At 70.3% G+C, this 55,013-nt stretch carries 52 protein-coding genes (1 of these 52 only partly in view); 27 read left to right on the forward strand and 25 right to left on the reverse strand.

Features of this window, described 5'->3' with window-relative positions; all coding sequences use genetic code 11:
• Positions 1-31: 31 nt before the first annotated feature.
• Together J2Y46_RS10725 and J2Y46_RS10730 are read left to right on the forward strand one after the other, a co-directional pair.
• Positions 32-1,117 carry a hypothetical protein gene (locus tag J2Y46_RS10725; RefSeq protein ID WP_310242181.1) on the forward strand — a complete coding sequence of 362 codons (1,086 nt, stop codon included), beginning with the start codon at positions 32-34 and terminating at the stop codon, positions 1,115-1,117.
• Between the two features lie 107 nt (positions 1,118-1,224).
• Positions 1,225-2,253 carry an ATP-dependent 6-phosphofructokinase gene (locus J2Y46_RS10730; protein ID WP_045297351.1) on the forward strand — a complete coding sequence of 343 codons (1,029 nt, stop codon included), beginning with the start codon at positions 1,225-1,227 and terminating at the stop codon, positions 2,251-2,253.
• Between the two features lie 118 nt (positions 2,254-2,371).
• Here J2Y46_RS10730 and J2Y46_RS10735 read toward each other — a convergent pair whose 3' ends face one another.
• Positions 2,372-4,516, reverse strand: a complete 2,145-nt coding sequence (locus J2Y46_RS10735) for a S9 family peptidase (RefSeq protein WP_310242183.1) — start codon at positions 4,514-4,516, stop codon at positions 2,372-2,374.
• Positions 4,517-4,674: 158 nt separating this feature from the next.
• Here J2Y46_RS10735 and J2Y46_RS10740 point away from each other — a divergent pair, with 158 nt between their 5' ends.
• The 5 genes from J2Y46_RS10740 (at position 4,675) to J2Y46_RS10760 (ending at position 9,514) form a co-directional block, all read left to right on the forward strand.
• On the forward strand, positions 4,675-5,970 hold the full coding sequence (locus J2Y46_RS10740; RefSeq protein WP_310242185.1) for an anion permease: 1,296 nt from the start codon (positions 4,675-4,677) through the stop codon (positions 5,968-5,970).
• Positions 5,967-6,296 (forward strand): hypothetical protein, encoded by a 330-nt coding sequence (locus tag J2Y46_RS10745; RefSeq protein ID WP_045297347.1) that lies wholly within the window; start codon positions 5,967-5,969, stop codon positions 6,294-6,296. The genes J2Y46_RS10740 and J2Y46_RS10745 overlap by 4 nt, the downstream gene beginning before the upstream one ends.
• A 57-nt stretch (positions 6,297-6,353) precedes the next feature.
• A complete protein-coding gene (locus tag J2Y46_RS10750; protein WP_310242188.1) occupies positions 6,354-7,265 on the forward strand; it encodes a phosphodiesterase in 912 nt (303 codons plus the stop codon).
• A 144-nt stretch (positions 7,266-7,409) separates the two neighbouring features.
• The gene (locus J2Y46_RS10755) at positions 7,410-8,891 is read left to right on the forward strand and encodes an aspartate ammonia-lyase (protein ID WP_045297343.1); all 1,482 of its coding nucleotides are present in this window, start codon (positions 7,410-7,412) and stop codon (positions 8,889-8,891) included.
• A gap of 62 nt (positions 8,892-8,953) precedes the next feature.
• Entirely contained in the window at positions 8,954-9,514 is a 561-nt protein-coding gene (locus J2Y46_RS10760) for a hypothetical protein (RefSeq protein WP_052676695.1), read from the forward strand.
• A gap of 67 nt (positions 9,515-9,581) precedes the next feature.
• Here the strand turns inward: J2Y46_RS10760 and J2Y46_RS10765 are convergent, their stop codons facing one another.
• Positions 9,582-10,445 (reverse strand): fumarylacetoacetate hydrolase family protein, encoded by an 864-nt coding sequence (locus J2Y46_RS10765; protein WP_310242191.1) that lies wholly within the window; start codon positions 10,443-10,445, stop codon positions 9,582-9,584.
• Positions 10,446-10,531: 86 nt separating this feature from the next.
• Between J2Y46_RS10765 and J2Y46_RS10770 the strand changes: the two genes are divergently transcribed.
• The 3 genes from J2Y46_RS10770 (at position 10,532) to J2Y46_RS10780 (ending at position 13,061) form a co-directional block, all read left to right on the forward strand.
• Positions 10,532-11,755: a PrsW family intramembrane metalloprotease gene (locus J2Y46_RS10770; RefSeq protein ID WP_310242193.1), complete on the forward strand. Its 1,224-nt coding sequence runs from the start codon at positions 10,532-10,534 to the stop codon at positions 11,753-11,755.
• Positions 11,756-11,954: 199 nt separating this feature from the next.
• On the forward strand, positions 11,955-12,323 hold the full coding sequence (locus J2Y46_RS10775) for an FKBP-type peptidyl-prolyl cis-trans isomerase (protein ID WP_045297338.1): 369 nt from the start codon (positions 11,955-11,957) through the stop codon (positions 12,321-12,323).
• Between the two features lie 174 nt (positions 12,324-12,497).
• Positions 12,498-13,061, forward strand: coding sequence for a YceI family protein (locus tag J2Y46_RS10780; RefSeq protein WP_310242196.1), 564 nt, complete (start codon positions 12,498-12,500; stop codon positions 13,059-13,061).
• Here the strand turns inward: J2Y46_RS10780 and J2Y46_RS10785 are convergent.
• Positions 13,024-14,043: a DMT family transporter gene (locus J2Y46_RS10785; RefSeq protein WP_310242198.1), complete on the reverse strand. Its 1,020-nt coding sequence runs from the start codon at positions 14,041-14,043 to the stop codon at positions 13,024-13,026. The genes J2Y46_RS10780 and J2Y46_RS10785 overlap by 38 nt on opposite strands.
• Before the next feature lie 97 nt (positions 14,044-14,140).
• Complete coding sequence (locus J2Y46_RS10790) at positions 14,141-15,451, reverse strand: MFS transporter (protein WP_045297335.1); 1,311 nt, start codon at positions 15,449-15,451, stop codon at positions 14,141-14,143.
• A 176-nt stretch (positions 15,452-15,627) separates the two neighbouring features.
• Between J2Y46_RS10790 and rpsO the strand changes: the two genes are divergently transcribed.
• Positions 15,628-15,897, forward strand: a complete 270-nt coding sequence (gene rpsO / locus J2Y46_RS10795; protein ID WP_005048780.1) for a 30S ribosomal protein S15 — start codon at positions 15,628-15,630, stop codon at positions 15,895-15,897.
• A gap of 85 nt (positions 15,898-15,982) precedes the next feature.
• Here rpsO and J2Y46_RS10800 read toward each other — a convergent pair whose 3' ends face one another.
• Both J2Y46_RS10800 and J2Y46_RS10805 read right to left on the reverse strand, forming a co-directional pair.
• Complete coding sequence (locus J2Y46_RS10800) at positions 15,983-17,017, reverse strand: 2-oxoglutarate and iron-dependent oxygenase domain-containing protein (RefSeq protein WP_310242210.1); 1,035 nt, start codon at positions 17,015-17,017, stop codon at positions 15,983-15,985.
• A 97-nt stretch (positions 17,018-17,114) separates the two neighbouring features.
• A complete protein-coding gene (locus J2Y46_RS10805) occupies positions 17,115-18,254 on the reverse strand; it encodes an epoxide hydrolase (protein WP_310242212.1) in 1,140 nt (379 codons plus the stop codon).
• 70 nt (positions 18,255-18,324) lie between these two features.
• On the opposite strand from J2Y46_RS10805, the gene J2Y46_RS10810 reads away from it, so the two are divergent.
• From J2Y46_RS10810 to efeB, 4 genes are all read left to right on the forward strand, one after another.
• On the forward strand, positions 18,325-19,290 hold the full coding sequence (locus J2Y46_RS10810) for a WYL domain-containing protein (protein ID WP_310242214.1): 966 nt from the start codon (positions 18,325-18,327) through the stop codon (positions 19,288-19,290).
• A 139-nt stretch (positions 19,291-19,429) separates the two neighbouring features.
• Positions 19,430-20,404, forward strand: a complete 975-nt coding sequence (gene efeU, locus J2Y46_RS10815; RefSeq protein WP_045297329.1) for an iron uptake transporter permease EfeU — start codon at positions 19,430-19,432, stop codon at positions 20,402-20,404.
• Positions 20,401-21,627, forward strand: coding sequence for an iron uptake system protein EfeO (gene efeO / locus J2Y46_RS10820; protein WP_045297328.1), 1,227 nt, complete (start codon positions 20,401-20,403; stop codon positions 21,625-21,627). The genes efeU and efeO overlap by 4 nt, the downstream gene beginning before the upstream one ends.
• A gap of 61 nt (positions 21,628-21,688) precedes the next feature.
• Positions 21,689-22,963, forward strand: a complete 1,275-nt coding sequence (gene efeB, locus J2Y46_RS10825) for an iron uptake transporter deferrochelatase/peroxidase subunit (protein WP_310242362.1) — start codon at positions 21,689-21,691, stop codon at positions 22,961-22,963.
• 163 nt (positions 22,964-23,126) lie between these two features.
• On the opposite strand, the gene J2Y46_RS10830 is transcribed toward efeB, so the two are convergent.
• Both J2Y46_RS10830 and J2Y46_RS10835 read right to left on the reverse strand, forming a co-directional pair.
• The gene (locus tag J2Y46_RS10830) at positions 23,127-24,329 is read right to left on the reverse strand and encodes an oxygenase MpaB family protein (protein ID WP_245619515.1); all 1,203 of its coding nucleotides are present in this window, start codon (positions 24,327-24,329) and stop codon (positions 23,127-23,129) included.
• Positions 24,330-24,499: 170 nt separating this feature from the next.
• The gene (locus J2Y46_RS10835; RefSeq protein WP_310242218.1) at positions 24,500-25,681 is read right to left on the reverse strand and encodes an acyltransferase family protein; all 1,182 of its coding nucleotides are present in this window, start codon (positions 25,679-25,681) and stop codon (positions 24,500-24,502) included.
• A gap of 132 nt (positions 25,682-25,813) precedes the next feature.
• On the opposite strand from J2Y46_RS10835, the gene J2Y46_RS10840 reads away from it, so the two are divergent.
• Both J2Y46_RS10840 and J2Y46_RS10845 read left to right on the forward strand, forming a co-directional pair.
• Positions 25,814-27,310, forward strand: a complete 1,497-nt coding sequence (locus J2Y46_RS10840; protein WP_310242220.1) for a carboxylesterase family protein — start codon at positions 25,814-25,816, stop codon at positions 27,308-27,310.
• A gap of 13 nt (positions 27,311-27,323) precedes the next feature.
• Entirely contained in the window at positions 27,324-28,205 is an 882-nt protein-coding gene (locus tag J2Y46_RS10845; RefSeq protein WP_045297322.1) for an alpha/beta fold hydrolase, read from the forward strand.
• A 41-nt stretch (positions 28,206-28,246) separates the two neighbouring features.
• On the opposite strand, the gene J2Y46_RS10850 is transcribed toward J2Y46_RS10845, so the two are convergent.
• From J2Y46_RS10850 to J2Y46_RS10865, 4 genes are read right to left on the reverse strand one after another with little or no spacing between them, the layout of a single operon-like run.
• Positions 28,247-29,164 carry a carbohydrate ABC transporter permease gene (locus J2Y46_RS10850; protein WP_396653166.1) on the reverse strand — a complete coding sequence of 306 codons (918 nt, stop codon included), beginning with the start codon at positions 29,162-29,164 and terminating at the stop codon, positions 28,247-28,249.
• A complete protein-coding gene (locus tag J2Y46_RS10855; RefSeq protein WP_310242225.1) occupies positions 29,164-30,099 on the reverse strand; it encodes a sugar ABC transporter permease in 936 nt (311 codons plus the stop codon). The genes J2Y46_RS10850 and J2Y46_RS10855 overlap by 1 nt, the downstream gene beginning before the upstream one ends.
• A gap of 1 nt (position 30,100) precedes the next feature.
• Complete coding sequence (locus J2Y46_RS10860) at positions 30,101-31,387, reverse strand: extracellular solute-binding protein (protein ID WP_310242227.1); 1,287 nt, start codon at positions 31,385-31,387, stop codon at positions 30,101-30,103.
• Positions 31,388-31,427: 40 nt separating this feature from the next.
• Entirely contained in the window at positions 31,428-33,596 is a 2,169-nt protein-coding gene (locus J2Y46_RS10865) for an alpha-galactosidase (protein WP_310242229.1), read from the reverse strand.
• A gap of 124 nt (positions 33,597-33,720) precedes the next feature.
• On the opposite strand from J2Y46_RS10865, the gene J2Y46_RS10870 reads away from it, so the two are divergent.
• The 3 genes from J2Y46_RS10870 to J2Y46_RS10880 all read left to right on the forward strand — a co-directional run bounded on the left by J2Y46_RS10870 (position 33,721) and on the right by J2Y46_RS10880 (position 36,855).
• On the forward strand, positions 33,721-34,836 hold the full coding sequence (locus J2Y46_RS10870; RefSeq protein ID WP_045297315.1) for an ROK family transcriptional regulator: 1,116 nt from the start codon (positions 33,721-33,723) through the stop codon (positions 34,834-34,836).
• Positions 34,837-35,003: 167 nt separating this feature from the next.
• Positions 35,004-36,203 (forward strand): LLM class flavin-dependent oxidoreductase, encoded by a 1,200-nt coding sequence (locus J2Y46_RS10875; protein WP_310242364.1) that lies wholly within the window; start codon positions 35,004-35,006, stop codon positions 36,201-36,203.
• 1 nt (position 36,204) lies between these two features.
• Positions 36,205-36,855, forward strand: a complete 651-nt coding sequence (locus J2Y46_RS10880; protein WP_045297311.1) for an FMN reductase — start codon at positions 36,205-36,207, stop codon at positions 36,853-36,855.
• Positions 36,856-36,858: 3 nt separating this feature from the next.
• Here the strand turns inward: J2Y46_RS10880 and J2Y46_RS10885 are convergent, their stop codons facing one another.
• On the reverse strand, positions 36,859-37,674 hold the full coding sequence (locus tag J2Y46_RS10885; RefSeq protein ID WP_396653175.1) for a DNA/RNA non-specific endonuclease: 816 nt from the start codon (positions 37,672-37,674) through the stop codon (positions 36,859-36,861).
• Between the two features lie 55 nt (positions 37,675-37,729).
• A complete protein-coding gene (locus tag J2Y46_RS10890) occupies positions 37,730-38,338 on the reverse strand; it encodes a VTT domain-containing protein (RefSeq protein ID WP_310242232.1) in 609 nt (202 codons plus the stop codon).
• Between the two features lie 139 nt (positions 38,339-38,477).
• Between J2Y46_RS10890 and J2Y46_RS10895 the strand changes: the two genes are divergently transcribed.
• Positions 38,478-40,463, forward strand: coding sequence for a glycosyltransferase (locus J2Y46_RS10895; protein ID WP_310242234.1), 1,986 nt, complete (start codon positions 38,478-38,480; stop codon positions 40,461-40,463).
• 18 nt (positions 40,464-40,481) lie between these two features.
• Here J2Y46_RS10895 and J2Y46_RS10900 read toward each other — a convergent pair whose 3' ends face one another.
• The 4 genes from J2Y46_RS10900 to J2Y46_RS10915 form a co-directional block, all read right to left on the reverse strand.
• On the reverse strand, positions 40,482-41,138 hold the full coding sequence (locus J2Y46_RS10900) for a hypothetical protein (RefSeq protein WP_310242236.1): 657 nt from the start codon (positions 41,136-41,138) through the stop codon (positions 40,482-40,484).
• Positions 41,135-42,502 carry a glutamate decarboxylase gene (locus tag J2Y46_RS10905; RefSeq protein WP_310242238.1) on the reverse strand — a complete coding sequence of 456 codons (1,368 nt, stop codon included), beginning with the start codon at positions 42,500-42,502 and terminating at the stop codon, positions 41,135-41,137. Before J2Y46_RS10905 ends, J2Y46_RS10900 begins: the two co-directional genes overlap by 4 nt.
• A gap of 166 nt (positions 42,503-42,668) precedes the next feature.
• On the reverse strand, positions 42,669-43,361 hold the full coding sequence (locus tag J2Y46_RS10910; RefSeq protein ID WP_310242240.1) for a response regulator: 693 nt from the start codon (positions 43,359-43,361) through the stop codon (positions 42,669-42,671).
• Positions 43,358-44,623 (reverse strand): ATP-binding protein, encoded by a 1,266-nt coding sequence (locus tag J2Y46_RS10915; RefSeq protein WP_310242241.1) that lies wholly within the window; start codon positions 44,621-44,623, stop codon positions 43,358-43,360. Before J2Y46_RS10915 ends, J2Y46_RS10910 begins: the two co-directional genes overlap by 4 nt.
• A gap of 184 nt (positions 44,624-44,807) precedes the next feature.
• On the opposite strand from J2Y46_RS10915, the gene J2Y46_RS10920 reads away from it, so the two are divergent.
• Positions 44,808-46,259 carry a cation:dicarboxylate symporter family transporter gene (locus tag J2Y46_RS10920; RefSeq protein WP_310242244.1) on the forward strand — a complete coding sequence of 484 codons (1,452 nt, stop codon included), beginning with the start codon at positions 44,808-44,810 and terminating at the stop codon, positions 46,257-46,259.
• Between the two features lie 44 nt (positions 46,260-46,303).
• Here the strand turns inward: J2Y46_RS10920 and J2Y46_RS10925 are convergent, their stop codons facing one another.
• From J2Y46_RS10925 to J2Y46_RS10935, 3 genes are read right to left on the reverse strand one after another with little or no spacing between them, the layout of a single operon-like run.
• Complete coding sequence (locus J2Y46_RS10925; protein ID WP_045297299.1) at positions 46,304-46,489, reverse strand: hypothetical protein; 186 nt, start codon at positions 46,487-46,489, stop codon at positions 46,304-46,306.
• A 13-nt stretch (positions 46,490-46,502) separates the two neighbouring features.
• A complete protein-coding gene (locus tag J2Y46_RS10930) occupies positions 46,503-46,637 on the reverse strand; it encodes a hypothetical protein (RefSeq protein ID WP_310242245.1) in 135 nt (44 codons plus the stop codon).
• A gap of 10 nt (positions 46,638-46,647) precedes the next feature.
• Positions 46,648-46,830: a DUF5302 domain-containing protein gene (locus J2Y46_RS10935; protein ID WP_045297298.1), complete on the reverse strand. Its 183-nt coding sequence runs from the start codon at positions 46,828-46,830 to the stop codon at positions 46,648-46,650.
• 312 nt (positions 46,831-47,142) lie between these two features.
• Between J2Y46_RS10935 and J2Y46_RS10940 the strand changes: the two genes are divergently transcribed.
• The 3 genes from J2Y46_RS10940 (at position 47,143) to J2Y46_RS10950 (ending at position 51,479) form a co-directional block, all read left to right on the forward strand.
• A complete protein-coding gene (locus J2Y46_RS10940) occupies positions 47,143-49,422 on the forward strand; it encodes a polyribonucleotide nucleotidyltransferase (protein WP_045297296.1) in 2,280 nt (759 codons plus the stop codon).
• A gap of 287 nt (positions 49,423-49,709) precedes the next feature.
• Positions 49,710-50,762, forward strand: a complete 1,053-nt coding sequence (locus tag J2Y46_RS10945; protein WP_045297295.1) for an aldo/keto reductase — start codon at positions 49,710-49,712, stop codon at positions 50,760-50,762.
• A gap of 114 nt (positions 50,763-50,876) precedes the next feature.
• Positions 50,877-51,479 carry a histidine phosphatase family protein gene (locus tag J2Y46_RS10950; RefSeq protein ID WP_045297294.1) on the forward strand — a complete coding sequence of 201 codons (603 nt, stop codon included), beginning with the start codon at positions 50,877-50,879 and terminating at the stop codon, positions 51,477-51,479.
• 13 nt (positions 51,480-51,492) lie between these two features.
• On the opposite strand, the gene J2Y46_RS10955 is transcribed toward J2Y46_RS10950, so the two are convergent.
• Complete coding sequence (locus tag J2Y46_RS10955) at positions 51,493-51,966, reverse strand: GNAT family N-acetyltransferase (protein WP_310242249.1); 474 nt, start codon at positions 51,964-51,966, stop codon at positions 51,493-51,495.
• 70 nt (positions 51,967-52,036) lie between these two features.
• Between J2Y46_RS10955 and J2Y46_RS10960 the strand changes: the two genes are divergently transcribed.
• Positions 52,037-52,852, forward strand: a complete 816-nt coding sequence (locus tag J2Y46_RS10960) for a dihydrodipicolinate reductase C-terminal domain-containing protein (protein WP_310242251.1) — start codon at positions 52,037-52,039, stop codon at positions 52,850-52,852.
• On the forward strand, positions 52,849-53,298 hold the full coding sequence (locus J2Y46_RS10965; RefSeq protein WP_310242253.1) for a hypothetical protein: 450 nt from the start codon (positions 52,849-52,851) through the stop codon (positions 53,296-53,298). The genes J2Y46_RS10960 and J2Y46_RS10965 overlap by 4 nt, the downstream gene beginning before the upstream one ends.
• Positions 53,299-53,312: 14 nt before the next feature.
• On the opposite strand, the gene J2Y46_RS10970 is transcribed toward J2Y46_RS10965, so the two are convergent.
• From J2Y46_RS10970 to J2Y46_RS10980, 3 genes are all read right to left on the reverse strand, one after another.
• The gene (locus J2Y46_RS10970; RefSeq protein ID WP_045297286.1) at positions 53,313-54,242 is read right to left on the reverse strand and encodes a TIGR01777 family oxidoreductase; all 930 of its coding nucleotides are present in this window, start codon (positions 54,240-54,242) and stop codon (positions 53,313-53,315) included.
• Positions 54,235-54,660 (reverse strand): OsmC family peroxiredoxin, encoded by a 426-nt coding sequence (locus J2Y46_RS10975; protein ID WP_045297285.1) that lies wholly within the window; start codon positions 54,658-54,660, stop codon positions 54,235-54,237. Before J2Y46_RS10975 ends, J2Y46_RS10970 begins: the two co-directional genes overlap by 8 nt.
• A 129-nt stretch (positions 54,661-54,789) precedes the next feature.
• On the reverse strand, positions 54,790-55,013 hold the end of the coding sequence (locus J2Y46_RS10980) for a DUF4395 domain-containing protein (protein ID WP_310242256.1). Its footprint extends 316 nt past the window's final position; only the last 224 of its 540 coding nucleotides appear in the window; its start codon lies off the right edge, out of view; the stop codon is at positions 54,790-54,792.

A 55,013-nucleotide genomic window follows, 5' to 3' on the forward strand; every position in this document is an offset into this window, starting at 1 on the left:
AGGGTGATTCCCGGCCCGCTAGGGTGGCGGGATGTCTGTCGACGCCGACGTCCTGCTGGCGGGCCCGCGCGGCCGTCGCCTGTGCCTGGAGTACGCGGTGGCATGCGCGTTCCGGGCCGAGACAGCGCAGAGCCGTGCGGCTGCCGACACCGTGTGGTGGGCGGCCGGCGCCTGCGAGACGAACGGCACCACGATCGTTCTCCGTTCCAGCGGCGACAGGACGCGGTACGAACCGCCGATCGCCTCGCCCACGGACGCGGCCGCGGCGCTCGATGCGATCGATCTCGCCGCGCCGACTTCCGCGACGCTGCGCGAAGCGCTTGCGGCGTCGGTGCAGGCGGCGATGTACTGGCAGGAGCCGGACGGGCGTGACCTGCTGTGCGCGACCGACGACGTGCAGTCGGCGCTTCGCCGCATCGCGGTGCTGATCGCCGGCTCGGCCGCCGCCGAGTGGTGGAGCGACGGCGTCGCGGGGGAGGACCAGTGGAGCGTGCCGTGGCAGGGCGCCGGCCGCCCCGCCGGCGACCTCGAGGCCGCCCTGCGTTCCTGGCGAGAGGCGACGGCGGCGGATGAGGCGCGTGCTGCGGCCGAGCGCCCCTCCGACCCCACCGCCCGATGGAGCGGACAATGGTGGTCGATCCCGCCCGCTTCGCTCGTACGCACGACCCGCGCGCTCGCCGGCGACGGGCCGGCGGGACTCTGGTTCGTCGAGGACTCCTTCGGCGAGGACGCCGCCGCGGCCACGCCCGTCGACGTGTACCCGGCGCGGGTGCTCGAGGTCTGCGGACCGGAGGACTGGGCGCGGCTGTGTGCGCAGCATCCGCTCGATGTCACCGCCTCCCGACGCCACGACTGGTTCCGCGTGACGGGCCGAGACGGCCGCTGGGTCATGCCCGACTGGGCCGCCGTCGCCGCCGAGACGGATGCAGTCCATCTGAGTGTCGCGGGCTACCTGTCGACCGCCACGCGGCTGATCCAGGTCGACGGTGACCGTGCGGCGGTGCTCGCCGGGTGGAACCCGGACGAGACGTTCTGGTTCCGTGGGACCTCCGCACGCCCGGCGGGCGAGCAGCGGTGGCGGCGCGAGAACGATGTCTGGGAGCGTGTCGCGGACTGAGCCGACCTGGGCGCGGCAGCCGCGTGTGGCAGGGCGCGCCGTCCGGCACTAGTGTCAGGGGAGGCAGCGTCGCCGTCCCTCTTCCCCCGACTTGCGAGGAACACAGCATGAAGATCGGCATCCTGACGAGCGGCGGCGACTGCCCCGGACTCAACGCGGTCATCCGCGGCGTCGTGCTCAAGGGCACGACGACCTACGACCTCGAGTTCGTCGGCATCCGCGACGGCTGGCGCGGTGTGGTCGACGGCGACTTCTTCCCGCTGACCCGGCACGAGGTGAAGGGCCTGTCGAAGGTCGGCGGCACGATCCTCGGCACCTCGCGCACGAACCCTTACGAGGGCCCCCGCGGCGGCGCCGAGAACATCGCCAAGACGATGTACGGCCACCGCCTCGACGGCATCATCGCGATCGGCGGCGAAGGAACCCTCGCGGCGGCGAACCGCCTCGCCAACGACGGCATCAACGTGCTCGGCGTCCCGAAGACGATCGACAACGACCTTCGCGCCACCGACTACTCCTTCGGCTTCGACACCGCCGTCAACATCGCGACGGACGCGATGGACCGCCTGCGCACCACCGGCGATTCCCACCAGCGGTGCATGGTCGCCGAGGTCATGGGCCGTCACGTCGGCTGGATCGCCCTTCACGCCGGCATGGCCGCGGGCGCGCACGCCATCTGCATCCCCGAGGTGCCGATGTCGATCGACGAGATCACCGCCCTGGTCTCGAAGGCCCACGACCGCGGCCGCGCGCCGCTCGTCGTCGTGTCGGAGGGCTTCACCCTCACGGGCATGGACGAGGCCTACAGCGACAAGGGCCTCGACGCCTTCAACCGCCCGCGCCTCGGCGGCATCAGCGAGATCCTCGCGCCCGAGATCGAGCGCATCACGGGCATCGAGACCCGTGCCACGGTGCTGGGCCACATCCAGCGGGGCGGTTCGCCGTCGGGCTTCGACCGCGTGCTCGCCACGCGCCTCGGCCTGCACGCCGCCGACGCGGTCGTCGACGGCGCGTGGGGTCAGATGGTCGCGATGCGCGGCACCGACATCGTGCGCGTCCCCTTCGCCGACGCCCTCGGCGAGCTCAACACCGTTCCCCTCTACCGCTACGAAGAAGCCGCCGCGCTGTTCGGCTGAGTTCATCGTCGCTCTGTCTCACTGAGATCAGGAGATCTGGCGGGGACAGGTCGTTTCGCGTCGTGTCGTCCTGTGCGGGCCAGATTCCTGATCTCGGGAGCGGATGCGTGGATCCCGCTCAGACGTCGGCGACGCCCAGCACGTCCAGGAGCCACGCCAGCTCGAACGCGCGTTCGCGCCAGGCGTTGTAGCGGCCCGAGACGCCGCCGTGACCGGCGACCATCTCGCATTTGAGCAGGGCGTCGGCGCCGACCTCGCGCAGGCGTGCGACCCACTTCGCAGGCTCGACGTACAGGACCCGGGTGTCGTTGAGCGACGTGACGGCGAGGATGCGGGGGTACGCGGCATCCGTCCGCACGTTCTCGTAGGGCGAGTACGACTTCATATAGGCGTAGACGTCGGCGTTGTGGAGCGGGTCGCCCCACTCGTCCCACTCGATCACCGTGAGCGGCAGCGACGGGTCGAGGATCGTGGTCAGAGCGTCGACGAACGGCACGTCGGCGAGCACGCCGGCGAAGAGCTCGGGCGCGATGTTCGCGACCGCGCCCATCAGCAGGCCCCCGGCCGAGCCGCCCTCGGCGACGAGCTGGGAGGCCGTCGTGTAGCCGTTGTCGATGAGGTGCAGCGCGCTGTCGACGAAGTCCGTGAAGGTGTTGCGCTTGTTGAGGAGCTTGCCGTCCTCGTACCACTGGCGGCCCATCTCGCCCCCGCCGCGCACGTGGGCGACGGCGAAGACGACGCCGCGGTCGAGCTCCGACAGGCGCGGCACCGAGAATCCGGGTTCGATCGAGTGCTCGTAGGAGCCGTAGCCGTACAGGTGCACCGGGCGGGGTGCGACGCCGGCATCGCCGAACGAGCGCTTGTAGACGAGCGAGATCGGGATCTGCGTCCCGTCCTGCGCGGTCGCCCACACGCGCTCCTGCGCGTATTCGGACGGCTCGTAGCCGCCGAGCACAGGCTGGCGCTTGCGCAGGTGCAGCTCGCGCGTGGCGACGTCGAGGTCGTAGACGGTGCCGGGCGTGACGAACGAGCCGTAGCCGAGGCGCAGCAGGGGAGGAGCCCACTCGGGGTTGCCGCCCGTGCCCACCGAGTACAGCGGCTCGTCGAACGAGATCTCGTCCACGGCGCCGCTCGCGTAGTCGAGCATGCCGAGGCGTGCGAGGCCGCCGCGGCGGTAGCCCACGACACCCCAGTCGCGGAAGGTCGAGACGCCGAGCAGGCGCTCGCCGGGACGGTGGGGGATCACGACAGAGCGGTCGCCGGACGGATCGGATGCTGCCACCCGCACCAGCTCGAAGTCCAGGGCTCCATCGTTGTGGAGGACGAACAGGACGTCCTCGCCATCGACGACGGCGTGCTCGGAGTCGTATTCGACGCCCTCGGTCCGCGGCCACACCACGCGCGGCTCGCCGCGGAGGTCGTCGGCATCCAGCAGCCATTCCTCACTCGTGATGGAGGAGCCGAGGCCGATCACGAGGAAGCGGTCGCTGCGGGTGAATCCCGCGCCCACCCAGTACTTCTCGTCGGGCTCGTGGAAGAGCTTCGCGTCGTCGGCGACGGCCGTGCCGAGCTCGTGCAGCCAGACGGTGTCGGGGCGCCACGCGTCGTCGACGGTCGTGTAGACGATGAAGCGGCCGTCGGGGGAGAAGGTCGCACCCGCGAAGGTGCCGGGGATCTCGTCGGGGAGCTGCTCGCCCGTCACGAGGTCGCGCACGCGCACCGTGTAGCGCTCGTCGCCCGCGACGTCGACGCCGTAGAGCATGAGCGTGCCGTCGTTCGACACCTCGAAGCTCCCGAGCGAGAAGAACTCGTGGCCCTCGGCCTCGACGTTGCCGTCGAGAAGGATCTGCTCGCCCGCGACCTCGACGTCGGGGGAGAGCTCAGGGGGCGTCCAGTCGTCGGCGGACGCGAGCGGGGCGCGGCACTGGATGCCGTACTGCTTGCCCTCGAGCGTGCGGCCGTAGTACCACCACTCGCCGCGGCGGGTCGGCACCGACAGGTCGGTCTCGAGGGTGCGGCCCTTGATCTCGCCGAAGATGCGCTCGCGCAGCCCCTCGAGGTGCGCGGTGCGCTGCTGCGTGTACGCGTTCTCGGCCTCCAGGTGCGCGATGACGGCCGCGTCGTCTTTCTCGCGGAACCACTCGTAGCGGTCTTCGACGTCGTCGCCGTGATGCGATCGGACCGTGATCTTGCTGTCTGCGACGGGCGGACGGATGCCGGCGACAGGGGTGGACGAAGAGGCTGCGGAGTCGCTGAGAGTCACCGTTCCACGCTAGTCGCCTGCTGAGTTGACCGTCAGGGTCGCCGATGTAGGATTCTTCCTGGCCGGTTGCCGGTTCCTGAACTCTTGGTGAACTGTTCGTTCGTCGCGCCGATCTCGTCGGCACACCCTTCTCCACTCCTCCTCCCCGAAAGCGAACGGTGGAAACCGCAACCCTCATCATCGTTCTGGTGATCGCGCTGGCGCTGTTCTTCGATTTCACGAACGGCTTCCACGACACCGCGAACGCGATGGCGACGCCCATCGCCACGGGCGCACTCAAGCCCAAGACCGCCGTGCTCCTCGCCGCTGTGCTGAACCTGGTCGGCGCGTTCCTGTCGACGGAGGTCGCCCAGACGATCTCGGGCGGCATCATCAACGAGGATCAGATCTCGCACGACATCTTCCCCGAGATCATCCTCGCCGGCCTCATCGGCGCCATCACGTGGAACATGCTCACGTGGCTCCTCGGCCTTCCCTCTTCGTCGTCGCACGCCCTGTTCGGCGGGCTCATCGGCGCCACGATCGTCGGGGTCGGCCCCACCGCGGTGAACTTCGGCGTCGTGATGTCGAAGGTGATCCTGCCGGCGTTCATCGCGCCCGTCACGGCCGGCGTCATCGCGTTCACCGCCACGAAACTCGCGTACGTGCTCACGCGGCGCTACGACAGCAAGCCCGACGGCCGCGACGGCTTCCGGTTCGGCCAGATCTTCACGTCGTCGCTGGTGGCGCTCGCTCACGGCACGAACGACGCGCAGAAGACGATGGGCATCATCACGCTCCTTCTCATCACCGCGGGTCTGCAGTCGGCCTCGAACCCTGAGCCGCAGACGTGGGTGGTGTTCGCGTGCGCGATCACGATCGCGCTCGGCACGTACATGGGCGGCTGGCGCATCATCCGCACCCTCGGCAAGGGTCTCACCGAGGTCAAGCCGGCGCAGGGCTTCGCGGCCGAGGCGTCGACGGCGTCCACGATCCTCGCTTCGAGTGCCCTCGGCTTCGCGCTGTCGACCACCCAGGTCGCATCGGGCTCGGTCATCGGCTCTGGCCTCGGCCGTCGCGGCTCGCAGGTGCGGTGGCGCACCGCCGGCCGCATCATGGTCGGCTGGATCCTCACGCTTCCCGCGGCCGGTGCGGTCGGCGCCGTCGCGGCGCTCATCGTCGTGTGGCTGCCGGTGTGGGGCGTCATCATCGACGCGGTCCTCGCCGTCGTGATCATCCTCTTCCTCTTCATGCGCTCGCGCCGCGACGAGGTCACCGCGTCGAACGCGATGAGCGAGGTCGCAGACTCCGGTCGGGCCGTCAAGGTCAAGCGCAACCCTCCGCCCACGCGCCGCCAGCGCGCACTCGCGCGCGACGAGGCGCGGCGCGTGGCCGCGGCGGAAGCGGCGGCGAAGAAGGCCGCCAAGGCGGCCGGGCGATCCGAGAACCGGCCGAAGGACGGAGGTCCGCGATGACCATCAACTGGCTCGCCTTCGTTCAGGTGTTCGTCGCGGCGTTCATCTCGGCCGTCGTGGTCGTCTCGTTCTACGCGCTCGGCCTGCGGCTGCTCGTGCGCGCCGGCCGCGCCCCCGTGGTGGCTCCCGCGGAGTTCACCGACGCCATCACCGTCATCTCCGAGAAGGAGGCGCGGCGCGCCGAGAAGGCCGCCGCGAAGGCGGCCAAGCGCAGTCCGCTCACCGACGGCCAGAAGCGGTTCGCGCTCGTCGGCGCCTACGCGTGCTTCGCGGTGTGCGCCGCGGCCGTGCTCGGCGGACTGCTGCTCATCGTCTTCAACCACTGAGCGGCGCGACCGCGCCGGGGCGGGATGCTGTCGGCACGACGGCCTAGGCTGAGGCCCATGGCCACCGCCACATCCGTCCAGTTCGGTCAGTACCCGCCTGCGCGGCGCACGCTGCTGCATGTCAGCGACACGCACCTGCTCGCCGGCAACGCGCCGCTCGGCGGCCGTTTCGACACCGCGGCGAACCTCGCCCGGACGCTCGAGGCGGCCGAGGCCACCGGCATCCGTCCCGACGCGATCGTGTTCACGGGCGACCTGACGGATCTCGGCGAGCCAGAGGCCTACACCGCGCTGCGCGCAGCAGTGGAGCCGGTGGCGGAACGACTCGGCGCCCCGGTGGTCTGGGTCGCCGGCAATCACGACGAGCGTCCGGCGCTGCGGCGCGATCTCCTCGGGCTGGCGCCGACCGAGGAACCCGTGACCGGCGTGTGGGATCTCGGCGGACTGCGGCTCATCGGCCTCGACTCGACGGTGCCCGGCTGGCATCACGGCGATCTGGACCACGGGCAGCTCGAATGGCTGCGCCGTGAGCTGGCGACCCCGGCGCCGCTCGGCACGATCTTGGCGCTGCACCATCCGCCGCTGCCGTCGCACGTGCCGCTGTTCGACATCCTCGAGCTCCGGGACCAGGGGCGGCTCGCCGACGTGATCGCCGGCACCGACGTGCGCGCGATCCTCGCGGGCCACCTGCACTACTCGACGAGCGGCACGTTCGCGGGCGTCCCGGTGAGCGTGGCCGCGGCCACGTGCTACACGATGAACCTCGCGCGTCCCGCGGTGGAGGTCAATGGCATGGACGCCGGCCAGTCCTTCCACCTGGTGCACGTGTACGACGACACGATCACCCACGCCGTCGTGCCCGTCGTCGAGGCGCCGACCGGCGACGTCTTCTCCGCCGAGTGGGTGGAGCGGATGTCGCGCCTCACGCCCGAGGAGCGGCTCGAGGCCTTCTCGCGCAAGCGTGGCTGATGGGGTTCTCCCCACCCCGTCCCGCCACCGTGTATGCGTTCGTGTGGTCAGGTGTACGCCGTGTACAGCCCGGCCGGCGGGTGCCGCGAGTAGGCTCGAATCATCCCGCACACCGCTGTGAACGACCCACGAGGACTGCAACACATGGCTCTGGACGCAATGACGCGAACCCGCATCGAGACCGACTCCCTGGGATCCCTGGAGATCCCCGCCGACGCGTATTGGGGCATCCACACCGCCCGCGCGCTGGAGAACTTCCCGATCTCGAAGAGGCCGATCTCGGTCTACCCCGACCTGGTGCGGGCGCTGGCGATGGTGAAGCAGGCGTCGGCTCGCGCGAACCGCGAGATCGGGGTGCTCGACCCCGCGAAGGCCGACCTCATCGACCGGGCCGCGCAGCTCGTCATCGACGGCGACTTCCACGACCAGTTCGTCGTGGGGGTCATCCAGGGCGGCGCCGGCACGTCGACCAACATGAACGCGAACGAGGTCATCACCAACATCGCGCTCGAGCTCGCCGGACGCGAGAAGGGCGACTATGAGTTCCTGTCGCCGATCGACGACACCAACCGCAGCCAGTCGACGAACGACGTCTACCCGACCGCGATCAAGGTCGGACTCGGTCTCGACCTGAAGACGCTGCTCGAAGAGCTCGACCTGCTGCGCCGCGCGTTCCTCGCGAAGGCCGTCGAGTTCCACGACGTGCTCAAGGTCGGCCGCACCCAGTTGCAGGACGCCGTGCCGATGACCCTCGGCCAGGAGTTCCACGGGTTCGCCACGACCCTCGGCTACGACCACCAGCGCCTCACCGAGAACGCCTACCTCCTGTACGAGGTCAACATGGGCGCGACCGCGATCGGCACCGGCATCACGACCCACCCGGCGTACGCGCCCGCAGTGCTGCGCCACCTCCGCGAGATCTCGGGGCTCGACCTCGCCACGGCCTCCGACCTGGTCGAGTCCACGAGCGACACCGGTTCGTTCATGTCATTCTCGGCGTCGCTCAAGCGCAACGCGATCAAGCTGTCGAAGATCTGCAACGACCTGCGTCTGCTCTCGTCGGGCCCGCAGGCGGGGTTCGGCGAGATCAACCTTCCCGCACGACAGGCGGGGTCCAGCATCATGCCCGGCAAGGTGAACCCCGTCATCCCCGAGGTCGTCAACCAGGTCGCGTTCTCGGTCGCGGGCGCCGACCTCACGGTCACGATGGCGGTCGAGGGCGGCCAGCTGCAGCTCAACGCGTTCGAGCCGGTCATCGCGCACTCGATCTTCCAGTCCATCACGTGGCTGCGTCAGGCGATGTTCACGCTGCGCGTCAACTGCGTCGACGGCATCACCGCGAACCGCGAGCGGCTCGGCGCCATGGTGGGTTCGTCCGTCGGCGTGATCACCGCGCTCACGCCGTTCATCGGCTACGCGGCAGCCGCGGCGCTGGCGAAGGCCGCCCTGCTCACCGGGCGCGGCGTCGCCGACCTGGTGGTCGAGGCCGGGCTCATGTCGCGAGACGAGGTCGCCAAGCAGCTCTCGCCCGCCCGCCTGTCGGGACTCGAGACCGTCACCGCCGCCATCCCGATCGTGGTGGCGCCCGAGGACGTCGTCGCGGAGGCACCGGCAGACACGCGCTGAGCCGGTTGCCGCGGGCGGCTCCCGATCGATAACGTCAGGGAGACTCGAACGAAAGGCGAGAAATGACCGATCCGCAGAACCCGGCCGCACCCGAGCCTCCGCAGCAGCCCGCGTCGCAGCCCACTGCGCCTCAGCCCCCCGCCGACGCGCCGGTTGCGCCCGCGGCGGAACCCGTCGCTCCCGCACCGGACTACCCTGCACCGTCGGCGCCCGCCGCCCAGCCCGAGTACGCGGCGGCTCCGCCGGCGTCCCCCGCGGGCGCGCCGGCCTACAGCGCCGCGCCCCCGGCGTACAGCGCGGCGCCGCCCGCCGCGTACGGGGCGCCGGCCGACGCGCCCGTCCCGGGCAAGACGCTCGGCATCGTCGCGTTCATCCTGTCGTTCTTCGTCCAGCTGGTCGCGCTGATCCTCGGCATCGTCGCGCTCGTGCAGAGCCGCAAGGCCGGGGTCAAGAACGGCTTCGCCCTCGCGGCGATCATCATCTCGGCGGTGCTGATCGTCGTCGGCATCATCGTGACGATCATCATCCTGACCGTGGTGTTCGGTGGTCTCGCAGCTGCCTGCGCCGAACTCGGCCCGGGTGTGTGGGAACTCCAGGGCGGTGGCACGATCACCTGCAACTGACGCAGGCATCGACGTGGGAGGCGGGTCCGCGGCGCGGGCCCGCCTTTCGCGTCGTCAGAGCGCGACCTCAGCCGAGGATGCGGCAGTGCGTCGTGAGCGCGCCGATGCCGTCGATCCCCACGGTGACGGTCGAGCGGTCGCGCAGGAACACCTGCGGATCCCGCGAGTAGCCGGCGCCGCCCGGACTGCCCGTCGAGATGAGCGTCCCCGGCAGCAGAGTCGCCGACCTCGACAGATGCGAGATGAGCGTGGCGACCGGGCGCACCATCTGGCCCGTGGTCGCATCCTGCAGCGTCGTGCCGTCGAGGACTGTCCAGATATGGAGGTCCTGCGGATCAGGCACTTCGTCGGCGGTGACCACGAACGGCCCGGTCGGCGTGAAGCCGTCGAAGGACTTGCAGCGCGACCATTGCGCCTCGGAGTACTGGATGTCGCGCGCGGTGATGTCGTTGACCACCGTGTACCCCCAGACGTGGTCGAGGGCGTCCTCGGGGGACACGTCTTTCGCCGGGGTGCCGATGATGACACCGAGCTCGGCCTCGTAGTCGACGGACTCGCTGAGCGAACGCGGCCAGGTCGTGGTGTGGTCGTGCCCGGCCAGCGAGTTCGGCCAGAGCACGAACACGGTCGGCGTCGAGTCCGTCTTCAGCCCGAGCTCGCTGGAGTGCGCCGCGTAGTTGAGGCCGATCGCGAGGATCACCGGGGGCGAGAGAACGGCGGATGCGAAGCCCATTCCGTCGAGCGGATGCCGCGTGCCACGGTCTGCGGATTCCCGCACGCGTGCGAGCAGCTCGTCGCCGCCGGCGATGAGCTCCTCGAGCACGCGAGGCGCTCCATCGAACAGCTCCTCGACGATCGCCACCTCGTCGCCCTCGACGAGTGCGAGCCTCGGCTCACCCGACTCCGGCGGCACGACATGGGCGAAGCGCATGCCCCCAACCTAGCCGCCGGGGTGTGCCGGTGGGCGGTCCACAGCCCGGATGACGGGTGAGCGTCGTGCACCCATAGGCTGTGCGCATGACGCTCGACCCCGGTGCCTCCCGTCCCCGGCCCTCGCTCACGCCGCCGGAGTTCGCCTCCGCGCTCGCACAGCCCCGCGTCGCGGCTCCCGCGGCGATTACGCCCCCGCCGTCCTCGCCCACACCCGTGCAGCTGCCCACCGCCGCCGCGCGTCGCGGACGCAGCGCATCGGTCTGGATCATCGGCATCCTCGTGCTCGTGCTGATCGTGCTGGTGGCGTACTTCCTCACCGCGCTCGGCCCGGCGGCGTCGCTGATCGGGATGGTGCTGGCGGTGGTGCCGCTGGTGGGCGTGCTGTTAGCGGTGCGGATCGTGGACCGCTGGGAACCCGAGCCCCGCGGACTGCTCATCCTGGCGATCGCGTGGGGTGCGATCGCCGCCGTCGGCATCGCGCTCGGTGTCGACCTGCTGCTGTCGATGGTGTTCGGCCCGGCGACCGGGGCCCGCGAGGTGCTGCAGACCGTCGTCCAGGCGCCGGTCGTCGAGGAGTTCGCGAAGGGGCTCGGCGTATTCCTCATCTTCGCGACCGCTCGGCGCGCGTTCGACGGCCCGATCGACGGCATCGTCTACGGCGCGCTGGTCGGCGCCGGCTTCGCGTTCACCGAGAACATCCAGTACTTCGCGGTGAGCTTCATCGAGGGCGGCGCGACCGAGACGACCACGACGTTCTTCCTGCGCGGCATCCTGTCGCCCTTCGCGCACGTCATGTTCACCAGCGTCACCGGCTTCGCGCTCGGTCTTGCCGCGCGCCGCGGACTGTCGACCGGTCAGGCGATCGGGCCCGGGCTGCTCGGGCTCGCGGGCGCGATCGCGCTGCACGCGTTCTGGAACGGGTCCGCCATGTTCGGGGACTTCTTCTTCCTCTACCTGACGTTGCAGGTGCCGCTGTTCATCGGGTTCATCCTCGGTGTCGTGGCGCTCCGGCGAGAGGAGTCGCGACTCACGCGACGCCGGCTCGGCGAGTACGCAGCCGCCGGCTGGTTCACGCCGCAGGAGGTCGACATGCTCGCGACCTCGGCGGGGCGCAAGGCCGCCCTGGCGTGGGCGCGGACGCTGCGAGGGGACCGCACGCCGCTCATGAAGACCTTCATCACTGATGCCACGGCCCTCGCTGCGACACGCCAGCGGGCGATCACGGGGCGCGATCCGCAGGCCGCCGCTGAGGAACGGGACCTGCTCGCGAAGACCGCGGCGACCCGCGCCGCGATGTTCGCGCCGTGACCCGCGCAGCGCCGGGAGAACCCCCGATACGAAGACTCAGCGCTCGGTGCCGCGGCGATGCCTGCGTGTCTACCGAGCGCTGAGTTGGTCTGCCCCCCAGCATGCCGGGACGCCTGCGCGGGTGTCAAGAGAACCCCGGCGGTTCTCCTGACGGCGAACTCGCTCGGCGCCGGCGCGCTTCCAATGATTGGATGGACGCATGACTGACGACCGCACAAAGCCCGAGATCGACGCACCCGCCGGCCCGGCGCCGGCCGACCTCGTCGTCCGCGACATCGTCGTGGGCTCCGGCGCCGAGGCGAAGCCCGGCGACACCGTGACCGTCCACTACGTGGGCGTCGAGTACGAGACCGGCGAAGAGTTCGACTCGTCGTGGAACCGCGGTGAGAGCATCCAGTTCCCGCTCCGTGGCCTCATCCAGGGCTGGCAGGACGGCATCCCGGGCATGAAGGAGGGCGGTCGCCGCGAGCTCGTCATCCCGCCGCACCTCGCTTACGGTCCGGCCGGTGGCCACTTCCTCGGCGGCAAGACGCTGATCTTCGTCATCGACCTCATCAAGGTCGGCTGACTCCATCCCGATCGTCCGGAGGGGGCGGATGCTGCGGCATCCGCCCCCTCCGTGGTCTCCAGGAGTTCGCACGTAATTTACATTCACGGGAATAGAACGTCTGCGAGGCTGTGTTGGAACCCGTATGCCCGTCCCCTCGGGCGCCCCACACGGACCTGAACACGAAGGACGAACATGACCGACTCCACCACGATCGACGTTCCCGGCTACAAGGCGGGCACCTGGGTGCTCGACCCCGCGCACAGCGAGGTCACCTTCAGCGTGCGCCACATGATGATCTCGAAGGTGCGCGGCACCTTCGGCATGAAGAGCGCCACCCTCGTTGCCCCCGAGAACCCGCTCGAGGCCAAGGTGGAGGCATCCGTCGACGTCACCTCCGTCGACACCAAGGACGAGGGCCGTGACAACCACCTGCGCTCGGCCGACTTCTTCGACGTCGAGAACCACCCCACGATGGAGTTCGTCTCGACCGGCGCGCACGTGAAGGACGGCGAGTTCTTCGTGGACGGCGACCTCACCATCCGCGGCATCACCAAGCCCGTGTCGTTCGAGTTCGAGTTCGGCGGCTTCGGCACCGACCCGTGGGGCAACTACAAGGCGGGCGCGACGGCCAAGACGGTCGTGAACCGCGAGGACTTCGGCCTCACCTGGAACGCGGCCCTCGAGACGGGCGGCGTGCTGGTCGGCAAGGACGTGACCATCACGCTCGACCTGCAGGGCGCGCTCCAGCAGGACTGACCTTCCGCAGGCGAGAGAAGAGCGGATGCCTCGACCCCGAGGCATCCGCTCTTCGCGTACGCAGTCGGTCCTGCGCGAGCAGGATGCCGAGGAACACGACGAGCGCGCCGATCGGCTCGTTCCACGTGATCGTCTCGCCGAGGATCAGGATGCCGAGGATCACCCCGACGACCGGGGTGATGTAGGTCACGGTCGAGGCGCGCGTGGGCCCCCACGCGCGCACGGTGTTCTGGTTCCACACGTACGCGATGCCTGTTCCGAGACAGCCGAGCAGCAGCAGGCTCACCACGATCGGCACGTCGAGGCGCACGGGCGTCAGCACGAGGAACGGCGTCAGCAGAGCCATGACGACGCCGGCCATCGCGATGTAGCCGAACGTGAATGCGAGCGCCGACATCCCGGTGTTCGAGACGAAGCGCCGCATGTAGGCGAAGCTGAAGCCGTAGCTCGCCGTCGCGCCGAGGATGGCGAGTTCGGCGACGAGGCTCCCGTCGAGGGCGATGCCCTGCCACGGGGCGATGATCACCACGACGCCGAGGATGCCGACGCCGATCCCGAGGACCTGCAGGGCCTTGAGTCGCTCGACGCGGAAGACCAGCCACGCCATGATCGCGGTCATGATCGGCGTGGTCGCGTTGAAGATGCTGGCGACGCCGGAACTGACGTGCTGCTGCGCCCACGAGAACAGCAGGAACGGGATGACGCAGAACGTGAGCCCGAGCACGGTCAGGTGCGCCCACACCTTGAGGCTGCGGGTGAGGTGCTCGCGCCGCAGGAGGACGAGTGCGCCGAGGGTCAGCGCGCCGAGGAGGATGCGGGTCCACGCGACCTGCGCGGGCGAGATGCCGGTGAGCGACACCTTCATGAAGAGGAAGCTCGCGCCCCACACGATCCCGGCGAGGACGAACTGCACCGTGATCCAGCGCGGGGACGGCAGCCTCTCCGCACGCGTCGCCGGCGGAGCCGTTCTTGTCGAGGTCACGGTGGCCACCGTACGCCCGCCCGCCGACGCTGGAGCCCAGGAGGGGATGCGACGTCCGAAATCCGCCGTTGTGCGGCCGTCAGGCTACGGGCGCGGCTCAGGGGACGGGGTTCTCGGCGTCGTACGCGCGGAACCGCGGCGTGAGCCGCACCAGCGTCGCCACCAGCCCGATGATGATGAGGCCGCCCACGAGCGGCGGGAACCACAGTGCGGTGAGCGTCGCCAGCGTGCCCGCGTACAGGGCGCCGAGGCGTGGACCGCCCGTCACCACGACGATGAAGATCCCCTGCAGGCGGCCGCGGATCGTGTCGGGCACCGCGGACTGCACCATCGTGTTGCGGAAGATCGAGCTGATGTTGTCGGCGGCGCCCGAGACCGCGAGCACCAGGCACGCGAGTGCGATGAGCACGAGGTTCGGGGTGTCGGCGTCGACGCCGTCCGGGGCGAACCACCCCAGCGCCGCGGCGCCCAGGACGAGCCCCAGGGCGGCGATCGAGCCGCCGTACGCGAGGATCGCGCGCTCGATCCCGACGCCCTGACGTCGGATGCCGCCGACCCGGCCCGAGAACAGACTGGAGGCGAAGGCTCCGGCCGCAACCGAGGCGGTGAGCACGCCCGTCGTGATCGGCCCGCCGCCGAGCAGCACCGCGCCGATCGCGGGGAAGAGCGAGAGCGGCTGGCCGAAGGTCATCGCGATGATGTCGAGGATGAACTGCAGCCTGATGTTCGACGCGCGCTTCAGGAACCGCCAGCCGTCGCGGAGCGACTCGAGTCCCGGCCGCACGACCTCGCCCTCGGGACGGAGGTTCGGAAGGGTCCACAGCCCGAGGAAGAGCGATGTCATGAGCACGACGTCGAGCGTGTAGGTCCACGCGTAGCCGGTGAGGGCGACCAGCACACCCGCGAGGGCGGGCCCGGCCATCACCATGATCCCGACCGTGATGCCGCCCAGCGCCGACGCCGCCGGAAGGAGCTCGCGCGGGAGCAGACGCGGAACGATCGCCTGACGCGAGGCGAACACGATCGAGTTCGCCGACGAGTTGACGATGCTCAGCGCGTACAGCCACCACACGGTCTCGAGGTCCGCCCAGGTCAGCACGGCGAGCAGCGCGGTCGAGGCGAACGTGACGGTCGCGGCGATGAGGGCCACCGCCCGGCGGTCGAACGCGTCGGCGAGCATGCCGCCGTAGATCCCGGCGAAGACCATCGGCACGAGCCCCGCGACCGCGATCATCGACACCGCGAACGTCGACCCGGTCAGGTCGTACATCTGCAGCATGATCGCGACGATGGTCAGCTGCCCGCCGAGACCGGCGAGCGTCGAGCCGATCCACATGCGCGCGAACGCCGGGCTGGCGCGGAAGGGCCGCAGGTCGATGAAATGGCTGCGATGCTCCCCGGCGCTCACTCGTCGGCCTCGGTGTGCTGCACGGATCCGAGCGTACCCGGGCGCATGGGCGGCCGGTTCGCCGGGGCATCCGTTGGCTGGTAGACTCTTCAGGTTGCCGTTGGATCGGCCGCGGAGAAAGAGAGCTCGCACATCGGGTGACGAGCACCGCGCAACAAGCAGAGAGGGGATCACCTATGGCACTGGAAGCAGACGTCAAGAAGGCGATCATCGAAGAGTACGCGACGCACCCCGGTGACACCGGATCCCCCGAGGTGCAGGTCGCGATGCTGACGCAGCGCATCAAGGACCTCACCGAGCACCTCAAGGAGCACAAGCACGACCACCACTCGCGTCGTGGGCTGTTCCTGCTCGTCGGTCAGCGCCGCCGCCTGTTGGGCTACCTCCAGGACATCGACATCAACCGTTACCGCTCGCTCATCGAGCGCCTCGGTCTCCGTCGATAAGGCATCGACCAGCGTTCAATCGCGCAAAACATTCTTGAGAAGGCCTCCCCACGGTGTGGGGAGGCCTTCGTCGTTCCCGGATGTCTCAGCCCGACAGTCGAGCGGATGCCCCGGCCCGCGCCGCGACCAGATCCGCGTGGTGGATCTCGGCGACGTCGGGGTGCGCGCGCAGCCGCGACTTCAGCGCGTTCTCGCCGTATAGAGCGTGGATCGGGTTCGACGGATCCTGAGTGACGCCGCGCGCCTGCGCCGCGAGCTCGTCGGGCAGCTCGATGAGCGGCAGACGCTTGTCGAGGGCGGGATTGAAGAAGAACGGCACCGAGATCCGGTCGTCCGGGTAGCGCGGCGAGATCACGCGGTGCTTCGTCGCGATGAGGTAGCCCTGCGTCGCGTACTCGAGCAGCTCGCCGATGTTGACGACGAAGGCGCCGGGCACCGGCGGGGCATCCACCCACTCGCCGTGGCGCTCGACCTGGAGGCCGCCCTTGCCGGGCTCGACCCACAGCAGAGTCAGCACGCCGGAGTCCTTGTGGGCGCCCACACCCTGCTGCGGCGTCGGGTCCTCCTTGCCCGGATATCGCACGATCTTGATGAGCGTCGAGGGCTCGCCGAAGTGCTCGTCGAAGTAGTTCTCGGGTGCGCCGAGCGACAGGGCCCAGGCGCGCAGCAGCCTGCGAGCGACGCCCGACAGGTGGTCGTGCCACTCCGAGACGACCTCGCGGAGCTCCGGCTGCGCACTCGGCCACAGGTTCGGGCCGATGAGCCGTGCGAAGTCGGGGGCGTCGGCGTCGGTGATCGCCTCGCGCTCAGGACCGATGTCGATCTGCTCGCGCCAGTCGACCTTGCCCTGCGTGCGCTCGCCGCCGATGCGGGTGTAGCCGCGGAAGTGCGGGCTGTTGACGTTCTCGATCGCGAGCTTGTCCGCCTCGGGGAGGGCGAAGAAGTCGCGTGCGGCCTGGTGCAGTCGCGCCTCCAGCTCAGGCGAGACGCCCGTGCCGGTCAGGTAGAAGAAGCCGACGTCGTGCGTCGCGGCGCGCAGGTCGTCGCGGAACTGCGCGGCCGCCTCCGGGCCCGCGTCGAGCCGGGAGAGGTCGAGGATCGGCAGATTGAGGTCGGTCATGGTGCGAGAGTAGGCGGCTGTCGCGGCATCCGTCCTGTTTGTTGCGCACGGTTAAGCCGGGGCGGCGGGAGGTTCCGACGCCCCGGCTCGGAGTTCTTCAGGACCGTGCGAAGAAGGTGCGGATGTCGCCGACGACGAGCTCGGGGACCTCCAGTGCCGCGTAGTGGCCGCCGCGCTCGAAGCGGCTCCACTGGACGATGTTCGAGTTGTCGCGCTCGGCGAACACCTTGATCGTCTGGAAGTCGTCCTTGAAGACGGCGACTCCTGTGCGTGCGTCGCTGACGCGGGGTTCGGCTTCCGCCAGCATGTTGTCGCGGTAGGCGCGGCTCATGCCCGCCGAGGCGTTCGCGAACCAGGCCACGCTCACCTCGGTGAGGATCGCATCGAGCGGGACCAGCGACGTGCCGTTGCCGAACGAGTTGAACAGCTCGGCGTAGGCGAGGTGACCGACGGGCGAGTCGGACAGCGCAGCGGCGACGGTCTGGGGTCGGGCGGCGTTCATCGTGTTGTAGGCGCCGACCGACTGGAACCACTGCATGTGCTCGAGGCCGGCGTAGTCCTGCGGCTCGAGCTTCTCGAACTCCGCGGGGTCGCCCGAGGGGAACGAGAACAGCTGCAGCACGTGCAGCCCGAGGAAGCCGTCGGGGGCGAGCAGACCGAGTTCGCGGGCGACCATCGCGCCGTTGTCACTGCCGTGGATGCCGTACGAGTCGTAGCCCAGGCGGCGCATGAGCACGTCGTACGCGGCGGCGACACGGGAGGTGGTCCAGCCGGCGTCGGTCACGGGCTGGCTGAAGCCGAAGCCCGGGGCATCGGGCACGACGACGTCGAACGCGTCCTCGGCGCGGCCGCCGTGCGCGACCGGGTCGACGAGCGGGCCGATCATGTCGAGGTAGTCGACGAACGAGCCCGGGTACGTGTGCGCGAGGAGCAGCGGGGTCGCGCCCTCGTGCGGAGAGCGGGCGTGCACGAAGTGGATCGTCTGTCCGTCGATCTCGGTCGTGAACTGCGGGAACTCGTTCATGCGGGCTTCGGCGGCACGCCAGTCGAAGCGGCGCCAGTGCGCGACGGCGTCGGCGAGGTAGTCGTTGGGCGTTCCCGACTCCCAGTCATCGGAGGGTGCGGGCTGGGGGAGTCGTGTGCGGGCGAGCCGGTCGCGGAGGTCGTCGACGTCGGCCTCGGGCACGTCGATGCGGAAGGGGCGGATGTCGGTGCTGGGGGCGGTTGCGGTGTTCATGTCTCCGACGCTACGGTCGAAACAGGCAAGCTATCTTCCTGTTATCCGAACTCATGACGAATCGAGCGCGATGGCCGACACCTCGGCGCGGATGCTCGCGCTCCTCGCGCTGCTGCAGAGTCGCCCGCGCTGGCCGGGGCCGGAGCTCGCGGCGCGGCTCGACGTCTCCGTGCGCACGATCCGCAACGACATCGAGCGTCTGCGCACGCTCGGCTATCCGGTCGAGGCGGAGCGCGGTCGCGCCGGCTCGTACCGGCTGGCCGCCGGAGGGAAGCTTCCGCCGCTGCTGCTGGACGACGACGAGGCGGTCGCCGTGGCGATCGGGCTGCGCGTGACGCGCGGGGTGGCCGGCGTCGACGAAGCCGGTGCCCGCGCGCTCGCGAAGCTGCTGCAGGTCCTCCCCGATCGGCTGCGGCCGACCGTGGACGCCGTCGCGACGACGATCGATCGCGGCCCCGAGAACGTCGGCACCGATGCGCCGGACCCCGAGGTCGAACCCCACGTGCTGAGTGCCGTCGCGCAGGCCGTGCACGCGGGGGAGTGGCTGAGATTCGAAGATCGCGGCACTCCGCGTCGAGTCGAGCCGTATCGGCTGTTCAGCTGGCAGCGACGGTGGTATCTGGTCGCACGCGATCCCGACACGGACGACTGGGAGACGTTCCGCCTGGACTGGATCGAGCCGCGCATGCCGACGCGCCGACCCTTCGACCCGGTGCCGGTGCCCGGGGGAGACTTCACGGCCTTCGCGCTGAGGTCGATCGCGGCCGCGGGCTGGAACGTGCACGCGCGCCTGCGGATCGCCGCTCCCGCCGACGACGTGATCGCGCGGATCAACCCGACCGTGGGGGTGGTGGAGGCGATCGACCCCACGACGTCGGTGCTCGTCACCGGGGCCGACAGCCTCGAGACGATCGCGGCCTACATCGGCATGCTCGGCATGGACTTCACGGTCGACTCCCCGGTCGAGCTCGTGCCGCACCTGCGGCGTCTCGCGGAGCGCTATGTCCGCGCGTCGGCCGAGGCATCCGCGCTGTAACCGAGATGGACAGCCGCCCAGCTGTTCGGTAGCGTCGTAGGTAAGGCTCACCTATGTTGAGTGTCTCCGCTCGCGGAGGCCGCAGGTGTGCCGCGGTGCAACGGAGCGCCGAGTCATCCGCACCACCTTGGGAACCCCGTTGCTCGCCACTTTCCTCATCGGCCTGCGTGAAGGCCTCGAAGCCGCGCTCGTCGTCGGCATCCTCGTCGCCTACCTCACGAAGCTCGGTCGCCGCGATGTGCTGCCCCGTCTGTGGGCCGGCGTCGGCCTCGCCATCGCGCTCGCGGTCGCCATCGGGGCGATCCTCACGTTCGGGGCGTACACCCTGACGTTCGAGGCGCAGGAGCTCCTCGGCGGGCTGCTGTCGCTCCTCGCGGTCGCGATGGTCACCTGGATGATCTTCTGGATGCAGAAGACCGCCCGTACCCTCAAGCGGACGCTCGAGGGTGACATCGATCGCGCGCTCGCGACGGGGAGCCTGTGGGCTCTGGTCGCGATCGGCTTCGTCTCGGTCGCGCGCGAAGGCGTCGAGACCACCCTCCTGCTGTGGTCGATGGTGCAGTCGTTCGGCGAGGCGCCTGCCGCGCTCGCCGGTGCGCTGCTGGGACTTGTGACCGCCGTCCTTCTCGGCTGGGCGCTGGCGCGCGGGATGCTGCGCCTCGACCTCCGCATCTTCTTCGGGTGGACCGGTGCCTTCCTCGTCATCGTCGCCGCCGGCGTGCTGACCTACGCGATCCACGACCTGCAGGAGGCCGGGGCGCTTCCCGGCCCGTTCACCGCGGCCGCCCCGATCGACCCCGTCACCGGCGAGGTCGCGGTCGGCTGGGCGGCGTTCCCGCTCGGCTGGGCCTTCGATGTGACCGCGTCGATCCCTCCGGGAAGCGCGCTCGCGGCCATCCTGCAGGCGACCGTCGGCTTCATGCCGCGCATGTCGTGGCTGCAGGTCGTCGCGTGGGTGCTCTACGTCGGCATCGTCGGCGGTATCTGGCTGCGCGGGCAGGTGCGCTCCCGCCCCGCCGCGCGCCCGGCTGCGACCGAGGTCGCCGCATCCGCCGCGCCCGCGTCCGAATCTTCCGAACCGTCGCCCGTTCCGTCCTCGCAAGGAGAAGCATGACCTCTCGTCTCTTTCCGGCCCTCGCCTTCGCCGGCGTCGGCGCCCTCATCCTGTCGGGTTGCGTCGCGAAGGCCGACCTCGCCGGGTCCGACGCGCTGTCGGTGTCGTCGACGGCTGCCGGCTGCGAGGTGTCCGGCTCGTCCGCCACCAGCGGCACGCTCACGTTCGACGTGAGCAACGACGGCGACGAGGTCACCGAGTTCTACCTGCTGGCCGAGGATGGCCTGCGCATCGTCGGCGAGGTCGAGAACATCGCCCCCGGCGCCTCGCGCACCCTCACCGTCGTCGCCCAGCCGGGCGACTATTACACGCTGTGCAAGCCGGGAATGATCGGCGAGGGCGTCGGCAAGGCCGCGTTCGCGGTCTCGGGCGAGGCGGTCGAGGTGTCCGGTGAGGACGCCGAGCAGAAGCAGCAGGCTGTCGAGCTGTACGCCGGGTTCGTCAAGGACCAGGTCGGGCAGCTCGCCCCGGCCGTGTCCGATTTCGTCGCCGCATACGAGTCGGGCGACGACGAGACCGCGCGCACGCAGTTCCCCGCCGTGCGCGCGTACTACGAGCGCATCGAGCCCGTGGCCGAGGCGCTGGGCGACCTCGACCCGCGCATCGACTACCGCGAGGTCGACGCCGTCGCCGAGGGCCTCGATTGGACGGGCTTCCACCGCATCGAGAAGGACCTGTGGGTACCCGCCGCCGACGCGCTGAACGCCGACGGCGAGACCCCCGCGTGGCAGGACTGGGCGCCGTCGACGACCGAGGAGCGCGCCGCGTTCGGCGACCAGCTCATCGCCGACGTGCAGGAGCTGTACGACTACGTGCACTCCGACGAGTTCCAGGATTCGCTCGACGCGCAGGGCATCGCCGGCATCTCGAACGGCGCGATCGCGCTCCTCGACGAGGTCGCGACCGGCAAGATCCAGGGCGAGGAGGACTGGTGGTCGGGCACCGACCTGTCGGACTTCGCCGCCAACGTCGAGGGCTCGAAGATGGCGTTCTCGCTGGTGCGCGACTTCGCGGCGGCACAGGGCGACGCGGGCACCGCGCTCGCCGACGAGATCGACGGCGGGTACGCCGAGCTCGAGTCCGCGCTGGCGGAGTACGGCTCACTCGAGGACGGCTTCGTCGTGTACACCGAGCTCACCGACGAAGACAAGCGCGAGCTCACCGACCTCATCAACGCCCTCGCCGAGCCGCTCGCGCAGCTCACGAACACCGTGCTGGCCTGAGTTGACCACATCCTCGACCGGCCCGAACGTCACCGGCGGCACCGCCTCCGCCACGGAGGCGGTGCCGCCGGCATCCGCGAGCCTGTCGCGCCGTGGCGTCCTCGGTCTCGCGCTCGGTGCCGGCGCCGCCGGCCTCGCGCTCGGCGCCGGCGCGGGTGCGACGGCGGGGGTCGCCGTCGGGCGTGCGCGCGAACAGGATGCTGCGGCATCCGTCTACGACTTCTTCGGCGCCCATCAGGCCGGCATCACCACTCCCGTGCAGGACCACCTGCACTTCGCGGCGTTCGACATGATGGCGCGCACCGATCGAGGCGACCTCGTCACGCTCCTGCAGGACTGGTCGTATGCGGCGGCGCGCATGACGCAGGGGCTCGACGTCAGCGCGACGGGCGCCGTCGGCGGGTCTCCCGAGGCACCGCCGGACGACACCGGCGAGGCCCTGGGTCTGGCGGCGAGCGGCCTCACGATCACGTTCGGCTTCGGCCCCACCCTCTTCGAGAACGACGGTGAGGACCGCTACGGCCTCGCCGCCATGCGGCCGGCGCAGCTCGAGAAGCTCCCGGCGTTCCTCGGCGACGACCTCGACCCCGCCCACTCGGGCGGCGACCTCTGCATCCAGGCGTGTGCCGACGACCCCCAGGTCGCGGTGCACGCGATCCGCAACCTCAGCCGCATCGCGTTCGGCCGGGCCCGCTTGCGCTGGTCGCAGCTCGGCTTCGGACGCACGTCGCGCACGACGGCGGCGCAGTCGACGCCGCGCAACCTCTTCGGCTTCAAGGACGGAACCGCGAACGTCCTCGCGACCGACCAGGCCGCCCTCGACGACCACGTCTGGGTCGCGGCATCCGATGAGCCGGCGTGGATGGCGGGCGGCTCGTACCTGGTCGCACGCAAGATCGCGATGCTCATCGAGACGTGGGACCGCGTGCGCCTGTCCGAGCAGGAGGCGATCATCGGCCGCACCAAGGGCGCCGGCGCCCCGCTCTCGGGCGGCGATGAGTTCACCGAGCCGGACTTCCACGCGACCGGCGCCGATGGCGAGCCGGCGATCCCCGTCACGAGCCACATGCGCCTCGCCCACCCCGAGCTCAACGACGGCAACCGGATCCTCCGCCGCGGCTACAACTTCGTCGACGGCAACAACGAGCTCGGTCGTCTGGACGCTGGCCTCTTCTTCCTGTCGTACCAGCGCTCGCCCGAGCAGTTCGTGACGCTCCAGCGCGCGCTGTCGACCGACACGATGAACGAGTACATCCGCCACGTGGGCTCGGGCCTGTGGGCGATTCCGTCGGGCGCGGCGCCCGGCTCGTACGTCGGGGCGGCACTCTTCGCATGATCTGACGCCCGTTGCGACCGAGACCGTCGTCCGGCGTGCTGGACGCATGACGCGTCCCCCGCGCAGCGTGCTGGTCAACAACGCGGGCATCAGCGAGCTCGGCGCGACGGCCGCGATGCCGGTGGGTGGCCGGGCCGGCGTCCGGCCCGGCCATCCGCGGTTCTCAGGGGGTGGGCCGGTTCATGTCCGGGATGGTGATGGGGGTGGTCGTGCCCGATGCGCCGCGGTTCAGGAAGGCCATCGCGATGCCGCGCAGCAGCTGGTCGAACAGGTAGAAGTTCGCCGGCATGAGCGGAAGGAGCCCCTCGCGGAACGCGATGTAGCTCGGCCAGCCGACCCGGATCGTGGCGGCCGACACGTAGTCGCGGGGGAGGCCGAGCCAGTCGCCGATCTCGTTGCCGAGCTGATAGCGGACGAACTCGTTGAGGAAGCCGCGCGTCACGCCGAGATCGACCTGCGCAGTGAGGCCGAGGAGGGTCTCGGCGAGCTCCTGGCCCTCGGGCGTCCACGCCAGCTTGGGCGTCAGGATCTGCGCGGCCTGGGCGTGCGCGGCGTCCCAGGTCGCGGGGATGTACTCGTCGCGGACGCCGAGGAAGTGCAGTGCGACCTGCCACGAGTGCAGGAAGGCGTCCTGGTCGGCCGTCGACATCGGCACCCGCCACTCCTTGAGCTTCTTGTGCGCGAAGGTGCCGGTGCTGTGGAAGGTGACGAGGATGTCGTGGTTGCTGATGGGGATCTGCTCGTCGTGACCGCTCTGCTGCCAGTGCGGCGACTGCGGCAGGAGATGGCGGACGGCGGAGTGCACCATGCGCGTCTTGTTCGACGTCACCATGAACTCGCCGGTCGTCTCGAACGCGTTGATGTCGCTCAGGTCGTAGCCGAAGCTGAACGTCTTCGCCGCGCGGTCCTGCATGTCGGCGCCGCCCTTGGAGTGGTACACCGACCGCGCCTCGCGCGGGATGACGGTGCTCATGATGCCGCCGCCGATCCCGTAGATCATGAAGAGGTAGGTGTCCTTGCGGCGGTTGAAGTCCGCCGCGCGGCGCAGCTTGGTCCGGTCGGCCCAGGACGGCAGCTGGGTCGAGCCCTGGAGGAAGCCCGCCAGCTCCGGCGGGAGGCCGGTGGGCACCGGCTGCCAGTTGTTGACCCAGGGCAGGATCGCGTCGTTGATCGCGGCGGTCTGACCACTGGAGATGACGGAAGCCATGATGCGGTCGAGGTCGTCGTCCCACACCCACTGCGGATCGACGCCGGAGCCGGTGCCGAGCACCGACCCCGCGGGCGACCACGACCAGGCCGCTTTGGGGATGGCGACGCCGGCGAGACCGAGCGCGGCCCCCAGCGTCAGGACGGAGCGTCTGGTCATTTCGGGCATGGGGGTACCTGCTTCCCGACGGGGGACGGATCCCGCCCGGCGACATCCTCGACGCCGGTTCCCGCGTGTCGATCCATCCAGGACGAATGTGATTCGCCGTTAACATATGTGGTACGCGCGCGCCGCACAACCCCCTGATGTCCAGGGGTTTCGCAACGGAGTCAGCCGTTCTGGCGCGGATCGGGCCGGGGCATCCGCGGTTCCTCCCGCGGCCGGCGCGATCCGGTGGGATCGTTGCGCCGTCCTTCTCGGCGGGCGAGGGTGCGATCGGCGAACAGCCACGTCGGACGCGGCTCGACCAGCGGGCGGAAGATGCGGCGCACGGGTTTCGTCGCGAGTCCGAGGGCGATCAGCACGGATCCGACGATCACGAGAGGCAGCCACAGCCACGTCGGCTCCGCGTTGCGCAGCAGGCCGTTCTCGCGGAACGGGTAGAGCACGAACGAGTGCAGCAGGTAGACGTACATCGTGTACTGGCCGAAGTGCGTCCACCAGTGCGTGCTGCGCGGCACGAGCGCGAAGAACGCCGTCGACAGCACGACCGCGACGATCATCAGCGCGAGGCGCACGCCGCCCGCCCACCACTGCGTGCCGCCGATCGAGGCGTAGTTCTCGTCGTAGAACAGCCACTCGCGCAGGTTCATCGCGCGCCAGTCGTCGACGAAGAACCATGCCGCCCAGCCTGCGACGGCGAACAGTCCGAGCCCGCCGGCGAGCACCCACCAGGGCCGACGGTCGAGGAGTCGAAGCCGCGCCACGATGTCGTGCTCGCGCAGCCACCAGCCGAGCGTGAAGAACGGCAGGAGGCCGAGCGTGCGCGACAGCGAGAACGTCGAGCCGATGTTGGGGAGGTATCCCGCTCCGATCGAGATCACGACGGTCCACAGCAGCGGCCAGCGCAGCAGGGCGAGGTAGGGGAGCACGACGCGGAAGATGCCGAGCGCCAGCAGGAACCACAGCGTCCAGGAGGGCTGGGTGATGTTCGGGTTCGCCTGCCCCTCGACGATCCACTTGGTCAGGGTCCACAGCCCCTCGAACACGAGGTAGGGCACCAGGATGTCGGTGATGACGCGTGCCATCTGCGTCTTGGTCGGGGCATCGGACTTCGAGAAGTAGCCCGAGATGATCGCGAACGCCGGCATGTGGAACGCGTAGATGACGAGGTACAGGCCCAGCGCGATGTCGGAGTCGTACGTCAGCCGCTGCACGGCGTGGCCGAGCACCACGAACACGATGCACGCGAAGCGGGCGTTGTCCCAGAACGGCGTGCGCCGCCGCGGACGGGCGACGGATCCCGTCGGGGTGGGGGTCGTCGCGGTGGGCGGAACGCTGCTGCCGGTCATCGTCACCTCTCGCCGGGGCGCAGACCAGACTAGCCGCGTGCGCCGCTCGGCGCTCTCGCTTGACACCGAGTCCCGCACTGGCTGAATCTGAGTACGAGCGTGCCGACCACGGTCGCCGGGAGGGATTCACCGATGTCGGATGCTGCGACCCAGGCGGGTTCGACAGGCCCGGCGACCACCCGCCCCGTCGTGACGGTGAGCACCGGGGTCGTCCGCGGCACCCGGGAGGGTGGGCTCGACCGCTTCCTCGGCATCCCTTACGCCGCCCCGCCGGTGGGCGAGCGCCGCTTCCGCGCTCCCGAGCCTGCCGCGACCTGGGCGGGGGAGCGGGATGCCTCGGCCTTCGGACCGACCGCGCCGCAGCGCCCGTACAGTCCGGCGATCGCGAAGTACCTCGCGTCCGTCGAGGTGCCCGGCGACGACATCCTCACCGTGAACGTGTGGACGCCCGCCGATCGAGCACCGGACACAGCTCTGCCGGTGCTGGTGTTCGTGCACGGCGGCGCGCTGACGCGCGGCACGACCGCGCTTCCCACCTACGACGGCGAGCGCTTCGCGCGGCACGGCATCGTGTACGTGTCGATCCAGTACCGGCTCGGCCAGGAGGGCTTCGCGGTGCTCGACGACGTGCCGCAGAACCTCGGCGTGCTGGACCAGGAGCTCGCGCTGCGCTGGGTGCGCCGCGAGATCGCCGCCTTCGGCGGCGACCCGGCCCGCGTCACCGTGATGGGACATTCGGCCGGCGCCAACACGCTGACCGCGCTGCTGGCGCTGCCGCACGCGAAGGAGCTGTTCGACCGGGCGATCCTGCAGTCCGGGCCGCTCGAGGCGCGGCCGCCCGAGAAGGCGGGCCGCATGACGCGAGAGATCGCCAAGCGACTGAAGATCGCCGCCACCCGTGCGGGATTCTCCGGCGTCCCCGCGGACGAGCTCGTCGCACAGCAGACCGCGCTGGCTGCGGGCGGCTCTCCGCTCGGCGGCGGGCCGACGGTCGCGCTGGCGATCGGTGGCGAGGCCGTGCCCCGCAGCCCGCTCGATGCCCTGCTCGCGGGCGCGGGTCGGGGCATCCCGGTCCTCATCGGCTCCACCAGCGAGGAGTATCGTCTGTGGCTCGTCCCGTCGGGGGCGGTCGACAAGGCGAGCTGGCTCACGGTGACGGTCGCCCGGTTGGCCGCCCGCGTGCCGGCGCGCATCGTGCGGGCTCACCGCGCTCGCCGCCCGGGCGCGAAACCGGGTGAGGTGCTGGGCGAGGTGATCGGCGACATCCTGCTGCGCGGCCCGATCACGCGGTTCGCCGACAGTCGGGTCGGGTCGACGGGCTCGCCGACGTGGGTGTACGAGTTCCGGTGGCGGAGCCCGGTCGACGGGCTCGGCGCCGCGCACGTCATGGAGCTCGGGTTCGTGTTCGACCGGCTCACCGAGCCCGACGCGATCGGCATCGGGGGTCCGGACGGGCCCCAGACCCTCGCCGACGCGATGCATCGGGCGTGGGTGTCGTTCGTGGTCGACGGCGATCCGGGCTGGGAGGCATGGTCGGCGCGGCGGCCGGTGCAGGCGTTCGATGCCGACGGCGGGCACATCGCCTACGCGCCGCGGCAGAACGAGCTCGACGGCCTTCCCGAGGGGTAGTCTCGCAGGCGCGATGACGACGATCGACGACGCGCTGCAGCGCGACCAGGCCATTGCCGACCTCGACTGGCATGTGTTCCCCGGCGGGACCGAGCGCGACGTGTTCCGCGCCCCCAGCGGGGGTCTTGCGCGGATGCGCCTCGGTGAGCACGACGCGCCGAGAGTCGTGCTCGTCCCGGGCGTGGCCGGCTCGAAGGAGGACTTCGTCCTGCTGTTCCCGCTGCTCGCCGCCGCCGGCTACCGCGTCGAGTCGTACGACATCGCCGGTCACTACGAGTCGGCCGAAGCCGGGCCGCGCCATCTCGATCCACCACGGGACTCCTACGACTACGCGCTGTTCGTCGACGATCTCATCGCGATCCTCGAGGACGGCGGCCCCGCCCACGTGCTCGGCTACAGCTTCGCGGGCCTGGTCACCGAGCTCGCGCTCGTCGAGCGTCCCGACCTCTTCCGGAGCCTCACGCTCATGGCCGCGCCGCCCGCGACCGGCCAGGTCTTCCGCGGCGTGAAGCACATCGGGCCGATCTCCGACATGTCGCCGCACCGCGCAGCGGGTCTCATCCTCTGGGGCATCCGCTACAACCTCAACCGCACGCCACCGGGTCGCATCGCCTTCGTCCGCGAGCGTCTCGGCGTGACACGGCGCGCCTGCATCGACGACGTGGTCGGGCTCATGATGTCGACGCCCGACTTCGCCGACGCCGTCGCGGCGGTCGACATCCCGAAGCTGATCGCCGTCGGTGACCAGGACCTCTGGCCGCAGGCGCAGCACGATGCCTACGCCGCGCGCATCGGCGCCCGCGTCGCGACGTACCCGACCGGTCACGCGCCCTGCGAGACCGCGCCGCACCAGCTCGCGCGCGACATGCTGCGACTCTTCGCCGACGCGCGGTGAGGAGGAGGATGCCGCGGCCCGCGGCATCCGTCCCCTTTCACTCACTTGATCGAGCCCCGTGTGACGCCCGAGATCACCCAGCGCTGGCTGAAGATGTAGACGATGAGCAGCGGCGCCATCGCCATCAGGTACGAGGCGAAGGCCACGGTGTAGTCGGTGTTGAACTGGCCCTGGAACACGTACTGCGCGAGCGACAGCGTCCGCGCGGACGGTTCGGTCAGCACCACCAGCGGCATGATGAAGTCGTTCCACGCCCATACGCACGTGATGATGCCGACGGTCGCGTTCATCGGCATGAGGAGCGGGAAGATCACCGACCAGAAGATGCGCCAGGTCGAGGCTCCATCGACGCGTGCCGCCTCTTCGAGCTCGATCGGGATCGAGCGGATGTAGGCCGTGTAGATGAAGATGTTCAGCGACAGGCCGTAGATCGTGTAGAGGATGATCATGCCGGCCTGGTTGTCGAGCCCGAGGATCGACGTCTGCTTCACCAGTGGCAGCATGATGATCGGGAACGGGATGAACAGTGCCGCGAGCAGGTAGAAGAACACGCCCTTGAAGAAGGGGCGGTGGATGTTGCGCGCCAGCGCATACGCCACGATCGAGCTGGTCAGCAGCGTGAACACCACGGAGCCGACGGTGATGATCGCCGTGTTCAAGAGCGCCTGGGGAAAGCTCGTGCGCACCCAGGCGTCCGCGAAGTTCTCCCAGCGGATCGGATTCGGAAGCTCGAACCCGGTGCCCTCCGTCAGCTGCTCCGGCGTCTTGAGGGCGACGACGACCGCCAGGTAGAGCGGGATCAGCACGGTGAGCGAGCACACCGCGATGAGCGCCGTCGCCCACCAGTTGGTCTTGCGGGTGTCGTCGTCGGGTTCGCCGCGTCGCTTGCGGCGGTCGTTCGCCGTGGCGGCGTCGACCTCCTGTTCGAGCTGCGAAGCGGTGTTGGTCATGGTGGTCATCAGAAATCGGCCTCTCTGCGCTGAAGGACCCGGAATTGGAAGAGCGAGACGACCGTGATCACGATGAAGAAGACCACCGCGTTGGCCGTCTGGTAGGCGAACTCACCGCCCGAGAAGCCGCCCCGGAAGATGAGCAGCGTCACCGATTCGGTCGACGTGCCCGGTCCGCCGTTGGTGAGGGCGACGATGGGGTCGAAGACCTGCAGGAACCCCTTCAGGCTCAGCACCACGTTGATCGTGAAGAACGCGCCGATGAGCGGGAACGTGATCGAGCGGAACTGCCGCCAGGGCGAGGCGCCGTCGAGCGAGGACGCCTCGTAGAGCTCGGTGGGGATCGTCTGCAGCCCCGAGAGGTAGATGATGATCGCGAACGCGCACGCCTGCCAGACGGCCAGGGCCACGATCGCGGTCCACGCCCACGTCTCGTTGGTGAGGATGTTGTCGCGGAACAGCGGGATGCCCGACAGGATCTTCGGCAGCGAGTTCGAGAAGAAGAACTGGAACACGTAGCCGATCACCAGGATCGCCAGGATGTAGGGCACGAAGTACACGCCCCGCCAGAAGTTGCGCGCCTTGATCTTGGCGTTCAGTCCCAGCGCGATGGCGAGCGAGAACGCGTTCGTGAGGATCGTCGCGACGATCGCGAACAGGAACGAGAACCCGTAGGCCTGCAGGACACGATCGTCCTTGAACAGGTTGAAGTAGTTCGACAGCCCCACGAAGTTCCAGGCGCCGTAGCCGGCGTAGTTCGTGAAGCTGAAGAAGATGCCCACGACGACCGGCAGGGTGTGGAAGGCGGCGAAGGCGATGACCGCCGGCCACACCATCCAGTAGTAGGTCGCGGGGGCGCGGGACGAGTCCGCGCGCGTGCGGGTGGCGCGCTTGCGGGCAGTGCCCGCCGGAGTGGATCGGACGGCCTCGGTGAGGGTGGCCATGTCATTCTCCCGTCACGGGGATCGTGCGGGCGGCCACTTTGGCCCACTCGCGGTCGAGGGTCTGCAGCGCCTTTTCGGCGTCGCCGTCGAACAGGAACTGCTGATCGGTGGGGATGAGCGGGATGGCCGGCGGGATCTGGTGATCGATGAAGCCGGTGATCCTCCGGTCCTCGAAGAAGGGCCGGACGGACTGGAGCGCCGGATCGTCGCTGAGCTGCGCGCCCTCGACGGAGGGCACCATGTTCTGCGACGCGGCGAACTTCTCGATCACCTCGGGCTGGAACACATAGTCGATGAAGCGCATCGCCGCGTCGTGCTTCGGGTTGTCCTTTCCGAGCGTGAAGACGACATCGACGCCGGACACGAGCAGGCTCTCGCCGGGCTCATCGGTGGGGTAGGGGAAGATCCCCATCCGGATGTCGGGATTCACCTGCTTGATCGGATTGGTGGCCCAGATGCCCTGGAGCAGCATCGCCGACTCGCCGCGCGCGAAGGCTGCGTTGCCGTCGTCGTATGTCTTGCCTCGGTAGCCCTCCTGCATGTAGGAGTACAGCTGGTACTGCCGGTCCATCGCCTCCGCGAAGTCCTTCTCGAACGACACCTCGGAGTCAGGTCCGACCTCGGCGCCCTCCTCCCGCATCTTGTCGAAGAATCCGTTCTGCGAGGGGTACGCGCCGAGCGCGTTCCACGACGGAATCCCGGTCCACGAGTCGGCGAGGGTTCCGTAGAACGGCTGGATGCCGGCTTCCACCAGCGCGTCGCACACCGCGATGAACTCGTCCCACGTCTGCGGGACCTCGAGGCCCTGTTCCTCGAAGATGTCCTGGTTGTAGATGACCCCGTTGGCGTTGTTGACGTAGCCGAGGCCGTTCACCTCGTCGCCGTAGGTGCCGAGGTCGGCGAGGATGTCCTGCACCGCCGGGTTGATCGTGTCGAGCACCGGTTCGTCCGAGAAGTCGTAGAACACGCCCGCCTGTGCGAGCCGGCCGAAGTTGCCGTTGGCGTTGAGCGTGATGACGTCGGGGATGCGGTCCTTCACCAGGAGCGTGCGGATGGCCGTGTCGGCGTCGGCGACCTGGTTCTGCACCACCTTGATGTCGGGGTTCTCTGCCTCGAAGCCCGCGATGATGTCGTTGAAGTCCTCGAGCGCCTCGCCCTTGAACTGGAAGAAGTTCAGGGTCGTGACGGCGTCCGCGGGATTCTGGGCGCAGCCGCCGAGCGCGGCGACTGTCGCGGCGACGGCGACGACCGCGAGCGGCCGGATCCATCGTCGGTGAATGGTTCTCATCGTGCGCCTCCTTGCGCGTGGGGGTTGGGAAACCGGGTGTTCAGTTCTCGGCGGTGAGCTCGATGACAATCGCCTGCTGCGGGCGCTGCACGGGTGGGCGCACGCCCACTTCGGCCAGTTGCAGGCCGGTCAGCACGGTGTCGGACTCGGCCCACTCGAGGGGGGACTGCCCGGCGTCCTCGCCGTCGCGCACCAGCACGCGAAGGCGGTAGGTGCGTGCGGGGTCGAGCCCCGGCATCCGGATGCGACCCGGCGGGTACGCGGCGGTCGTCGCGGTCTGCACGATCGTGAAGACCGCGGATGCGGCGCCCGCTGCCACCATCCCCCGCACATCGATCCCGGGCTCGGTGCCGTCGACGTGGACGACGCGACCCGACGCGATGAGGGGCCGGAGGCGCTTCGCGAGTGCGACCCACTCCGCGATCTCGGCGCGACGGGCATGGTCGAGGCTGGTCAGGTCCCACTCGATGCCGAAGTGGCCGAACAGGGCCACGGCACCGCTCAGGCCGAGCGAGACCGTGCGCCCCGACGAGTGGACGACGGGGCTCGTCAGATGCATGCCCAGCATCTCGGGCGGCACGACGACGCCCGTGTACTTCTGGTTGTCGAGCCGCTCGAGCGGGTCGAGGCTGTCGCTGGTCCACACGCGGTCGGTGCGGTCCAGGATGCCGAGGTCCACACGGGCTCCGCCCGATGCGCAGCTCTCGATCTCGAGGCCGGGGTGTGCCGCCTTCAGCTCGTCGAGCAGGCGGTAGACCGCGAGCGTGTGCTCGTGCACGCGCGCGCTCCCGGCCGGTCCGCTCGCGGCGTCCACCAGATCGCGGTTGTGGTCCCACTTGAGGTAGGCGATGGGGTACTCGTCCAGCAGGGCGTGCAGGCGGGCGGCGATGTGGGCGTACGCCTCGGGGTGCGAGAGGTCGAGCACCTGCTGCTGTCGTGCGGACGGCGGCAGCGACATCCGTCCCCGCAGGATCCAGTCCGGATGCCGGCGCGCGAGGTCGCTGTCGGGGTTCACCATCTCGGGCTCGACCCAGAGGCCGAACTCCATCCCGAGGGCGTGCACGTGGTCGGCGAGCGGATGCAGGCCCTCGGGCCACACGTCGCCGTCGACGGTCCAGTCGCCGAGACCGGCGGTGTCGTCGCGACGACCCTCGAACCAGCCGTCATCGAGGACGAAGCGCTCGACCCCGACGGATGCCGCGGCATCGGCGAGGGCCGTGAGCCGCTCGAGGGAGTGATCGAAGTAGACCGCCTCCCACGTGTTCAGCGTCACGGGGCGCGGGCGCCGCGGGTGCTGGGGGCGCCCACGCCACTCGTCGTGGAAGCGTGCCGAGAGCTCGGTCAGGCCGTCGCCCCACGAACCGATCGCCCAGGGGGAGCTGTACGCGGCGCCGGACGCGAGCACGACCTCGCCGGGCAGCAGCAGCTCGCCGCCCGCGAGGAGCGCATCGCCCGTGGTCGTGCGCTCGGCGGTGACCCGATGGTTGCCGCTCCATGCGACGTGGATGCCGTGCACCCGCCCACGCTCGAAGCCGAACCCCGGCCGACCGGCGGCGAGCAGGATCGCCGAGTCGGCGCCGGTGCGGCCGCGACGGCTCTCGCGGACGTGGGAGCCGGTGCCCAGCGTGCGCCGCTGCGGTGAGCGCTCGCGCAGGTGATGGCCCGTCGTGTCGAAGATCTCGGTGGCGTCCCAGGGGAGGGGGAACGTGGGCTGGGCCGACTGCAGCGTGTAGGGCGTCGGGCCGGTGTTGCGCACGGTGACGCGCTGGTGGAACAGGCCGCTCGGGCCGATCCGCAGTTCCACGCGCACGGCGAGGCCTGCCTCGGCGTCGGCGAGGGCGATGCTCGCGCGGTGCTCGCCTGCCTGCACATCGGCGAGCGCGAGACGGATGCTCAGCCCGGAGCCCTCACGGTGCCCCTCGAGGCCCGGGGTTGCGAACCAGCCCTCCGCGCCGGTGGGCACCAGCGTCAGCGCCGGGGTCGCGTCGAGACCGCCCGACACGCGCTGTGCCCGCGCGGCGACGGCGAGCGAGCCGAGCGTGGCGGGCGCGGAGTCTTCGAGCGCCGCGCCCCAATGCACGATCGCCGGTGCCGGCGCGGCGTCCAGGTCGACGAGGACGCTCGTTCCTCCCCGGAGGAGATGCAGAACGCGAGGATCCGGGGCAGGGACGGTGTGCTCGGCGGCGAGCAGCCTGTCGGTGCTGTGCATAGATTTAGTTCTATCACGGAAGTAATAAGCGAACAAGAGGGGAGCTCGAACTGTTTCAAACGTCTCTGGGCGGGGTATTCGTGCCAGAATGAAAGCATTTCGCGCCGGAGGGGGATTGTCGACGATGCTGACGGACAGCGAGCGAGCACTCGCCCGAGCTGTGCTCATCCACGGCCCGATCGCGCGCAGTGCGCTCACGCGCAGGCTGGGGCTGTCGCCGGCGAGCCTGACCCGACTCGCCAAGCCGTTCCTCGATCGCGGATATCTGGTCGAACTCGACGATCTCGCCGACGGGTCGGTCGGACGGCCGGTGCGCCCGCTCGACGTCGCACCGGGCCTCGGGCGCTTCGCCGGCGTCAAGGTCACCGGCGACGCGATCGAGGTGGTCGTCACCGACGTGCGTGCGGGGCTGCTCGCGCAGCGCACGGTGCCGCTCGACACGCATGAGCCCGTGCTGGTCGCCGCGCGGATCGCCGACGCGATCCGCGCACTCGACAGCGATGCCCTCGTCGGGGTCGGGGTCGCGCTCGGCGGGGCTGTCGACGGCGGCATCGTGCGCTACGCGCCGTTCCTCGAGTGGGAGGACGTCGCGTTCGCATCGCTTCTCGAGCAGGATCTCGGCGTTCCGGTCGCACTCGAGAACGACCTCGTCGCGCTCGCCGAGGCGGAGCGCTGGTTCGGGCTCGGACGAGGCATCTCGGGCTTCGTCGTCCTCACGATCGGCGCGGGTGTCGGCTACGGCCTCGTCGTGGGGGGCGAGGTCGTGCGCACCGCGGAGGCGGGACTGGGCCTGGGCGGCCACATCCCGCTCAGCGACACCGGTCCGCTCTGCCAGGCCGGCCATCGCGGCTGTTCGCAGGCGATGCTCACGTCAGGGTCGATCGCCGCGCAGGTGTCCGCGGCGCTGCAGCGCCCGGTGTCCTACGACGAGGTGCTCGCGCTCGCCGCGGCAGGTGAGCCTGCAGCCGTGATGGTGGTCGACGCTGCAGCCGACGCGCTCGGCCGGTTCATCGCGCTCGCGGCGAATCTCACCTTCCAGGCCGCCGTGGTGCTCGCCGGCGAGGGGATCGGACTCTTCGCGATCGCAGAGGAGCGCGTGCGGGCCGCGATCTCCGCAGGCAGGGATCCGCGGGCGGAGCCCGTGCGGCTCTTCGTCGACGACTCCGGCTTCACCGCGTGGGCTCGCGGCGCCGCCGCCGTCGCGATCCAGTCGGCCGTCGACCGGCTGCGGCTCGACTGAACGCCGGTGCCATGGGGGCGGCACGGGCCGCGGCATCCGTTTCGGAATAATCTTGGTGAGCACACGTTCTACGAGATACATTCATTTGCATAGATTCGTCCGACGGAGAACCCGCACGGCGAAGGAGCGGAGAAGCGATCGTGAGCGAGAGCACCACGTGGTCGGGAATGCAGTTCGGCATCTTCACGGTGAGCGACATCACCCAGGACCCGACCGACGGCACCACGCCCAGTGAGGCGGAGCGGATCAAGGCGACCCTGAAGATCGCCAAGCACGCCGAGGACGTGGGCCTCGACGTCTTCGCGCTCGGCGAGCACCACAACCCGCCGTTCTGGTCGTCGTCGCCGACCACGACGCTGGCGTACATCGCGGCGCAGACCGAGCGCCTCATCCTCTCGACCGCCACGACGCTCATCACCACGAACGACCCGGTGAAGATCGCCGAGGACTACGCGATGCTGCAGCACGTGTCGGACGGCCGCGCCGACCTGATGATCGGCCGCGGCAACACCGGCCCGGTGTACCCGTGGTTCGGCAAGGACATCCGCCAGGGCCTGCCCCTCGCGATCGAGAACTACAACCTGCTGCACCGCCTCTGGCGGGAGGACGTCGTGGACTGGGAGGGGCAGTTCCGCACGCCGCTGCAGGGATTCACCTCGACACCGCGTCCCCTCGACGGCGTCGCGCCGTTCGTGTGGCACGGCTCGATCCGAACCCCCGAGATCGCGGAGCAGGCGGCGTACTACGGTGACGGCTTCTTCGCGAACAACATCTTCTGGCCCAAGGAGCACTACCAGCGCCTGATCCAGCTGTACCGTCAGCGCTTCGCGCACTACGGGCACGGCACGCTCGAGCAGGCGATCGTCGGCCTCGGTGGACAGGTCTTCATAGCCGCGAACTCGCAGGACGCGGTGAAGCAGTTCCGCCCGTACTTCGACAACGCGCCGGTCTACGGTCACGGCCCGTCGCTCGAGGACTTCAGCGAGATGACGCCGCTCACGGTGGGGTCGCCCCAGCAGGTGATCGACCGATACGCCGCGATGCGCGAGACCTACGGCGACTACCAGCGCCAGCTGTTCCTCATGGACCACGCCGGCCTGCCCCTCAAGACCGTGCTCGAGCAGCTCGACATCCTCGGCGGCGAAGTGGTTCCGGTGCTGCGCAAGGAGCTGCAGAAGAACCGTCCGGCGGACGTTCCGGATGCCCCGACCCACGCCAACCTCGTGACCGCGAAGTACGGCGACGAGGCGCCGCGCCAGGCCGTTCCCGGCGCGAACCGCGGCGACAACCTCGTGGGCTCGAGCCCCTACGCCGACACCCCCGCCCCCGCGGGCGCGGCGTTCGGTCTCAGCCGGAAGGAGGCATGACATGACCAGCTCCGCACGCCGCATCGCGGTGATCTCGGCCGGCCTGTCGAACCCGTCGTCGACCCGCATGCTCGCCGACCGGCTCGCCGCGGCGACCGCGAAGCAGCTCTCCGAGCGCGGCATCGAGGTCGAGGTCGATGTGTTCGAGCTGCGCGACCACGCGCACGACATCACGAACAACCTCCTCACGGGGTTCGCGCCTCCGGCGCTCGAATCGGTGATCAACGCCGTCGTGTCGGCCGACGCGGTCATCGCGGTCACGCCGATCTTCTCGACGAGCTACTCGGGACTGTTCAAGTCGTTCATCGACGTGCTCGACCCCGACGCCCTCACGGGCAAGCCCGTGCTGATCGGCGCGAACGCGGGCACCGCCCGCCACTCGCTCGCGATCGACTACGCGATCCGGCCGCTGTTCACGTACCTGCACGCCGAGCCGGTCTCGACCGGAGTGTTCGCCGCGTCCAGCGACTGGGGTGCCTCGGCCGACAACGTGGCCCCGCTGGGTGAGCGCATCGACCGCGGCGCCCGGGAGCTCGCCGACGCCATCGCGCGTCGGGAGCCGGCCTCCGACTCCGATCCGTTCGACCCCGCCAACTACCTCGGCGAAGGACGCTCGTTCGGCCACCTGCTGGGCGGTCTCGCGGGGGAGTAGCCCTCAGCCGAGAACGACATCCTCCGGTTCGCGGAGGGGGCGCCATGCGTCCTCTCCGCGCACCGTCGTGCGGGGGAGCACGTCGGCGGCCACCAGTGGGCCGAGATCGACACCGGTGAGCTCTTCGATGTCGGCGATCGGCACCTGGAACGTGCGGAACGCGCCGAGCACCGGCACCGCGAGCACACCTCGACTCAGGTCGATGAGCTCCGACTGGTCGAGTACGAAGCCCGCGGCCGCGAGCCGCGGCATCCCGTCGTCGTCAGGCGTCACCCACGCGGCGACCTTGAAGAAGCGTCGCGGAACACGGATGCCGCGGTAGGCGGGGTCGTCGGCCTGCAGCACCGGTGCGGTGAAGACGCTGAGTCGCTCGTCGGTCGCCTGCGCGAACGTGAGCACGTGGTCCTCGAGGCCGAGCCACAGCTCCTTCGACTGGTTGAACCCGCTCGCCTGCGGTGCGGCGTTCGGGTACGTGAACGTCGCCTCCGTCGCCCGCCGCGCCTCGGCCGCCGAGCCCCACCCCGGATCGCGTCGGCGCACCAGGTGTCCACGGTCGAGGTCGTTCGAGGCGTAGACAGCGGGCCCCGCCTGCTCGGCGACGGGAACGCGCGGATCGAGCTCCCATTCGCCGGTGCGGGGGAGGTCCTGCAGCGTCGCCCCGTCGATGTTCACGCCGGTCACGACCGCGAGCCGGCGCTGGGGATCGAGGAGCACGGTGAACCGAGGGTAGGTCAGCTCGCGCACCTCGCGCCCATCCACCGGACGCGGGAGGGGGAGCGGGATGCCGAGGAAGCCGTCGTCGTATGCGTCCGAGGTCACGTCTGCCACGTCCCCATCCTTGTCGTCCCCGGCGACATCGCGCGAGGCCGCCTGTTCAGTCATCGCCCGCGGCGCTGCGGTCCCGGAGCCGGCGCGCGAGAACCGCGTCGACGGCGAGCCCGAGGCCGACCGCGAACGCCACCGAGACCACGACCGCCACGACGGGCCCGCCGGGCACGAGCGCCGCCACGACCGCCCCCACGAGGGCCTGGTAGACGGCCCACGCGAGCGCGGCGAGAGCGGCCACGGCGAGGTAGCGCGGCGCCGGCAAGCGCGTCGCACCCGCCGTCAGATTGACCGCGAGTCGCGCGAACGGGATGAACCGCGCAGAGAACAGCACCAGTGCCGCACGGTGCTCCAGGCGCAGCCGCGCCCAGGCGAAGGCGGTCTGCGCCCGCGACGTGCGCATCCAGCGCCAGCGCTGGAGGCCTATCGAGCGCCCCACGAGGTAGCACGCGGCGTCGCCGGTGAGAGCGGCTGCGGCGGCGACGAGCACGATCGCCGCCAGCGGGGGCTCGCTCTGCGACACCGCCAGCGCGCCCAGCGCGGTGACGGCGGCCTCACCGGGGATCACCACCAGGAACGCGTCGCCCAGCACGAGCACGAACAGCAGCGGCAGCGCCCACGCGCTCGACGCCACCGTGGTGAGCAGGTCCTCGACCATGTCTTCTTGGTACCCGCCCGCGGTGAACGGCGACGGAACGGGGCACGTCCGGTGACCCGCCGCGGTGCATCCGGTGAACTCTTCCGCACGGACGCCGGTTCGCGGCATCCGTCTTCATCCGTCGCGTCACGCTGGAGGCGTGAGAGTCGCACTGCTCGCCGAATCGTTCCTGCCCCACATGAACGGGGTGACGGGATCGGTGCTCCAGGTCCTCCGGCATCTGGCCGCGGAAGGACACGAGACCCTCGTCATCGCCCCGCGCGCCGGTGAGATCACCACCGATCTCCACGGCGCGCGCACCGAGCTGCTGCGCTCGGCGCCACTGCCGTCGTATCCGGAGGTGCGCGTGGTGTTCGCGCGCGCCGCCCGGCTGACGGCGATCCTCCGCGAGTTCCGGCCTGATGTCGTGCACCTGGCGTCGCCGTTCGTGCTCGGCTGGCAGGGGCTCGCGGCCGCCGATGCGCTGCGCGTGCCCTCCGTCGCCGTGTACCAGACCGACGTGGTCGCGTACGCGCAGAAGTACGGGATGCCGCAGGCCGCCGCGCTCGTCGGACGCCACATCGGGCGGCTGCACCGACGGGCGACGCTCACCCTGGCGCCGTCGACCGCGTCGCTGCAGCAGCTCGAGGAGCTCGGCGTGGACCGCCTCCGTCGCTGGGGGCGCGGCGTCGATGCCGAGCGCTTCGGTCCCGAGCGGCGCAGCGACGGCTGGCGCGCGCGCGTCGCGCGGGGCCACGCGATCGTCGGCTACGTCGGCCGCCTCGCGCCCGAGAAGCAGGTCGAGGATCTCGCGGCGCTCGCCGGGCTCCCGCGGACGCGCCTCGTCATCGTCGGTGACGGACCCTCACGACCGGCGCTCGAACGCGCGCTGCCCGACGCCGTCTTCACCGGGCATCTCACCGGACCCGCGCTCGCCGAGGCGCTCGCGAGCTTCGACGTGTTCGTGCACCCCGGCGAGAGCGAGACGTTCGGGCAGACCATCCAGGAGGCGCTCGCCAGCGGCGTGCCCGTCGTGGCGACCGGCGTCGGCGGACCCGTCGACCTGGTGCGATCCTCGGTCGACGGCTGGCTCTACCGGCCCGGAGACCTGGTCGATCTGCGCGCCCGCGTCGCCGATCTCATCGGCGACGACGGCAAGCGCCGTGCGTTCGCCGCCGCGGCTCACGAGTCGGTGCGCGAGCGCACGTGGCACGCCGTCTGCAGCCGCCTGGTCGAGCACTATGACGAGGCACGGATGCTGCGCCCCATCGACGACGCGCAGCCCCAGCGTGCGGCGACCCGGCCGGCGCTTCCGACACCTGCTCCGCGGGGCTCGTGGTCGCGGTTCGTCGCGCTCGGCGACTCGATCACCGAGGGGCTCTGCGACGTCTCGCGCATGCCGACGGGGCAGTACCGCGGGTGGGCGGACCGACTCGCACAGCTGCTCGCGCACGCCGGCCGTGCGGGCGAGCCGTTCGGCTACGCCAACCTCGCGGTGCGAAGCCGCCGCGTGCGGCACGTCGTGAGCGAGCAGGTGCCGCAGGCGCTGGCCCTGCGGCCGCAGCTGGTGTCGATCCTCGTCGGCGCCAACGACCTCGTCGGGCGCCGCGTCGACCCGATCGCCGTCGCGTGCGAGCTGGAACAGTCCGTGAGGGAGCTGCGCAGCGCCGGAATCGACGTGCTCCTCGTGACGCCCTTCCTCCCGCGTCGGCGCCCTGCGCGGCTGTTCGCCCGCCGGTTCGCGGTGTTCTCGTCGGAGCTGCGCCGGATCGCCGCGGCCACCGGCGCGGTGCTGCTCGACACCGACGCGTTCCTCGACGCGCGCGGGCTCCCCGCCATCGGCGACCTCGACCTCTGGGCCGACGACAAGGTGCACCTGCGTCCGCGCGGCCACCGGTACCTCGCCTACCGCGCGGCCGAGGCGCTCGGGGTGCCCGACGCCGAAGCGCTCGGTGAGCTCGACGCGAGCCTGCACGCCGACGACGACCGGGTGCTGCCGGGCACGTGGCTGCGCCGGGACGCCCTGCCGTGGGTGTGGCGACGGCTCCAGGGACGCACGGCCGGCGACGGGCTCGTCGCCAAGCACACGGACTACGTGCTCATCGGCGGACCCGGCGACGTGCCTGCTCGCGTGCACGCCGGATGAGGCATCCGCTTCGTCCTTTCACTCCGCCTCGCCGATCGTACGGCGGGCGAGGAGGGCCGCCGCGAAGAAGCAGAGCGCGCCGACGCCCGTGCCGAGGTTCGCCCACAGCGGGCTCACGAGCTCGCCGGTCGACGGCAGCACGAACGCGGCGACCGCCGACACCCCGAAGGCGATCGACCCCAGCAGGTTGAGGCCGGTGCCGTGCCATGTGCGCGCGTCGCGATCCCACAGCGTTCCCCGGTCCTTCGTCGCCACGACCGCCAGGACGCTGGAGACGAGGAAGGCCGCGGAGCCCCACGCGTCAGGCCGCCATCCGGCCCCGACGTAGTCCGGATCCGTGATCGCGGCGATGAGGGCGGCCGCGGTCGACACGTTGAACAGGAGCGTGCCGGCGAACTGGATGGCGGCGGCCCACCAGTCGACGCGGTCCGCCCGGTTCATGCGCGCGTCAGGCGCGCGGCGCCCGCTCAGCAGGAGCTGGATCAGACCCGCCGTGGTGAAGAAGATCGATCCCGCGAAGAACGTGACGTTGGCGCCGACCGGACCCGCCCACGCGGCGTAGGCCGGGACGACGCCGATGAAGAACAGCGCCGACCCGACTGCGAAGCCCCAGGACTCCCGCCGGAGTCGCCCGATCCGCCGCGCGGTCGGGTCCAGCGGTCGTCGCGCGCTCAATGGTGGAAGCTGGGGCCGATGCCGGGGTGGGGCATGGGACTCTCGAGCGAGTCGAGGAACTCGGTCTCGCTGCGGATGTCCTTCAGCAGGTCCTCGGCGAGGTCGCGGCTGAGCCCGTTGCGACACACGATGCGCATCACCGTCTGATCCGACAGCTCGCCCGACAGCGGATACGCGGGGACGAGCCATCCCTTGATCCGCAGTCGCTCCGACAGGTGGTACAGCGTCCACTTGTCGGTGTGGCCCGGGGTGAGCCGCCAGGCGAACACGGGGATGTCGGTGCCGTCGCTGAGCAGCTCGAACGCGTCGAGTTCGGCGACCCCCGACGAGAGGTACACGGCGACGTCCTGCGAGGCCTGCTGGATCGCGGTGTAGCCGGCGCGGCCGAGCCGGAGGAACCGGAAGTACTGCAGCAGCACCTGCGTGCCCGGACGCGAGAAGTTGAGCGCGAAGGTGGGCATCGAACCGCCCAGGTAGCTCACCTTGAAGACGAGGTCGTCGGGCAGCGCCGCGGCGTTGCGCCACACCACCCAGCCGACCCCCGGATACACGAGCCCGTACTTGTGGCCCGACGTGTTGATGGACTGCACGCGCTCCACACGGAAGTCCCACTCGAGGTCGGGCTGCAGGAACGGCGCGATCATGGCACCCGATGCGCCGTCGACGTGCATCGGGATGTCGAGCCCGGTCTTCTCCTGGATCTCGTCGAGCTTCGCGGCGATGGCCTTCACCGGCTCGTACGCGCCCGTGTAGGTGACACCCACGATCGCGACGACGCCGATCGTGTTCTCGTCGACGTAGTCCTCCAGCCCCGTGCCGTCCATCAGCGGGTGCTCCGCGGTCACGGGGATCAGCCGCATCTCGACGTCGAAGTAGTTGCAGAACTTCTCCCAGCACACCTGGACCGCCGAGCTCATGATGAGGTTCGGCTTCTCGGTGGACTTCCCTGCCGCGCGACGTGCGTGCTGCCAGCGACGCTTGAGTGCGAGGCCGCCGAGCATGCACGCCTCCGACGAGCCGATGGTCGACGTGCCGATCACGTCGTCGTTGTCGGGCACGTTCCACAGGTCGCCGAGGATGCGCCAGCAGCACTCCTCGATCGCAGCCGTGGCGGGATACTCGTCCTTGTCGATCATGTTCTTGTCGGCGGAGTCCACGGCGAGCCGGTTGGCGTAGTCGTCCATCCACGTGCCGACGAAGGTCGCGAGATTCAAGCGTGCGTTGCCGTCCAGCATCGTCTGGTCCCGGATCACGCGGTACGCCGTCTCGGGCAGCATCTCTCCCTCGGGGATGACGTTGTATCTCGCGGTCGTCGCCTCGCCGGCTCGGGTGAAGGTGGGCTGGAGCGCCTCGTCCTGGTACATGCATCCTCCGTCGCTTGCGGACCTGTCGCGCGGATGCGCGTCGGAGTGTGCGGTGCCCAGTCCACCGCACCCCCGGTTCGGCCCCTTCGGTGCCGAAGCTATACCGCTGAGGTCCTGCCGTCATCCCTGAATCGCGCGTGAGCGCGATGTTTCGTCGCTGTTCGCCTTACGGAAGGGACGGATGCTGCGCCCACGCGTACTCGGACTCCGGCCGGCCGCGCGTGCCGTAGCGCGCCGCGCGCTGCGCGCGGCCCTCCGTCACGAGGTGCTCGAGGTAGCGACGAGCGGCGACGCGCGACATCCCCAGCCGCGCCGCGGCCTCCGCGGCCGAGACGGGGCCGCGCTCGCGCACCTCGTCGCTGATGCGGGCGAGCGTGTCGGCGGAGAGGCCCTTCGGCAGCGCCACCCGGGTCGCGGGTCGAAGCGCCCCGAGGAGCGCGTCGATCTCAGCCTGCGTCGGTGCACCCGCAGCCTCGGCCGCGCGCCGCCGGAACTCGCGGTACTGCTCCAGGCGCTCGCGGAAGACTGCGAAGGTGAACGGCTTGACGAGGTACTGAGCGACGCCGAGCGACACCATCTGCCGCACGACGTCGGCGTCACGGACGCCCGTGATCGCGATGACGTCGACGGCGGCGCCGCGGGCGCGCACGTGCCGCAGCACGTCCAGCCCTGTGCCGTCGGGCATCGTGACGTCCAGCAGCACGAGGTCGATCTCGTCCCCGCGCTCCAGCACGGCGTCGATCGCAGCACGAGCGCCCGTGCACTCGGCGACGGCCTCGAAGTCGTCCAGGCGCGCGAGGTAGTCCCGGTGCAGTTCGAGCGTGAGCGCGTCGTCGTCGACGAGGAGGACGCGGATCATGTCGGCCTCGCCGGGAGGGTGACCACGAAGACCGTCGGGTCGTCGCGCAGCTCCAGCCGACCGCCTGCGCTCGCCACGATCGAGCGGACGAGCGCGAGGCCCACACCGCGTCCCTCGGCTCCGCCGGGCTTGGTGGTGAAGCCGTGCTCGTAGATGCGCTCTCGCAGCGCCGCGGGAACGCCGGTGCCGCTGTCCGACACCTCCATACGCAGCGACGCGGGGGAGGAGGGCGTCCTCCCGAACACGACCCGCACCCAGCGGGGCGCCTCCGCTGCGGCCGCAGCATCCATCGCGTTGTCGATGAGATTGCCGACCACCGACACCGCGTCGACGGGCGACAGCACGCTTCGTGGCGCGTCCGGGTCGATCTCGGCCGACCACTCGATGCCGCGCTCACGTGCCTGGGCCGCCTTGCCGAGCAGCAGCGCCCCCACGGTGGGGTCGCCGCCACGCCGCGCAGCCACCTGGTCGACGAGTTCCTGGCTCTGGCGCGACGTCTCGGTGAGGATCTCGATCGCCTCGCCGGTGCGGCCGAGCTCGAGCAGCGACACCGCGGTGTGCATGCGGTTGCCGTGCTCGTGGGTCTGCGCGCGCAGCGCCTCGCCGAGCGTCCGCACGGACTCGTACGAGGCGACCGCGTCGCGGATCGTCCCGGCGGGCAGGTCGCCTGCAACGCGCCGAGTCGTGCGGCGGGCGAGCCACGCGCCCACGAGGCCCGCCGCGAGCAGGGCCAGTGCGATCGACACGACGAAGGGCAGCCGCGGCAGGATCTTCGACCAGATGCTGCCGATCGTGACGCCGACCGAGACCCAGCCGACGAGTTCGCCCTCGGCGGTCACCGGCACGATCGTCCGCACCGACGGGCCCAGCGTGCCCGTGAACTCCTCGGTGAAGACGCTCGGCGTGCTCGGGATCGTGCCGAGGTAGTGCCGGCCGATCTCGGCGGGGTCGCGGTGGCTGACTCGGATGCCGTCCGGGGTCATGATCGTGACGAAGTCCAGGCCTGTCTGCGCCATCACGTCAGCCGCGAGCGGCTGCAGCGCCTCCGAAGGGTCGGGCGCGCTCAGGGACTGAGCCACCTCGGGCAGCGACGCGAGGGACGACGCGACCGCCCGCGTCACCTCCTCGGCCTCGTTCCGTTCGGAGCGCTCCGCGTCGAGCACGAGCACGGCGGCGAGGGCGGCGACGATCACGGCTGCCGAGACGGCGACGACGACGAACACGCGCGATGCCGCGCTGCCCCGCTGCGTCTTCGCTGACATGGCCCTCCTCGTCGATGCCGCCGCCTCCATCCTCGTCTGCCGAGGGCGGCAGGCGGGAGTCCGCGGGTGCGACCAATACGACCGTAAATCGCCGGTCGCCTCCGAGACGCGCACGCTGTCTCACACGCCGCACTCTCGAGCGGCACCGCGGAAACACCGCCGTTTCATCCCGCAGGAGGCAATGATGGCTCTCTCAACCCGCACCACGTCCTTCACGCTGCCCGGCTTCAACTGGAGACGTGGCAAGCAGGCGTGGGACAAGCACACCTGGCTCTACCTCTCGGTCATCGCCGCCGTCGTTCTGGGCGCGATCGTCGGGCTGGTCTGGCCCGACGTCGGAGTCGCGCTCAAACCGCTCGGCGAGGGCTTCGTCGCCCTCATCAAGATGATGATCGCGCCGATCATCTTCTGCACGATCGTGGTGGGCGTCGGTTCCATCGCGAAAGCGGCCACCGTCGGCAAGATCGGCGGTCTCGCGCTGCTGTACTTCATGGTGATGTCGACGTTCGCACTCGCCATCGGCCTCGTCGTCGGCAACCTGCTGCACCCGGGCGAAGGTCTGAACATGGCGAACGCCACATACGAGGCGACCGCCGAGGCGAAGACCACGCAGGAGTTCATCCTCGGCATCATCCCTGCGACGTTCTTCTCGGCCTTCACCGGCGAGAGCGTGCTGCAGGTCCTCTTCATCGCTCTCCTCGTCGGCTTCGCGCTGCAGCAGATGGGCGACAAGGGCACGCCCATCATGAACGCGGTGAAGCACCTGCAGGCGCTGGTCTTCCGCATCCTCGGCATGATCCTGTGGCTCGCGCCGATCGGAGCCTTCGGCGCCATCGCCGCAGTGGTCGGCAACACCGGCATCGCCGCGATCTGGGCCCTCGGCACGCTGATGATCGCGTTCTACATCACGTGCGTGCTGTTCATCGTGGGAGTCCTCGGCACGCTGCTGTACGCCGTCACCCGCGTGAACATCTTCAGCCTCATCAAGTACCTGGCGCGCGAGTACTTGCTGATCGTCGGCACGTCATCGTCCGAATCGGCGCTGCCCCGCCTCATCGCGAAGATGGAACACCTCGGTGTCTCGAAGCCGGTGGTGGGCATCACCGTGCCGACCGGGTACTCGTTCAACCTCGACGGCACCGCGATCTACCTGACGATGGCCTCGCTGTTCATCGCGAGCGGCATGGGCGCCCCGATGTCGATCGGCCAGCAGATCGGCCTTCTCGTCTTCATGATCATCGCCTCGAAGGGCGCAGCCGGCGTCACCGGTGCGGGCCTGGCGACACTCGCCGGCGGTCTGCAGGCGTACCGGCCCGATCTCGTGAACGGCGTCGGCGTCATCGTCGGCATCGACCGGTTCATGTCGGAGGGCCGTGCGCTCACGAACTTCACCGGCAACGCCGTCGCCACGGTGCTGATCGGCACATGGACGAAGGAGTTCGACGCCTCCCGCGCGCGCCGCGTGCTCGCCGGGGAGCTGCCGTTCGACGAGACGACCCTGTCGGGCGACGGCCACGACGGGATGTCGCCCGCCACGGACGCGGTCGGCGTGCAGGGCCTCGAGGAGGCTGCGATCAGCGAGGCGGAAGCCAAGGAGCGCCGCGCCCGCCAGCGCGAGGAGCTGCTCTCTCGCTGATCCGACGGCACGGGCGGGCGCGGGTCGAACCCGCGCCCGCCCGTTCAGTCGTCCGGGGCGATCTCGCCGGCCTCGATGGCCGACTCGCGCTCCTCGAGCTCGAGCTCGTCGACATCCTCTTCGACCGCCTCGAGGGGGTCGATGGTCGGCGGCGGGAGCTCGAACTCCACGCTGTCGTCGACGGGCACGTCGCGCTCGTCGTCGGGGATCCGCTCTCGGAAGTCGCTCATGGCCTTCTCGCGATCACTCCTCGCCGTACGGCGGCAACTCGTCTTGCTCGATGGCGCCCGCGACGGGAGGGCCGTCGTCCTGACCGTCCAGGTCGGGCAGCTCGTCGGCCTCGTTCGAGATCTCGTGGAACGTCGGGTCGAAGACCATGGCCTTGCTCCTATCCGCTCTTGCGACGGAACTCGCGCTTCGTGACCGCGCCGTGCGTGCCGTGGATCGCCGAGTCGCCATCCATGTGGGACTCGCCCTCGCGGTGATTCGCGTTCTTCTTGTCGAGTGCTTCCTTGAACTTGCGCTTCATCTCTTCGGATGCCGCAGACGCCGGCTTCTCGTCGGTGCTCATGCCCCCACCCTAGGCGCGGCATCGGACGCTCGCCAGGGTGGGGGGCTATCCGAGGCGCTGCTGATAGGCTTGGGCGGGTTGCCGTGTGGCAACCGCTCAATTCCATATGTGAGCTACACGGAGCAGGCCGGCAGGAAGCTGGTCCCCTGTGGTGGATTCCCCGCCGGACGACGTCGGGTGATCTTCTACTGGTGACCAGCGCTGGCGAACCCCGCGGCACCCCCGCGCGCCGAGATCTGCCTGTTCCTGCTCCTTCGCACAAGCTCGTGCGCGAAACGCGCGTGCGAGCCTAAACAAAGAAGGAGAGACCTCTTGGAAGGTCCTGAAATCACCGCCGCTGAGGCCGTTCTCGACAACGGCCGCTTCGGCACCCGCACCGTCCGGTTCGAGACCGGACGACTCGCGCAGCAGGCACAGGGTGCCGTCGCCGCGTACCTCGACGAGGAGACGATGCTCCTGTCGGCGACCAGTGCCGGCAAGTCGCCTCGCGAGGGCTTCGACTTCTTCCCGCTGACCGTCGACGTCGAAGAGCGTTCGTATGCTGCGGGCAAGATCCCCGGTTCGTTCTTCCGTCGCGAGGGCCGCCCCTCGACCGAGGCGATCCTCGTCTGCCGTCTCATCGACCGCCCGCTGCGCCCGTCGTTCGTCGACGGTCTCCGCAACGAGGTGCAGATCGTCGTCACGGTGCTCTCCATCGCGCCGGGCGAGTTCTACGACGCGCTCGCGATCAACGCGGCCTCGCTGTCGACCCAGATCTCGGGCCTGCCGTTCTCGGGCCCGATCGCCGGTGTGCGCCTCGCGCTCATCCCGGGTCACGGCGAGCACTCCGACCAGTGGATCGCGTTCCCGACCGTCACGCAGCTCGAGGAGGCCGTGTTCGACCTCATCGTCGCCGGTCGCGTCCTGCCCGATGGCGACGTCGCGATCATGATGGTCGAGGCCGAGGCCACCGAGCACAGCTGGAACCTCATCAAGGCCGGCGCCACCAAGCCGAGCGAAGAGATCGTCGCGCAGGGCCTCGAGGCCTCGAAGCCCTTCATCAAGGAGCTCGTCGCGGCGCAGAACGTCGTGGCGAACGCCGCGGCGAAGGAGATCCAGCCGTACCCGGTCTTCCCGCAGTACAGCCAGGAGGTCTATGACTTCGTGGCCGGTCGCGCGTACGACCAGCTCGTGCCGGTGTACCAGATCGCCGACAAGCAGGAGCGCCAGAACGCCGACGACGCGATCAAGGACGCCGTCAAGGCCGAGCTGCTCGCCGCCGTCGAGGCAGGCGATCTTCCCGCGGTCGCGACGCTCGAGTTCAGCGCCGCATACAAGTCCGTCACGAAGAAGATCGTGCGCGGCCGCATCCTCGCCGAGGGGGTCCGCATCGACGGGCGCGGCCTGGCCGACATCCGTCCGCTCGACGCCGAGGTGCAGGTCATCCCGCGCGTCCACGGCTCGGCGATCTTCCAGCGCGGCGAGACCCAGATCCTGGGCGTCACCACGCTGAACATGCTCAAGATGGAGCAGCAGATCGACTCGCTGTCGCCCGTCACGAGCAAGCGCTACATGCACCACTACAACTTCCCGCCCTACTCGACCGGTGAGACCGGCCGTGTCGGCAGCCCGAAGCGTCGCGAGATCGGGCACGGCTTCCTGGCCGAGCGCGCGCTCGTGCCGGTGCTGCCCAGCCGCGAGGAGTTCCCGTACGCGATCCGCCAGGTGTCCGAGGCTCTCGGCTCGAACGGCTCGACGTCGATGGGCTCGGTGTGCGCCTCGACCCTGTCGCTGCTGAACGCGGGTGTGCCGTTGCGCGCCCCCGTCGCCGGCATCGCGATGGGTCTCGTGTCGGACGAGGTCGACGGCCAGACGCGCTACGCCGCGCTGACCGACATCCTCGGCGCCGAGGACGCCCTCGGTGACATGGACTTCAAGGTCGCCGGCACGAGCGAGTTCGTCACCGCGATCCAGCTCGACACGAAGCTCGACGGCATCCCGTCGTCGGTGCTCGCCGCCGCGCTCACGCAGGCCAAGGACGCGCGCCTCACGATTCTGGGCGTGCTCAACGCCGCGATCGACGGCCCGGACGAGATGGCACCGACCGCCCCGCGCGTCATCAGCGTGCAGATCCCGGTCGACAAGATCGGCGAGCTGATCGGCCCGAAGGGCAAGACGATCAACGCCATCCAGGACGAGACCGGCGCGCAGATCTCCATCGAGGAGGACGGCACCGTCTACATCGGCGCGACCGACGGCCCCTCGGCCGAGGCCGCTCGGGCCCAGGTCAACGCGATCGCCAACCCCACCAACCCGGAGGTCGGCGAGCAGTTCCTCGGAACGGTCGTCAAGATCGCGACGTTCGGCGCGTTCATCTCGCTGCTGCCTGGAAAGGACGGCCTGCTGCACGTCAGCGAGGTCCGCAAGCTCGCCGGCGGCAAGCGCGTGGAGAACGTCGACGACGTGCTCTCCGTGGGTCAGAAGCTGCTCGTCAAGATCACGAAGATCGACGACCGCGGCAAGCTCTCGCTCGAGCCGGTGCTCGAGGAGGCTGCTGACCAGGAGGGTCGCGCCGCGGCCAGCGAGGGCCCGGAGGCTCCCGCCGAAGGCTGACGCCTCGCCGTCCGGTGAAACCCGGTCGTCGGATCACGGATGCCCGTCCCCGAGAGGGGGCGGGCATCCGTCGTGCGTCGTCCGGTAGGGCTTCGCGCACGTTGTCCACCGGGCAGGGGACGTATCCCCTGGGGATCAGCCCTTGTGACCAAAGCGTTATGTAATGTTTATCCATAGTTCGCCTCAGTGAGCGGCGCCCTGTCCGGACTGGCCTACCCTGTGTGTAAGCGCCGGGGGGCGCGCACAGTGATCACGAGTCCCGCGGGGATCTCGTGAGGGGGTGGCACATGGCTTACTTCGGCGTTGACTCGACGCTCCCATCGTCGAGTCCGGATGCCGCATCCACGCAGCCGGGCGCCGTCGTGCGCGGCCCGCACCCCTCCGCTCCGATCCCCGTGCAGGGCCCCTCGATCGGCAGCAACGTTCGCGTCGCGCTCGGCGAGAGCGGCTCGCACATCTTCCCGCTGATCCTCGGCGCCGCCGAGTTCGGGTGGAACGTCGACCTCGAGTCGAGCCATGCGATCCTCGACACGTATGCCGAGCTGGGCGGCAACACCGTGCACACCGCCGACAGCTACTCCAGCGGTCGCAGCGAGCACATCATCGGCCAGTGGCTGCAGTCGCGCGGTCTTCGCGACGACATCGTGCTCGCGGTCCGCGTCGGCGGTCACGCAGACAACCCCGGTCTCGGCCCGGTCAACCTGGTGCGCGCCGTCGAGGCTTCACTGACCCGGCTGCGCACCGACCGCATCGACGTGCTCTACCTCGATGCGACGACCGATCGCTCCTCGTCGCTCGAAGACACGCTCGCCACGGCGGAGTGGCTCGTCGAGACCGGCAAGGTGCGGGCGCTCGGCGCCATCGGCTACAGCGCCGCGCAACTCGTCGAGGCGCGCATCTTCGCGTCGGCGGGCTACCCCCGGATCACCGTGCTCGACGTCCCGTTCAACGTGCTGCGCCGCCACGAGTTCGACGCCGATCTGCGTCTCGTCGCCGGGGCGCAGGGCATGGCGGTGACCCCGTCGCACGCGCTGGAGCACGGCTTCCTCGCGGGCCGGCAGCGCTCGAAGATCCGCGGCGCCCTCTCGGTGCGAGGGGCGCAGCTGGCGGCCAACCTCAACCGCCGGGGGAGCCGGACGCTGCGCGCGCTCGACGCCGTCGGCGCCGAGCTGGGTGTTCCCGATGCGGCGGTCGCCGTCGCCTGGCTGCTCTCGCAGAAGCTCGTCACCGGGCCCATCGTGAACGCGTACGCGCCGCAGCACGTCGAGGAGCTCGTCCAGGGCGTCGGCGTCCGCCTCAGCCGCAGCCAGCTGGCCGACATCGGACGCGCCTCGGAGTAGACCCACCGGCGCTTGAGACTCGCCGTCCACAGTCGCTGAACCGCCCCGACGAGGTGTCGTAGGCTGGATGCTGTGCCTTCCCCAGGGCACGCGATCCCCGACGGAGTGAACTGCGTGACGCACTACATCTACCTCGTGCGGCATGGCGAACATCAGGACGCCGAGCACGGACTCGTCGACGGACCGCTGTCGCCTCGGGGCCGCCGGCAGGCGGCGCTGCTGGCGGACCGGCTCTCCGGGGTGCCGTTCGACGCGCTGTGGCATTCGCCGCTCGAACGCGCCAGCCAGACGGCTCGCGCGGTCGCCGAACGGATGCCGTCGCTCACGCCCGAACCGTCCGCCCTGCTGTTCGACTGCGTGCCGACGGGCATGACAGACGAGACCCCCGCCGCTTTCGAGCCGTTCTTCGGCTCGATCACCGAAGCCGAGGTCGAGGCGGGTCGCGCCCAGATGTCGGACGCGACGAGCGAGTTCCTGGCGCGCAAGCGCGGCGAGGTGCACGAACTCCTGATCACGCACAACTTCGTGATCGCGTGGTTCGTGCGCGAGGTGTTGCAGGCGCCCGACTGGCGCTGGATGACGCTCAACCAGGCGCACTGCGGGCTGACCGTCATCGCACAGAAGCAGGGGCGTCCATGGACGCTGCTGTCGCACAACGACCTCGCGCACCTGCCGGTCGAGCTGCGGACGGGCCTGCCCGAGGTCTACCCCGTCTGACCCGCCTCGGTGCTCAGAGCACCTTGCCGTACCAGCGGGACGCGTTCGGGTTGTCGTTGTAGGGCTCGATCGCGACGAATCCGGTGCGCGCGTAGAGTGCGCCGGCTGCCTCGAGCGAGTGGTGCGTGTCGAGTACGAGCTCGGCGGCGCCGAATCCGCGGGCGCGTTCGATGAGGTCCTCGACGAGCAGGCGCCCCCACCCGCGCCCGCGTGTGACCGGCCGCAGGTACAGGTGCTTCAGCTCGTACCGCGGGCCGAGCGGCCCTTCGGGGATGAGACGGATGCCGCCGCAGCCCTGTGCGACGCCCTCGTCATCGTCGAGCACGACGAAGACGCCGGCGGGAGGCAGGAAGGCCGCCGGATCGGGGAAGGTCGTCCGATACGCGACGCCCTGGTCGGCGAATCCCTCGGTGCGGATCCGGAAGTACTCGGCGAGGAGGTCGTGGGCGTCGGGCGCATCGACGGGGGAGGGTCGGAGAGTCACCACGCCTCCAGAGTAGGCGTCAGCCGCTGCCGCGCGGCCCGGCTGCTCTCCGGCCCCCGCCTAGGATGGAGGCATGACGACACGCGTGGCCATCGTCGGAGGCACCGGAAAGCTCGGAGCGATCATCCGCGACGTGGTCGACGCCGAACCAGGTTTCGAGGTCGCCGGGGTGCTGTCGTCCCGGTCGGAGCTGTCGGAGCTCGACGGCGCGGACCTGGTGGTCGATGCGTCGACGCCCGCCGTGTCGATCGACGTCGTCCGCGCCGCGATCGAGCGCGGCATCAACGTGCTCATCGGCACCTCCGGCTGGTCGGCCGAGCGCATCGCGCTGGTCCGCCCGCTCGTCGAGGCCGCCGGCACGGGCGCGGTCTTCATCCCCAACTTCTCGCTCGGCTCGGTGCTGGGCTCGGCGCTCGCGGCCGCCGCGGCGCCGTTCTTCCCGTCGATCGAGATCGTCGAGGCGCACCGCGAGACCAAGATCGACTCGCCCAGTGGCACCGCCGTGCGCACGGCCGAGCTCATCGCCGCCGCGCGCGACGGCGTCGGCCCGGTCGAGTCGCCCCACGTCGACCAGCGCGCCCGCGGCCAGCAGGTCGCGAGCGTGCCGATCCACTCGCTGCGCCGCCCGGGCGTCGTCGCACGCCAGGAGACGATCCTGTCGGGGGCGGGGGAGTCGCTCACCATCGTGCACGACACCGTGGAGCCGGCGCAGGCGTACGGTCCCGGCATCCGTCTCGCCCTTGCCGCCGCTCGGGACGCCTCGGGAGTCACCGTCGGCCTCGACAGCCTGATCGACATCGGCGTCGGTCGCCGCACGTCTCAGCCCGACGGGCGCCCCGTCGACGAGGGCGGCGTGCCCGGCCAGGTCGCCCGCGCGACGGGGGCATGAGCGCGCGCATCGGCGTCGCCGTCATGGCGGCGCTGCTCGCGCTGTACATCGTGCTCGTCGGGCAGCGGGCGTGGCTGCTGCTCGTGAGCGGCGACCCCGTGGGCATCGCGATGGGCGCGGCGCTCGTCGTCCTGCCGCTCATCGCCGCGTGGGCGCTCGGGCGGGAGCTGTGGTTCGGCGTGCGTGCGCAGCGGCTCGGCAAACGGCTCGAGGCCGAGGACGCTCTCCCGCAGGAGGAGGTCGCCGTGCGTCCGAGCGGCCGCGTGATGCGCGAGGACGGGGACGCCGTGTTCCCGGTGTACCGCGCCGACGTCGAGGCCCACCCCGACGACTGGCGGGCGTGGTACCGGCTCGGACTCGCCTACGACGCCGCCGGCGACCGCCGTCGCGCACGAGAGGCGGTGCGCGCCGCCATCCGGCTGGAGAAGGCCGACCGCCCCGGCTGAATCCCGGCGCGCGATCAGGATGCCGCGGGCACGGCGGCTGCGACCGCGTCCTCCACCGTCGGGTGCGAGAACGCGAAGCCCGACGTCTCGAGCGCATCCGGCACGACGTGCGCATCTGCGGTGAGGATCGCCTCCGTGGCGTCCGCACCGAGGGCGAGCTTCATGCCCCACACCGGCGCGCGCAGCAGGAACGGGCGGTTCATCCGCACCGCGAGGGCGAACCCGAGATCGTTCGCCGTTGCGCGCGTAGGCCCGGAGAGGTTCACCGGACCGGTGAGGCGGGCGTCGATCACGTGTCGGATCGCGCGGACCTCGTCCTCGAGCGAGATCCACGGCCACGCCTGCGTCCCGCGGCCGATCGGGCCGGAGAGGCCGAGCTTCGTCAGGAGCATCAGCGGCTTCAGCACGCCGTCGGCGTGCACGACCGGGGCAGTGCGCAGCACCGACACCGCAGCATCCGTCCCCGCGCCGTATGCCGCGGCCTCCCACTCGCCGCAGAGATCCGCGAGGAACGACTCGCCGCGCGGTGCGTCCTCCGTGAGGCGCGCACCGGGCGCGGAGCCGTAGTAGCCGACGGCCGATGCCGACACGAAGTGCGGGGACCCCGTACCGAGTTCGCGCACGGCTCGGGCGAGCGCGCGGGTCGGCGCGATGCGCGACCACAGCAGTGTGCTCTTGTACGACCGCGTCCACGGGAAGCGTCCGATGCTCGCACCGTTGAGCCCGACGACGGCGTCCGCCCCCTCGAGCACCGCGGGATCCAGCCGCTCGGCCGTCGTGAGCCACTCGACTTCGTGCGCGGCCTCGGCGGGCCGGCGCACGAGCGTCGTCACCTCGGCGCCGTCGGCGCGGAGGCTCTCGACGAGCGCCCGGCCGATGAGGCCGGACGCCCCGGCGACGACGATCCGCCTGCCGTCGTCACTGCCCGGCGGGCCTTCAGGCAAGCGTGGCCTCGATGGTGATCTCGATGCCCGCGAGGGCCTGCGAGACGGGGCATCCGGCCTTCGCGCTCTGGGCGAGTCGCTCGAAGTCCTCCGGCTCGAGTCCCGGGACGACGGCGTTGACGTTCAGGTGGCTGCCGGTGATGCCCGTGCCCGGCTTGAACGTGACGGAGGCGGTCGTGTCGATCGACTCCGGGGGAGTGCCGTTCTCGGCCAGGGCGAGCGAGAACGCCATGCTGAAGCACGAGGCGTGGGCGGCGGCGATGAGCTCCTCGGGGGTCGTGACGGACGTCGAGCCCTCGCTGCGCGCCTTCCAGTTGACGGGGAAGGTCCCGAGGCCGGACGACACGAACGTGGTCTCACCGGACCCGTCGAACAGTCCGCCCTTCCACACCGTGGTTGCTTCGCTGGTGACGGTCATATGGGCCTCCTCGCTGACGGACGCCCGCGTGCCGGGCGTCTCGCGTCAGCCTATGGCGTCGGCCCGCCGCACCGCGATGGGTTGACAGGGGATGCTGAGCCCCTCGGCCCGCGGACGGCCGACCGGGCGTCAGGCCGAAGCCGGGCGGGCGCGGCCGACGATGCCGGCGCGCTGCAGGAGGAGGTACAGCTGGCAGCCGAGGCAGAGCCCGAAGACGGCGTTGAGGAACGCGGCGATGAAGGCCGCAGCGGCGGCGATCGTCAACGCCCACGGCATGCCGAACAGCTGCAGCGCGAGACCGAGTGCCGACACGAACAGGCCCACGCCCTGCGCGAAGCGCGGCGGGCGCGGGT

Source organism: Microbacterium sp. BE35 (assembly GCF_031457705.1).
GTDB lineage: Bacteria > Actinomycetota > Actinomycetes > Actinomycetales > Microbacteriaceae > Microbacterium > Microbacterium trichothecenolyticum.

What these genes read in the sequence shown, in the direction of transcription:
- J2Y46_RS10725 (WP_310242181.1), top strand. Translation starts at nt 32, where the DNA reads ATGTCTGTCGACGCCGACGTCCTGCTGGCGGGCCCGCGCGGCCGTCGC.
- J2Y46_RS10730 (WP_045297351.1), top strand. Translation starts at nt 1,225, where the DNA reads ATGAAGATCGGCATCCTGACGAGCGGCGGCGACTGCCCCGGACTCAAC.
- J2Y46_RS10745 (WP_045297347.1), top strand. Translation starts at nt 5,967, where the DNA reads ATGACCATCAACTGGCTCGCCTTCGTTCAGGTGTTCGTCGCGGCGTTC.
- J2Y46_RS10750 (WP_310242188.1), top strand. Translation starts at nt 6,354, where the DNA reads ATGGCCACCGCCACATCCGTCCAGTTCGGTCAGTACCCGCCTGCGCGG.
- J2Y46_RS10755 (WP_045297343.1), top strand. Translation starts at nt 7,410, where the DNA reads ATGGCTCTGGACGCAATGACGCGAACCCGCATCGAGACCGACTCCCTG.
- J2Y46_RS10760 (WP_052676695.1), top strand. Translation starts at nt 8,954, where the DNA reads ATGACCGATCCGCAGAACCCGGCCGCACCCGAGCCTCCGCAGCAGCCC.
- J2Y46_RS10765 (WP_310242191.1), bottom strand. Translation starts at nt 10,445, where the DNA reads ATGCGCTTCGCCCATGTCGTGCCGCCGGAGTCGGGTGAGCCGAGGCTC.
- J2Y46_RS10770 (WP_310242193.1), top strand. Translation starts at nt 10,532, where the DNA reads ATGACGCTCGACCCCGGTGCCTCCCGTCCCCGGCCCTCGCTCACGCCG.
- J2Y46_RS10775 (WP_045297338.1), top strand. Translation starts at nt 11,955, where the DNA reads ATGACTGACGACCGCACAAAGCCCGAGATCGACGCACCCGCCGGCCCG.
- J2Y46_RS10780 (WP_310242196.1), top strand. Translation starts at nt 12,498, where the DNA reads ATGACCGACTCCACCACGATCGACGTTCCCGGCTACAAGGCGGGCACC.
- rpsO (WP_005048780.1), top strand. Translation starts at nt 15,628, where the DNA reads ATGGCACTGGAAGCAGACGTCAAGAAGGCGATCATCGAAGAGTACGCG.
- J2Y46_RS10800 (WP_310242210.1), bottom strand. Translation starts at nt 17,017, where the DNA reads ATGACCGACCTCAATCTGCCGATCCTCGACCTCTCCCGGCTCGACGCG.
- J2Y46_RS10805 (WP_310242212.1), bottom strand. Translation starts at nt 18,254, where the DNA reads ATGAACACCGCAACCGCCCCCAGCACCGACATCCGCCCCTTCCGCATC.
- J2Y46_RS10810 (WP_310242214.1), top strand. Translation starts at nt 18,325, where the DNA reads ATGGCCGACACCTCGGCGCGGATGCTCGCGCTCCTCGCGCTGCTGCAG.
- efeO (WP_045297328.1), top strand. Translation starts at nt 20,401, where the DNA reads ATGACCTCTCGTCTCTTTCCGGCCCTCGCCTTCGCCGGCGTCGGCGCC.
- J2Y46_RS10830 (WP_245619515.1), bottom strand. Translation starts at nt 24,329, where the DNA reads ATGACCAGACGCTCCGTCCTGACGCTGGGGGCCGCGCTCGGTCTCGCC.
- J2Y46_RS10835 (WP_310242218.1), bottom strand. Translation starts at nt 25,681, where the DNA reads ATGACCGGCAGCAGCGTTCCGCCCACCGCGACGACCCCCACCCCGACG.
- J2Y46_RS10840 (WP_310242220.1), top strand. Translation starts at nt 25,814, where the DNA reads ATGTCGGATGCTGCGACCCAGGCGGGTTCGACAGGCCCGGCGACCACC.
- J2Y46_RS10845 (WP_045297322.1), top strand. Translation starts at nt 27,324, where the DNA reads ATGACGACGATCGACGACGCGCTGCAGCGCGACCAGGCCATTGCCGAC.
- J2Y46_RS10850 (WP_396653166.1), bottom strand. Translation starts at nt 29,164, where the DNA reads ATGACCACCATGACCAACACCGCTTCGCAGCTCGAACAGGAGGTCGAC.
- J2Y46_RS10855 (WP_310242225.1), bottom strand. Translation starts at nt 30,099, where the DNA reads ATGGCCACCCTCACCGAGGCCGTCCGATCCACTCCGGCGGGCACTGCC.
- J2Y46_RS10860 (WP_310242227.1), bottom strand. Translation starts at nt 31,387, where the DNA reads ATGAGAACCATTCACCGACGATGGATCCGGCCGCTCGCGGTCGTCGCC.
- J2Y46_RS10865 (WP_310242229.1), bottom strand. Translation starts at nt 33,596, where the DNA reads ATGCACAGCACCGACAGGCTGCTCGCCGCCGAGCACACCGTCCCTGCC.
- J2Y46_RS10870 (WP_045297315.1), top strand. Translation starts at nt 33,721, where the DNA reads ATGCTGACGGACAGCGAGCGAGCACTCGCCCGAGCTGTGCTCATCCAC.
- J2Y46_RS10875 (WP_310242364.1), top strand. Translation starts at nt 35,004, where the DNA reads ATGCAGTTCGGCATCTTCACGGTGAGCGACATCACCCAGGACCCGACC.
- J2Y46_RS10880 (WP_045297311.1), top strand. Translation starts at nt 36,205, where the DNA reads ATGACCAGCTCCGCACGCCGCATCGCGGTGATCTCGGCCGGCCTGTCG.
- J2Y46_RS10890 (WP_310242232.1), bottom strand. Translation starts at nt 38,338, where the DNA reads ATGGTCGAGGACCTGCTCACCACGGTGGCGTCGAGCGCGTGGGCGCTG.
- J2Y46_RS10905 (WP_310242238.1), bottom strand. Translation starts at nt 42,502, where the DNA reads ATGTACCAGGACGAGGCGCTCCAGCCCACCTTCACCCGAGCCGGCGAG.
- J2Y46_RS10910 (WP_310242240.1), bottom strand. Translation starts at nt 43,361, where the DNA reads ATGATCCGCGTCCTCCTCGTCGACGACGACGCGCTCACGCTCGAACTG.
- J2Y46_RS10915 (WP_310242241.1), bottom strand. Translation starts at nt 44,623, where the DNA reads ATGTCAGCGAAGACGCAGCGGGGCAGCGCGGCATCGCGCGTGTTCGTC.
- J2Y46_RS10920 (WP_310242244.1), top strand. Translation starts at nt 44,808, where the DNA reads ATGGCTCTCTCAACCCGCACCACGTCCTTCACGCTGCCCGGCTTCAAC.
- J2Y46_RS10925 (WP_045297299.1), bottom strand. Translation starts at nt 46,489, where the DNA reads ATGAGCGACTTCCGAGAGCGGATCCCCGACGACGAGCGCGACGTGCCC.
- J2Y46_RS10930 (WP_310242245.1), bottom strand. Translation starts at nt 46,637, where the DNA reads ATGGTCTTCGACCCGACGTTCCACGAGATCTCGAACGAGGCCGACGAG.
- J2Y46_RS10935 (WP_045297298.1), bottom strand. Translation starts at nt 46,830, where the DNA reads ATGAGCACCGACGAGAAGCCGGCGTCTGCGGCATCCGAAGAGATGAAG.
- J2Y46_RS10945 (WP_045297295.1), top strand. Translation starts at nt 49,710, where the DNA reads ATGGCTTACTTCGGCGTTGACTCGACGCTCCCATCGTCGAGTCCGGAT.
- J2Y46_RS10960 (WP_310242251.1), top strand. Translation starts at nt 52,037, where the DNA reads ATGACGACACGCGTGGCCATCGTCGGAGGCACCGGAAAGCTCGGAGCG.
- J2Y46_RS10965 (WP_310242253.1), top strand. Translation starts at nt 52,849, where the DNA reads ATGAGCGCGCGCATCGGCGTCGCCGTCATGGCGGCGCTGCTCGCGCTG.
- J2Y46_RS10975 (WP_045297285.1), bottom strand. Translation starts at nt 54,660, where the DNA reads ATGACCGTCACCAGCGAAGCAACCACGGTGTGGAAGGGCGGACTGTTC.